The following is a 56,216-nucleotide window of genomic DNA, read 5'->3' as shown; positions in this document are numbered from 1 at the left end:
CCTGGTCGGCCGCAAGGCGACGGGAACGCTGATCACCGACAATCTGATTCCGGGCAAGCGCCTGCTGCTGCTGTCGACCGGCACCGGGCTCGCGCCGTTCGCGAGCCTGATCAAGGACCCTGATGTCTATGAGCGCTATGAAACCATTGTTCTGGTTCATGGCTGCCGGCAGGTTTCCGAACTCGCTTATGGCGAGGAACTGGTCGCGAAGCTGCGCGACGACGAATTGTTCGGACCGCTATTGTCCGAGAAGCTGCTGTATTATCCGACCGTGACCCGCGAGCCGTTCCGCAACCGCGGCCGCATCACCGACCTGATCACCTCGGAACAGCTGTTCAACGACATCCACCAGCCGCCGCTCGATATCGCGACCGACCGCATCATGATGTGCGGCAGCCCCGGCATGCTGGAAGAACTGCGCCAGCTGTTCGAGACGCGCGACTTCCTCGAAGGCAGCCACAACCAGCCCGGTCACTTCGTGATCGAAAAGGCGTTCGTCGAGCGCTAACGATGTCGTCCCGGCCTTGAGCCGGGACCCATACTCCGCGGCCCGCGTTGTTGAAAAGGAAAATAGCGACCAGCGTGCAAACCAATTGCCGCCCGTGGCTATGGGTCCCGGCTCAAGGCCGGGACGACGTGGGGATAGAGCGTCGCTCCCCCAGTAGCCCATCCCATCCCCCCGCTGCTATAACCCTCCCAACGCCATGCGGCCTGTGCCGACGCGGCGATCAGGGAGCCAAGTGTTGTCGGTACGCGATCAGATCGGCCCGGTGAAGACCGCCTTTGTGTTCGCCGGCGGCGGCAGCTTTGGCGCCATTCAGGTCGGCATGTTGCATTCGCTCGCCGCCCACGGAATTTCCGCCGATATGGTGGTCGGCTCCAGCGTCGGCGCCCTCAACGGCGCCTTCTATGCCGGCGACCCGACACTCAAGGGCGTGGAGCGGCTGGGCGACATCTGGCGCGGACTGACGCGGCATGACGTGTTTCCGATGAGTTGGCGCACGGTGCTGAGTTTTCTGTGGCGGCGCGATTTCCTGATTTCCCACGACGGCATCCGCAAGCTGATCGACGACCACATTCCCTATCGCAATCTGCAGGACGCCAAGGTGCCGGTGCATATCGTTACCACCGACATCATTTCCGGCGACACCGTTGTGTTGTCGGAAGGCTCGACCTCGGAGGCGATCGTCGCTTCGACCGCGATCCCCGGCGCTTTCGCGCCGATCCCCTACAAGAATTACTATCTCGCCGATGGTGCGATCTCCAGCAACACGCCGATCCAGGTCGCGGTTCAGAAAGGCGCCAAACGGCTGATCATCCTGCCGACCGGGCACGCCTGCGCCACGCAGGCGCCGCCCGTCGGCGCGGTCGCCAATGCGCTGCACGCGCTGACGCTGCTGATCGCGCGACAATTGGTCATTGAGCTGGAGGGCCTCGACCCCGGCATCGAATATTTCGTGGTGCCGCCGCTGTGCCCGCTGGTGGGATCACCTTACGATTTCTCGCGCACCGCTGATCACATCGACCGCGCGATTGCCACGACGGATGCGTGGCTGGCCGACCATGGCCTGCAGCAGGGCAAGATTCCCGGGGAAATGCGGCTGCACAGCCACTGAGACACGACGGTTACGCTGCACTGCAAAAGCAGCTTCCGATCAATTGATTCAACCACCGCCGGCTTCGGCAAATCTTTTGCGATCCCCTGTCACGTCCGTGACGGCTAGACCGTATATCGTATGGTGCTTATTCCAATGGTTGGATTAAGCTGCTGGCGAACAAGAATATTCCGCAAGAATATTCCGGCTGAGGGGATGTCATGGAAACGCTGTTGATGCCGTTCTCGCCACGCTACATCGTGCTGACGATCTGCGCGGTCGTCACGGCACTGCTGATCGGCATCGGCATCTTCGATCAAAATTTGAAGGTGTGGGAAATATTGCTGATTCCCATCGTGGTCTTCGGCGGGCTTACCCTTCTCGGCATTCGCGACCTCACGCAAGAGAGCCACGCGGTGCTGCGGAATTATCCGATCTCCGCGCATATCCGTTTTCTGCTGGAAGAGATCCGGCCGGAGATGCGGCAGTATTTCTTCGAGAGCGAGAAGGACGGCATGCCGTTCTCCCGCGATACCCGCGCGCTGGTCTATCAGCGCGCCAAGATGCAGCTCGACAAGCGGCCGTTCGGCACCCAGGAAGACGTCTATCGCGACGGTTATGAATGGATGCATCATTCGATGGCGCCGAAGGCTCGCGCCGTCGAGCAGTTTCGCGTCACCATCGGTGGTCCGGATTGCACCAGGCCGTATTCGGCCTCGGTGTTCAACATTTCGGCGATGAGTTTTGGCGCGCTTAGTCCAAATGCCGTACGCGCGTTGAATGCAGGCGCCAGGAAAGGCGACTTCGCGCATGACACCGGCGAGGGCGGCGTCAGTCCCTACCACCGCGAGAACGGCGGCGACATCATCTGGGAAATCGGATCCGGCTATTTCGGTTGCCGCAACCGCGACGGCAGCTTCAATCCCGAATTGTTCGCGCGCATTGCTTCCGACGACCAGATCAAGATGGTCGAACTCAAGATCAGCCAGGGCGCCAAGCCCGGACACGGCGGCGTGTTGCCGGCGGCCAAGGTCTCGGAAGAGATTTCAAAGATCCGGGGCGTGCCGATGGGCGAAGACTGCATCTCGCCGGCCACTCACCGCGCGTTTTCGACGCCGCTCGAAATGATGACATTCATCGGTGAGATGCGGCGGTTGTCGGGCGGCAAGCCTGCGGGCTTCAAGCTGTGCATCGGCCACCCCTGGGAGTTCCTGGCCATCTGCAAGGCGATGCTGCAGACCGGGATCTACCCTGATTTCATCGTGGTCGACGGCAATGAAGGTGGTACCGGCGCAGCACCGCTGGAATTCATGGACCATCTGGGCATGCCGATGCGCGAGGGTGTCAATTTCGTCCATAATGCGCTGGTCGGCATCAATGCCCGCGACCGCATCCGCATCGGTGCCGCCGGCAAGATTGCGACCGCCTTCGACATGGCGCGCGCGATGGCAATCGGCGCCGACTGGTGCAATTCGGCGCGCGGCTTCATGTTCGCGCTGGGCTGCATCCAGTCGCTGAGCTGCCATACCGACCGTTGTCCGACGGGGGTGACCACCCAGGACCCGCTCCGCGCCCGCGCGTTGGTGGTGCCACTCAAGAGCGAGCGGGTCTACTCCTACCATCACGCCACCCTGCACGCCCTGTCCGAACTTCTCGCCGCCGCTGGCCTCGACCATCCGCAGCAGCTACGGCCGATCCACTTCTCGCAGCGATCCTCCACGAACGACACATTGACGTTCGCGAAACTTTATCCGCCGCTGCGCCCGGGCGAGCTGATCGACGGCACCAGCGACCCACGCTTCCGCGACGCCTGGGATATGGCCCGGGCGGATTCGTTCCGGCCGGCGGGGTAGGCCTTCACGCTTACGTCATCCCGGCGGAGGCCGGGATCCATACGCCGCGGCAGCGCTTTTGGCACAGGTAGCAGAGACCTTCTAAATCAACTGATGACGGTGGTTATGGGTCCCGGCTCAAGGCCGGGACGACAAGCTATCGCCGCAGGCCCGCTGCTCTGATAAAGCCTCTCTCCATGTTGGAATGACCACCCGTAAAAAGGGAGACAATGCTTTATCTGGAACTCGGGATCGTGACGGTCCTGATCATCACCAATGGCCTGCTTTCAATGTCGGAGCTTGCCATTGTCTCGTCGCGGCCGGCACGGCTCGCCGCGCTGGTCGAAAAGAACGTCACCGGTTCCCGCCGTGCACTTGCGCTGGCGTCTGATCCAGGCAAGTTCCTGTCGACGGTGCAGATCGGGATCACGCTGATCGGCGTGCTGTCAGGTGCGATTTCCGGCGCCACGCTGGGCCAGCGCCTGACCAGCCTGCTGGTCGAATCCGGATTGTCGAAAGGTCTGGCTGACGCGATGGGCGTCGGCGTCGTGGTGAGCGTCATCACCTACGCCTCACTCATCATTGGCGAGCTGGTGCCCAAGCAGATCGCCCTGCGTGACCCGGAATCGGTGGCGGTGCGCGTGGCGCCCTACATGATGCTGCTCTCGAAAATTTCGTCGCCCCTGGTGTGGCTGCTGGATCGCTCGGGCAAGGGGCTGTTGTGGCTGCTCGGTCACCGCGGTGAAGCCGAAGAAAAGGTCAGCGAAGACGAAATCCGCACCCTGGTGGTCGAGGCCGAGAACGCCGGCGTGCTCGAGCCCGGCGAGAAGGAAATGATCGCGGGCGTCATGCGTCTCGGTGATCTTCCGGTCGGTGCCGTCATGACGCCCCGCCCCGAAGTCAGCATGATCAATCTGGCGGATACGCCTGACGTCATTTTCGCGGCGCTCGCCGGCCGCAACCATTCCCGTTTTGTGGTGTTCGACGGGGATCCGGATGCGGCGCTCGGCATTGTCCAGGCCAAGGACATGCTGGACAGCTATCTGTCTGGGCAAGCACCGGACATTCGGAAGCTGGTCCGGGATGCGCCGATCATTCCCGAATTCCTGGATGCCAGGGATGTCGTTGCCATCCTGCGCGACTCCGCGGTGCATATGGGATTGGTGCATGACGAATACGGCGTCTTCCAAGGCGTGGTAACCAGCGCCGATATTCTCGAATCGATCGTCGGTGGTTTTCATACGGAGGAGGGGCCTCCCGAAGCGGCGGTCGTGAAGCGGGACGACGGCTCCTACCTGATCTCGGGCTGGATGCCGGCCGTCGAATTTGCGAATTTGCTCCAGATCGTCCTGCCGTCGTCGCGGCAGTATCAGACCATGGCCGGTTTCCTGCTCCAGCAGTTCGGCGCAATTCCGACTGTCGGTGAGCAGGTCGAGGCGCAGGGTTGGCGCTTCGAGATCGTCGATCTCGACGGCCGGCGTATCGACAAGACATTGGCGACACGAATCGACGATGGGGCCGCCGACGAGCAGGCGTGATGGCGCGATGCCGATTTTTCTGACGTCGGGGCTCAGAATTCGCCGTGCAGACGGCCCGAGAAGATCGAGACCGGGCCACGGTCGCCATTATAGGCGGGGTTTGCGATCAGCTGATAGTCGGCGGTGAAGGTGAAATTCTTGTCGAGCGCGAACGCGTAGTAGGTCTCGAAGATGCTTTCATTGCGGTAGTTGAGCCGGCCGTCGCCGATCAGGAGGCCGAGGCCGCCCGCCGCCAGGAAGTCGCGATGGTCAGATGACAGTCCATTGACCGCTCCGCCGATGCCGAACGTATCGCTCGGTCGGCCCCAATAGCTGCCCTTGACCGACAACCCGGCGGAGACGCTGCGATCCACATCGGTGAAGGACAGGATTTCGTTGCGCCCGTCGTTCCAGCTCGCGCGGGCGAATATCCCGACATCCCTGATGAGCTGCTGTTCGGCGTTGATGTAGAATCCGTACTTGGTGTTTTCGCGCCGGATGCCGACGATGACGTCGTTGATGTCAAGCATTGGGTCCGCCGCTGCTATCCCCAGCGCGTTTCGGTAGCTGCCGGTATTGCCGCGATTGCCGAAAATGCCGAGCCGGAGCTTGCCGGGCTGATCGAAGATCGTGTGACGCTCCTCGAATTCAACCACCGCGCCGCCGGACTTGAACACGAGGACGTCGCTGTTGGGCGCGTTGGGGACCTGGAACAGGCCGGCCCGGATCGCCCAGTCCTTGCGGTTGAGTTCGACCACCGCGCCGCGGGTGAAGCCTGGAAGGTCGGCAGGGAAGTCGTAAGCCGCGGCCGACCACATCGCCCAGTTCATGAAGTCGACGCGGGGATCCTTGGCGTAGGAATTGCCGTCGAAATAGTCACCGACGGCAAAACGGCCGACCGTGACCGTGACGCGGTCGATGTCGCGCTTGCCCGCGAGTTGCATCGGACCGTCGGCGACATCTTCCTGTTCGCCGCCAAGGCCGAAGGTCTGGCGGAAGACGTAGCGCTGCGGGCGATATTTCGGATAGGGCGCGCCACCTTTCTGGGCTTCACCGTTGGAGAAGCCGGCAAGTCCCAGCGTGCTGTTGAGGCCAAAGCCCTGCGCCAGTTCGGGGTTGAAATAGAACTCGCCGTCCTGCCACAGCCGCCAGCCGAGAAACACGTCCGCGGTCCATGTTTGGCGGCCCTGGCCGCCGCCCGGAAGACTGTTGGTGCCCTCATAGGGCGAGCGCATGCGCGGATAGGCTTGCGCGATGACCGTGGTCTGCCCGTGTACATTCCAGTTTTTCGGCTCGGGAAGCGCGGTGCGTCCATCGACCGGTGTGGGACCCGCCCAGGGCGGCGTCTCCCACAACCGGTAATTCAGTCCGAGCTTGAACAAATGAATGTTGGGATCGACGTTGACGCGCGGCAATCCGACGTCGGTCAGGTCGTAGGTCCGCCGCGCCAGTTCGACGTAATTGTATTCGGCCTTGGCGGTCCAGTTGCCGCCGACCGCCACTTCGATGCCGAGGCCTGCGGTCCAGCCGACATGCGTGAGGTATCGCTTCGGCGGGATGATGACCCCGGTGTCGTTGAGGTTGATGTGGGTGCTTCCCCAAGCGATGCCGCCCGTGACGTAAGGCATCCACGTTCCCATCGCGTAGCCGACCCGGCCGCGCGCGGTTGCGATGTAATCGATGGTGCTGTTGAACGGCACCGGCGCGAGCCGCGGAATGTCCACCGGGCTGCCGAACGAAACGTCAGCCTCGATACCGAGCACGACCTTGTTGGCCAGCTGGCGGTTGTAGCCGGCCTGGTAGCCGCCGGTCAGTCCAGTCACGCTGTGGGGTAGGAACACGCCCTGCAAGGGCTCGGTGTTGGTGCCCGGGCCAAGGCTGCCGGCGCCGTAACCGACATGGCCGCCCACATAGAAACCGGTCCAGCTATAGACGGCCTTGAGCGCAGGCGCCTTGAGAGACAAATCGGCGGCCAGGGTGGGACTGGCGAGCGTCATGGCACCGACGGCGGCGCCAGCCAAAACATGCTGCAGGGATTGGCGGTACGAACCCATGGTGCGGCCTGTTCCAGCGCGAAGCGGGCTGCGGTCTCGTTCCATCACTGCAGATTTGAGCGCCTGCCGCCACCCAAGAAATGAAGTCATCAACCCCGCCGCCCCCGGTCGGCTTCTTCCCGATTCGTCCGCACAAAGCCAGATCGGGAAAACGCACCATACACCCTCACCCCTAGTTGCAAGTGATTCGCAGCAGAAACAAGAGGAGGTCGGTACTGGATGGCATTCTCACGTGACAGTTTTGTAACGGCTCTCGGAGCGGGAGGTGAGGGCGGACGCCGGTGTTTCGCGCCCGGCAGATCGCCTGCTAGGCTGCGCCGAAACAACGGAAATGCCATGCGCCTGAGTGTCTCGATCGGAGTGTTTCTTGTGTTCGGGACGATGGCTGCGGCGATCGCAGAGCAGGATTTGAAATCCAATGCCGCCGCCACCGACAATTTGCCTGCCGTCGACGTCGAACTGGTGATCGCAACCGACGTTTCCTACTCGATGGACACGAAAGCGCTCGCTGCGCAACGCGAGGCCTATGCGGAGGCTATCGTCTCGCAAGCATTCCTTGAAGCCGTCGCGGCAGGACCGAATAAAAAGATTGCGGTCACCTATTTCGAATGGTCGGCGTTCCGCGACCAGCGGCTTCTCGTTCCCTGGCGGGTGATCGATGGCCTGGAATCGGCCTCGGCGGTGGCCGCGGAGATCGCGAAAACGCCGATACGGCGGGGTACGCAGACCTCGATCTCCGCCGCGATCAATTTCGCGATTCCGCTATTCGATACAAATCCCTATCGCGGGCTACGGCGCCTGATCGATATTACCGGAGACGGGCCGAACACTGTCGGCGGCCCGGTCGCCGGCGCGCGCGATGCGGCGTTGGCGAAGGGCATTGCCATCAACGGCCTTGCCATCATGGCCAAGCAGCAGCCGAACGTCATGGATATCGCCGACCTCGATTTGTATTATGAGGATTGCGTAATTGGCGGGCCTGGCGCGTTCGTCGTCGCCAACAAGGTCGAGGACGAACTCAAGGAGGCGGTCCGCACCAAGCTCATTCGTGAGATCAGGGGACCGGCGCAGGATCAGAAGATCGTTCCGGCCACCGAGAAACAAACCCGGGTCTCCTGCCTGATCGGCGAGCAGATGTGGCAGGAGCGCTGGGGCCGTCCGTTCGAGCAGAGCCCGAAGTGCCCTGATCCCACCAAAGTGTGCGGGACGATCCCGCCAAGGGGCTAGCTGAAATGGCCCAAAAAAATGACCCGCCCGGGGGGACAGCCGGGCGGGTCGGTTCGGCACAGGGTGGATGAGGCGCCATGCCGGACAGGGAACCACGAGAGCAGCCGTAAGGCGGTCATCGTGGTCCGCACCCAGTTGGACGGAGCCATCCCGCTTCCGGTTCGAACGAAGTTTCGGGAATCCAGACTGAAGATGATTCTGCAGTCAATACAGCCGCTTAGAGGATGTAATCCGGCCCGGTCGCCAGCCGCTTCACGTCGAATTTATCGACATCCCCGAGCAATTCGCAGAACGCGCGGGCGCCGTGATCGAGCAGCTTTTCGCCCTTTTCGGCGGAGGCCTGGGTAGCGTCCCCGACGGCGCCGCTGCCGTGCAGGTCCTGCGCCTGCCAGGCGAATGGCGCGGGACGATGCGCCGACAGCCAGCGGTGATCCTTTTCCATCGCGATGCTGCTCGGGCGAAAATCGATGATCGCCTCCTGGCGCACGGTTTGCGGATATCGCGCCAGCATGATCGAGGTCTCAATCGCGCCGCCATGGATGCCGTGACGCAGTTCTTCCGCCGGGAACAGTCCGTCCGGGACGCCGAAGCGCGACCAGCTGGTGGTGACCACGAGCAGTCCATGCTGTGCGCGGAGATCCTGCGCCACCAGTGTCATCGCCGCGCTGTTGCCGCCATGGCTGGTCACCATCACGAGCTTCCTGACGCCGGCGCGCGCGACGCTTTCGCCGAGCGCCATCCAGCTCTTCAGCGCGATTTCAGTGGGCAGCGTCAGTGTGCCCGGATAGTCGATATGCTCGGTGGAAATCCCGACCGGCTGCAGCGGCAGGAACGTGACCGGAGCGCTCGCCGGCAGCAGCTCGCGGACCCGCGCCAGATAGGCCTCGCCGATCATGACGTCGGTACCGAGAGGCAAATGCGGGCCGTGCTGTTCGGTTGCCGCCAGCGGCAGCACCGCGATCCAGCGCTCGGGGCCGCTGGCTGCGATATCGGGCCAGTGGATGTCGGTCCAGTTGCGGGGCGGAACAGGCGAAGTCATCGAGCCAAGCGTTTCTTTGAATGGATTTGCAGGGTAGTTTGTTAGTCAACCAGGGACGATATCTCCCTCCTTGGGGGCGTGATCCACGTCCACACCCTCCTTATCATGGGCCAGAACGATCGACGGAGTCCAACCATGAACCCGGCCTTTTTGCCGCGAACGTTAACCGCAGCCCTATTGGCGCTGGTGGCCGCGCTGGTGCCTGCGCGCGGGCAGGCCCTCGATAAGGTCTCGTTTGGAACCAATTGGGTCGCGGAAGCCGAGCATGGCGGCTTTTTCCAGGCGGTCGCCGACGGCACCTACAAGAATTACGGGCTTGATGTCACCATCGTGCCGGGCGGCCCCAACACCAACAACCGCATGCTGCTGATCGCCGGCAAGCTCGACTTCTTCATGAGCGCGAACACGCTGCAATCCTTCGATGCGGTCACCAACAAGGTGCCGCTGGTGGCGGTCGCCGCCATCTTCCAGAAGGATCCGCAGGTCTTTCTGACCCATCCGGAATTCAAGATCAGCAAACTGGAGGATCTCAAGCCCCTGACGCTGCTGGTGTCGAAGGAAGGCATTACGAGCTATTTCCAGTGGCTGAAGTCCGAGTATGGGTTTAGCGAGAGCAAGGTCAAACCCTACACCTTCAACTCACAGCCCTTCATCGTGAACAAGCAAAGCGCGATGCAGGGATATGTCACCTCCGAGCCGTACGCGGTCGAAAAGGCCGCCGGCTTCAAGCCCAACGTCGTGCTGCTGGCCGATTACGGCTTCAACGCCTATTCGACCCTGATCGAGACCCGCACCGAGATCGTCGACAAGAAGCCCGACCTGGTGCAGCGCTTCGTCGATGCGTCCATGATCGGCTGGTACAACTATCTCTACGGCGACAACACGCCGGGCAATGCCATGATCAAGAAGCTCAATCCGGAAATGACCGATGAACTGCTGAAATATTCCACGGCCAAGATGAAGGAATACGGCATCGTCGATTCCGGCGACACGTTGAAGGACGGCATCGGCGCCATGACCGACGCGCGCGTCGCCAGCTTCTTCGACAAGATGGTGCGCGCCGGCGTGGTTCGCCGCGATATCGACTACCGCCAGGCCTATACGCTGCGCTTCATCAACAAGGGCGTCGGCCTCAATCTGCGGCCGAAGAACTAGGCGTGATGGCCGGTCCCGCTTTGTCTGAAGCCGATGCGATGGCGGTGAGCCTTGGTGACGTCACCAAGGTCTATGACAATGGCGTGGCCGCGCTTGGACCGCTCGACCTCGACGTCAGGCGTGGCGAATTCGTCTCCTTGCTCGGCCCCTCCGGCTGCGGCAAATCCACCGCCTTGCGGCTGATTGCGGGACTGACCACGCCAAGTTCAGGTGTGGTCGGCGTTTCGCAACCCGCGAACGAAACCCGCGCGGGTCATGCCATCGGCTTTGTGTTTCAGGAGCCGACCCTGATGCCGTGGGCCAGCGTGCGGGACAATGTCCGGCTGCCGCTGAAGCTTGCCGGCATGCCGGCGACGGAAGCGGACAGGCGGATCAGCGAGGCGCTGGCGCAGGTGGCCCTGTCGGAGTTCGCCGCTGCATACCCGCGCGAATTGTCCGGCGGCATGAAGATGCGGGTATCGCTGGCGCGGGCGCTGGTCACCCGTCCGGATATCCTGCTGATGGACGAGCCGTTCGCCGCACTCGACGAGATCACGCGCTTCCGTCTCAACAACGATCTGTTGGAGCTGTGGCGCAAGCTGAATATGACGGTCATCTTCGTCACCCATTCGGTGTTCGAGTCGGTGTATCTGTCGCAGCGCGTGGTCGTGATGTCGTCACGGCCCGGGCGCGTCAGCGCCGAATTTCGTATCGACACGCCGGAGCCGCGGGTCGAGGACTTCCGGATGTCGGCCAGCTATGCCGCCTATTGCCGCGAGGTCTCACAAGCGCTGGTGCCCTCCTATTCGGGGCCAACAAGCGTATGAGTTCTTCACGGGATTTTGTTCGCTTTTTGCTACCCGTCGTGGTGCTTGCCGCCGGCATCGCGTTGTGGGAGCTGGTGGTGCGCGTCAACGATATCCAGCCCTATGTGCTGCCGGGGCCATCAGCCGTGTTCCAGACGCTGGTCGCGGACTGGCCGGTGCTGTCGGAATCCCTCGGCGTCACCTTGCTGACCACGCTGGAGGGCTTCATCGCCGCCGCCATCGGCGGCGTTGCGCTGGCGCTTTTGTTCAATCAATCGAAATGGCTGGAATATTCGCTGTTTCCCTATGCGGTGATCCTGCAGGTCACGCCTGTGATCGCGATCGCGCCATTGCTGCTGATCTATCTGCAGCAACAAACCGCGGTCATCGTTTGCGCCTGGATCGTCGCCTTCTTTCCGGTGCTGTCCAACACCACGCTCGGGCTCAATTCGGTCGACCGCAATCTGGCCGGCCTGTTCAGCCTCTATGGCGCGTCACGGCTGCAGACGCTGCGGTACCTGAAATTGCCGGCAGCATTGCCCTATATTCTCGGTGGATTGCGGATCGCAGGCGGATTATCTCTGATTGGCGCAGTGGTCGCCGAAATCGCGGCCGGGACGGCGGGCGCAGGCTCGGGCCTTGCGTTCCGTATTGCCGAGTCCGGCTACCGTCTCAACATTCCCCGAATGTTCGCCGCTCTGCTGTTGCTCTCCGTCGCCGGGATTGTCATCTATGGGCTGCTGGCGTTAATTTCGCATCTGGTACTGCGGCGCTGGCATGAAAGCGCGCTTCGAAAGGAAAACTGATGGCTGCCGGGAATATTTCGTCCGAAAAGATCGATTTGCTGGTCTATGGGCCAATCAGGCCGATCCTCGAAAACGGCTTTTCCGACCAATATGTACTGCACAAGGCGGAGAGCCGGGCGGATCTCGAACGGTTGACGCCCGACGTGCTGGCCAAGACCCGCGGCATGGCGGTCACCTATCATTCGGTGCCGGCCGACGCCAAGGCGTTGTCGCATTTTCCCAAGCTCGAGATCATCGCCAGCTTCGGCGTCGGCTACGACCACGTCGATTGCAACTATTCGCGTGAGCATAATGTGGTGGTCACCAACACGCCCGACGTGCTGACCGAAGAGGTCGCCGACGTTGCAATGGGACTTTTGATCTCGACCCTGCGCGAATTCGTCAAGGCCGATCGCTATCTGCGCTCGGGCCTGTGGCAGACGCAGAATTATCCGCTCAGCGTCGGGTCGCTGCGCGACCGCAAGGTCGGCATCGTCGGCATGGGTCGCATCGGCCAGGCGATCGGCCGCCGGCTGGAGGCTTCGCTGGTGCCGGTCTCCTATCATTCGCGCAATCCGTCATCGGCGGTCTCCTACAAGCACTATGGCGACCTGATGGAGATGGCGAAGGCGGTCGACACGCTGATCGTGATCGTGCCCGGCGGCGCCGCTACCGCGAAGATGATCAATGCCGACGTCCTCAAGGCGCTCGGGCCGCGCGGTGTATTGATCAACGTGGCGCGCGGCTCGGTGGTCGACGAAGAGGCGCTGGTCGCGGCGCTGAAGTCGGGAACGATCCTGGCGGCGGGGCTCGACGTGTTCGCCAAAGAGCCGAGCGTGCCGGATGAACTGAAGGCGATGCAAAATGTCGTGTTGCTGCCACATATCGGCTCAGCCTCGGTGGTAACGCGCAATGCCATGGATCAGCTCGTGGTCGATAACATCAAGAACTGGTTTGCCGGCAAGGCGCCACTGACGCCCGTGCCGGAAACGCCGGTGAAGGGGCGCTGATGCAAGCTGGCCGCCCAGGTGTCGCGGTTGCGGTGCTATCAGCGCTGCTCGCCGTTCTGCTGGTTCCTGGATCGCCTGCGTGGTCGCAGGCGGCTCCGAGCCTGCAGAAAGACATGGTCGGCCAGTGGGAGCTTGCGACCACCGAGCGCAGCAAGACCTGCGTCGTTACGCTCAAATCCGATACGACGGCGCAAGGCCTGAAGCTCGAACTTGAGCCGAGCTGCGCGGCGGCGCTGCCCTTCACCAAGGATATCACCGCCTGGAGTATCAAGGGCCTCGGCGACATCGTGCGGATGCAGGATGCCGCCGGCCAGCCGGTGATCGATTTCACCGAAGTCGAGAGCGGCATTTTCGAAGGGCTGCGGACCGGCGAAGGCGTCTACATCCTGCAGAATCTCGCGGCCGCCCGCTCGCTCGCCAAATCGATGGACCAGATGATCGGCGACTGGTCGATGGTGCGCGGCAATGGCAAGGCGATCTGCGGCCTGACGCTCACCAACACCGAGGCGACCGGCGATAATTTCCAGGTATTTTTGAAGCCGCGCTGCGATCCCGCGGTGGCGGCGTTCGCGCCCAACCAGTGGCGGCTTGATCACGGCCGGATGATATTGCTGTCGGCCAGCGGCCAGACCTGGCAGTTCGAGGCCGACGACAATGCGCAATGGCGGCGGGTGCCCGACAGCGCCGATCCCCTGATCATGATCCGGGGACAGTAGGCACCATCGGCGCCGACCCCGACGACAGGAGGGTCCGGCGGAACCTTTTCGCTGTCGCCGCCTTTCTTCGAACCACTATGCCACAGCGATCACCAATTGGTGTCGCCAGGTCCCGCGCACGCGGTTCGATCGTGTGGAAGCTGAACCGCGGCGGGCCGGGAACGGTAGGGATCAGTCATGTCGCTCTTTGGCTATGTCAGGCGCATGTTGATGGCGCCCACTACGCTGCTGGTTTTGATGGCCGCTGGATCGGCTTCGGCGCAGTCATCGGTTCCGCCCCAGCTAGCAGGCTGGTGGATCGCGGTCGACAACATCGCCTTTCCGCCGCTGTGGCGGGACGGCACCATCGTGGCGATGGAGGAGCTTCTCATCATCGGGAGCGACGGGCGGTTCGAGAACCGCATGATGGGATTTTACGGTGTCGACCCCGGCTATTGCGCCAAGGAAAATCTCTGCAGCGATGCACCGCTGGTGGCCACCGGACGGCTCGCGCTTTCAGGTTCGGCCCCTGCCACTGGCAAGCAACAGATCCTTGAGTCCGGAAGCAAACTCCTGCTTAGCGATATCAGTACGGCGGCGAACCGAATTGACTCGCCGCGCGGCGATCCGATCATCCGCTCGCGCAGCGTGAGCGCAACAAGTGCCTGGATGGTCGAGGGTCGGATGGATGTGGACGACGGTACGCTTTTCTTGCGTCAGGCCGCGGGCGAGGAGCCGCGTGCCTTCGTCAAGATAGCGCCCGAGAAATTGCGCCGGCTGCGCGCGGGCATCATCGTGTCCGAGCTCTCCGCCCTGCAGCATTGGCGCTGCTATCTCGCTTCCGCCACCGGCGGAGACGCACGGTTGATGCCGCTGCGCAATGACAAGCCGATGCTGCCCGCGGTCCGCGACTACATCGCGGCCGCGCACTATTATTTGACCGCACTGACCTACGCGGGCCGCCCAACGGTCGATGATCCCGATCCCGCCCAGCGCCGGCTTGCCGGGGTCGCGCTCGAGGATTTGATGGTCGGGTCGCCGGCAAAGCTGCCGCAGCCCAGGACCGTTCAGGAGCGGCGCGAGGTCAAGGCGGTTGCAAGATATCTCACCGTGGTGGTCAAGGGCGAGCAGCCCGAAGCGGCAAAGGCCATGATGGCGCGGGAATTCCCTGGCGTCCCCTTGCGCCAGGATCTGGCCGAAGCGGAAATATTGGCGTTGACGACCTATTTGCGCGGCGGTGCGGATCGAAACCGGCTGTTTTGCGCTGGATGAGGCGGGTATTACTGCCGAGACCGCGCTGATCCCGGATCGCCGCGTCCATTGGCCCCCTCGAAAAATTCTCAAAACCCCTGTCGATTCCCGGCAATCCCGTTCGTCGTCTCAAATAGCGGGACAGTTCCGCGGGCTGGGTGCCTGCGGCTCGCCTCAAACAGGAGTTTTTCATGCGCTTCATGTCGATCGTCATGTCGTCCCATCCGCCCGCCGAGCCGCCGGCAGCAATGATGGAGGCGATGAACAAGCTCGCCGACAGGGAAATCAAGGCCGGCCGCATGCTGGACACCGGCGGGTTGATGCCGCTCGCGATGGGCGCGCAGGTGCGCATCACCGACGGCAAGCTCAGCGTCGTCGATGGCCCGTTCGTGGAGGCCAAGGAAGTGATCGGCGGCTACGCGATATCAGAACTGCGCAGCAAGGAAGAGGCGGTGGCGCTGGCGAAGGAATTCATGCAGCTCCACATCGATCACATGCCGGGCTGGGAAGGGACGTGCGAGATTCGCGCGTTCTTCGACGGCGCGCCGGGCGAGTGTTCCTGATCATCGCCGTTCGTCATCCCGGCCGCCGATAACGAGCGATAGCGGTGGCTAACTCACAAGGGAGTTCTTCACATGCGCTTCATGTATATCGTTACGCCTGTCCACCCCACCCCGCCGACGCCCGAATTGATGGCGGCCGTGCACAAGCTTGCCGAACGCGAAATCAAGGCCGGCCGTATGGTCACCAGCGGTGCGCTACAACCTCGGACATTGGGAGCGCAAGTGCGAATCACGGACGGCACGCTCGGCGTCGTCGACGGGCCGTTCGTGGAAGCCAAGGAGGTGATCGGCGGCTATGCGATCTTCGAGCTCCGCGACAAGCAGGAAGCGATCGAGAAGGCGGTCGAGTTCATGCAGGTCCACCGCGACTACATGCCGGGTTGGGAAGGCACGTGCGAAGTCCGCGCTTTTGTGACGGCGGATTGGGAGGCGGCTTGCTCGGTCAGTGCGCGAGCCGCCTCTTGAAGCGGGTGCGGCGCGGACGGTGTTGGCGGTGATGACCGCCGCCGACATCCATCGCACCGTCGTCGCGGTCTGGCGCATTGAGCAGCCGCGGCTGCTCACCAGCCTGTCGCGGATGCTGCGCGACGTGCCGCTGGCCGAGGACCTGACGCAGGAAGCGCTGCTGGCGGCGATCGAGCACTGGCCTGTCACGGGCGTTCCGGAAAAGCCCGGCGCCTGGCTGATGGCGATCGCCAAGCGGCGGGCGCTGGATCAGCTGCGCCGCCGCCAGATGCTCACCCGCAAGCACGAGATCGTGGCGCGGGACATGGAGCAGGAACAGCAGGCCATGCCCGATTTCGACAGCGCGCTCGACGACGATATCGGCGATGAATTGCTGCGGCTGATCTTCACGGCCTGCCATCCGCGCCTGTCGCGCGAAGCCCGTGCCGCGCTGGCGCTGCGGATGATCTGCGGCCTGACAACGGACGAGATCGCGCGCGCCTTCCTGCTGCCGGAGGCGACCATTTCTCAAAGGATCGTGCGCGCGAAGCGGACGCTGTCGGAATCAGGTCTCGCTTACGAGACACCACGCGGCGAGGAGCTTTCCGAAAGGCTCGCTTCCGTGCTGGAGGTCGTCTACCTCATCTTCAACGAGGGCTATACGGCGGCCCGCGGCGACGAATGGCTGCGGCCGCAGCTTTGCAACGATGCGCTGCGCATGGGGCGCGTGCTCACCTCGATCGCGCCGCAGGAATCCGAGGCGCACGGCCTGCTGGCGCTGATGGAGTTGAACGGCTCGCGCACAGCCGCACGGACGGATCAGGCCGGCGATCCCATCCTGCTGATGGACCAGAACCGCGGGCTGTGGGACCAGCTCCAGATTCGCCGCGGGCTGCTGGCGCTGGCGCGGGCGCGCGATCTCGGCGGCGCCGGTGGTTTCTATGCCCTGCAGGCGGCGATCATCGCCTGCCACGCGCAGGCGTCGGCGCCCGATGAAACCCCCTGGTCGCGCATTGCAGAACTCTACGCCGAACTGGCCGCGTTGGTGCGCTCGCCCATCATCGAACTCAACCGCGCCGTTGCGGTCGGCATGGCCGAGGGACCGGCCGCAGCGCTCGTGATCGTGGACCGTCTCGCGGGCGAACCCGCGCTGAAGACCTATCATTTGCTGGGAAGCGTTCGCGGCGATCTCCTGCACAAGCTCGGACGCTTCGAAGAAGCGCGCGCCGCGTTCGAGGCCGCTGCCAGTCTCGCCGGCAACAAACGCGAACAGGAATTGTTGAAGCGGCGCGCCGTCGAAGCAGGCAGCGGCGCGCCGGCTTGAGCCTAGATGAAGCGGAACTGCGACCGTTCACGCTTCGCAAGTTTTGGAATCGCCTGACCCTGGATGATATTCTTGAAGTGCGGCGTTTGCTGATGATCGGCGAACGCTGCTTCGCCAGCGAACACCTCATAGAAGAAATATTTGTGCGGCTCCGCCAGGTTCTGATGGATCTGGAATTCCTTCACGCCGGGCTCGCGCTGCGCCTGCGGCAGGAAATCTTTCAGTAGACTAGCGACCGCCGCTTCCTCGCCCGGATTGACTTCCCAGAACGCGGTGACGACCAGGCTTTGGTTGGCGTTGTCGATTGCTGCCATGTTGTTCTCCTGTGAATGCAGCGCCGGTTCGACCCGGCGACTGCGATCATCATGGCAGGGGTCGCGACTTCAATGCTTCGACATCAATCGAATTGTCGTATGAGCACGGCGTGCGGAACCAGCGCAAGGTTTCGATGCGACGACAGCGCCCCGCGCCAATCATCAACAGCACGGCATCGGCTCCGCCGGTTCGAACATCCTTCCCGCTAGCCTGCGGAGCCCGTGCGCGCGCTCGCACGCTTCTTTCGGTAGTCGAGCACGGGAAGCCCGCCCCAACCCCAATTTCCGGTGTCGACTTCGTCGATGACGACGAAGGTCGATTCCAGTGGCTTCTTCAGCACGTCGAGCAGCAGCTGGCTGATGCCCTTGATCAGCGCGGCTTTTTCTTCCCTTGTGGCCGCGTCGGCACCGCCTTCGGTGCCTTCGCGGGTGATCTGGATGGTGACGATGGGCATGTTCATTGTCCTTGCTGGAGTTGTTTCGAATGGCTGTCAGTGACCGGCGCTCTGGCCGCCATCGACATGCAGGATTTCGCCGGTAACGAAGGCGGCGCTTTCCAGGAACAGCACGGCGTCGACGATGTCCTTCGCCTCGCCCATGCGCCCTACCGGATGCAGATTGGCCAGGAATTCATGCGTTTCAGGTTTGTGCATCGGGGTCTTGATGACGCCGGGGGAGACAGCGTTGACGCGGATGCCCCGCTTTGCGTACTCGATCGCGAGCGCTTTGGTGGCGGCGTTCAATCCGCCCTTGGTCAGCGAAGCCAACACCGAGGGAACGTTGCTGTTGGCATGATCGACCAGGCTGGTCGTGATCTGTACGATGTGACCCGAACCCTGCTTCAGCATCTCGCCCGCGGCGAGCTTGCTGAGGTGGAAGAAGCTGCCGAGATTGATTGCAATGACGGACGCGTAATCTTCCGCGCTGTACTCGGTGAATGGTTTGGCGACGAAGATTCCGGCATTGTTGACCAGTGAATCGATGCGACCGAAACGCTCCAGCGCCTGCGACACGATTTTCTGCGCGGTCGCCGGATCGGAAACGTCGCCCGCCACAGCCAGAACATCCGGATCGCTGGACGGCTTGATCGAGCGGGAATTGGCGACGACGCGGTAGTTGCGATCGCGATATCCCTTCACCAGATCCGCGCCGATGCCTTGCGACGCGCCGGTGATGATGACGACTTTCTGTTCCTTACCCATGGTAGCCTCCTGATCTCTGTGAAGCGGCAGGTTTGCCGCCGGGCCGTGTGGCGCCGATGGAGATCAGGCTAGTTCTTCCGGGTTTCGGAGCGAATACCCGCTATTCGGAAGGCACTCTTCCGTTGCGCGAACGAATGGCGCTGGCATTCTTGTCGGCCTCGTTCGAAAGCCGGGTGAAATACCGCTTCAGGCGCGGCGCGGCGAAATCGACAAAGGCCCGCACCTTCGGTACCGACAAACGCCCCTGCGGCGCCAGCAAATGAACCGGCAGCGGCGGGTGTTCGTCCTTGCCGAGCAGCAGTTGCAGCCGGCCGTCGCGGATTTCGTCGGCGATGTGATAGGAAAACAGCCGCGTGACCCCGTGCCCTTCCGTCACGGAGGCGATCGCCGCCCGAACCGTGTTGACGACCAGCCGCGGCGCGAACTGGACCACCCGTGGAACCGAGGATCCCTTCAACGGCGGGAAGCTCCAGGAATCCAGCCCGAAATGGGTCATGGCGACAATCCGGTGCTTTGCCAGATCGGCCGGTTCGCGGATGACGGGATGCCGCGCCAGATATCCCGGTGACGCCGCGATCACGCGGCGAACTTCGCCGACACGCACTGCGACGAAATTCGAATCGGCGAGATGCGCGATGCGGAGCGCAACGTCGATGCCCTCGTCGATCAGATTCACCGGCCGGTCGAGCAGAACGAGCCGCGCCGACACCGCCTGATATTCGTTCATGAAGGCTTCGAGAATCGACCGCAGGATATCTTCACCGGTGATGATGGGCGCGGTCAGGGTCAGCGTGCCGCGTGGCGCCGAGCGCTCGCTGCCGGCGACGAGATCGGCCTCCTCGAGTTCGACGAGAACGCGGCGGCACGCCGCGACGTAGCGCTCGCCGGCCTCACTCAGCTTCAGCGACCGCGTGGTGCGATGAAGCAGTTCAGCCCCCACATGGTTCTCGAGGAAGGCGATCGCGCGGCTCACGGCGGCCGGTGACCGGCGCAGGCGTCTGCCGGCACCGGCGAGGCTGCCCTCGTCGACGGCGGAGACAAAGACTTTCATCGCGTCGATGCGGTCCATTTGGTCTTCCGCCCAGGGGACACTGGCCGTCCGGTCATAGGCATTCTTCCGCAGATCGGCAAGGTGGGTAACCGGCTGACGAATGTAGCTCCGGTGCCGACCTCGGTTGCGGTGCGCAGCTGTGATTGACATTCCGATCCCTGGTCGCAAATGATCGAGCCTGCAATCAACTGGCGAAGCGTTCATGCCAAACATACGATCTGCCGTCTCAAGGGCCACGCTCGGCATGCTCGCTCTGGCCGCTTCGATCTCCAGCGATGCCGCATTTGCGCAAGGCGGAGCAGCGTCGGTCTGGCCAACCCGGCAATGGCAGACGTCCACGCCGGAAGAGCAGGGCATGGATTCGATGGCGCTCGCCGACCTGCTCGATTTCGGGAAAACCCGCAGCCTCGACAGCCTGTTGCTGGTTCGGCGTGGACGCATCGTGCTGGACGCCTATTACGCGCCATATACGGCCGACATTCCGCACCGGATAAACTCGTCGACCAAGGCGGTGGTCGGAACGCTGGCGGCGATTGCCTACAAGGATGGTCTGCTGGACAGTTTCGACCATCCGGTGCTGGATTTCTTTGGCGATCGCAGCGTCGCAGATGCCGACGACAGAAAGAAAGCCATCACGGTTCAGCACCTGTTGGATATGACATCGGGAATCGACTGGAAGGAGCCGCTGGACGGGCGTCCGGATTCGATCATCGAAATGAGCCGCCAGAAGGACTGGATCAAATTCATCCTTGATCGTCCGATGTCGAGCGCGCCGGGCGAGGCCTTCAACTACAACAGCGGCGGCACGCACCTGTTGTCCGGCATCATCACCAAGCTCACCGGCATGAGCGCCGCGGACTATGCGAAGGCCAAGCTGTTCGAGCCGCTCGGGATCACCGTCTCGAACTGGTGGCGTGATCCCCAGGGTAATTCGACCGGCGGATACGGTCTGGCCTTGCTGCCGCGCGACATGGCGAAGATCGGCTATCTGTATTTGCGCAACGGCCAATGGGAGGACAAATCGCTGCTTCCACCCGGCTGGATCGACAAGGTGAGCCACGCCACCGTGAACATGAATATGCCGAGAACGCCGGATCTGCGGTATTCCAATTTGTTCTGGGCGCTTCCCGACAAGCACGTCTACATGGCGAACGGATACCATTGCCAGCTCATCATGGTTTTGCCCCGGCTTGATATCGTCGCGGTGACGACCGCCAGGGATTTTTGTCCGTTAGGCAGGCTGGCTGATCTGATTTCTGGCGCCGTCAAATCCGAAACGGCATTGCCCCCTGACACCACCGCCTCGAATCGGCTCGCGGACAAGATTCGCGAGATATCGACCGAGAAGGCGACGGAAATTGGCGAAACGCCGGGGACCGCAGCCGTGGTCTCGGGACGTACCTACAAGTTTTCGGCCAATGCGCTGAACGTGAAATCGATATCGCTGATCCTCGCTCATCCGAGCCCGCATTACGACCTCGAGTTATACGCATCCGATCCGAGCCAGCCGTCACGCCGGTTTATCGGTCCGATTGGACTTGATGGTCTGTATCGCAAGGCAGACTCGATCGTCGGCGGCGTATTTGCAACCAAGGGGAAGTGGTTGAACGGCTCCACGTTTGAGATTGAGCGGCAGGCGGTGGGAATGGACGAGCTACAGAAGTGGACCCTGTCGTTTGACGGCGACAGGCTTCACCTTCGCGGCAGGGACAGGGCCGGCCGCGAGGTTTCCGCTGATGGCGAAGCTGGCGGCTAATCGGGCAAAGTCTGTTGTGCGGCGGGCGTTTGGTCGAGGCCTCGACTTCGCCGCGCAGAAACTATTCGCTCGGGCTGATCGCGATGACGATCGCATCCGACGGGACGCCGCTGACCTGCAGCGTGAACGGGGTGGTACCAAGCTCCAGGCGCAGGCTCTTGCGCAATCCCGGGCAATCGCTTCGCCCGGTGCTGCCGACGGAGCGTGCATAGCGTCCGTCCTGGACGATGTCGATCCACGCGTCCTCCGAGAGGGTCACCTGATAGATGCCTGGCCGCTCGGTCGCCGGAAATCGAACGGAGCCGCCAAACCATCGTTCGATCCGCGGCTTTCGCTCCGGCGGCATTTCGAATACGGCCTCACCGGCCGGCCGCAGACTAATTGCAATGGCTGCCTTCGGAAATGCTGCGAGCGTTGCGCCGGACGCGACGCTCGTTTTGTCGGATGCCGTAAACCATGCGCGTTCACGCGCCAGCGACCACGCGAATTTTTCGCAGCCGTCATCGGCCGCGCTCGCTTGTGTGAGCATCGCAAGGAACGTGATGCCGAGCAGGCCGATGCGGCGCATGTTCAATCCATCCCCTATGGCGCCGCGCCCGGCGCCGCAAATCCGTGCTTGGCGAGCAGCTGCTGGCCCTCGGTCGAAAGAATGAACAGCGCGAATTTGTAGGCGGGCGCCGACGCGTCGTTGATCACGGTCAGTCCGTAGTCGGCGCCGACCGCCAGCGCGTCGGGAAGAGCGACGATCTGCTGCTCCGGATTTTCCTTCTGCGCCGCCAGCGCGCCGGTGCAATAGGTCAGGAAGATGTCGGCGGCGCCCTGTGCGAGCAAATTGCCATAGATCGAGCGGTCTGGAGGTGCCGGGGGGCTGGTCGGCCCACCGGTGAGCTGCAGCGCTTTCTTGTCGAGCAGGGCGTAGGCGCCGGGTTTGATCTTGTCGGCCTTGCGAAACACTTCCCAGGCATAGTCGCCTGACGGGTCGGCGCGCGGCGTCGAGGTGCCGAGCTTGATCCCGGCGTCGAGCATCCGGTCGAGCAGCGTCGCGGGCTCGATTGCGAGCCCCGGCCTCACCAGCGCGCACAGCTTGTTGCGCGCGAACAGCACCACCGGGCCGCTGCGTTTGGCGAGCGCCAATGCGCGCGGGTGCTCCATGTTGGCGGAAGCGAACACTTCAGCCCTGGCGCCGCCGGCGATCTCGTCCTTCAGCAAACCGGATGCGCCGAACTTTGCCTTCACCTTGGTCCCGGTTGCGGCCTCGAAACTTGCCGCAACGTCGGTCAGCGCGCCACGCAAGCTGCCGGCGGCATGAAGCAGCACCAGATCCTCCGCAATGGCTGGTGCTGACATCAACGCGAGAACCGCAAGGCTTGCAAAAGGGCGAATGCGCATCAGGCGCCCGGATCGCTGGCATTGGGATAGAACAGCTGCTCGCCGTTGATCTTGAAATCGGCGATCGCCTTCTGGCCTTCGGCCGAAACCAGCCAGTCGATGAATTGCTGGCCGAATTCCTTCTTGACGTCCGGATGCTTCGCCGGATTCACCAGCATGACGCCATACTGGTTGAACAGCCGCTTGTCGCCCTCGACCTCGATGACAAGTTCGCCCTTGTTCTTGAACGAAAGCCAGGTGGCGCGATCGGTCAGCACATAGGCGTTTGAAGCTGCCGCGGTGTTGAGCGCGGCGCCCATGCCCTGGCCGATCTCCTTGTACCATGGGCCCTTGTCCGCCGCGATGTCGATGCCGGCGACCTTCCAGAGATTGAGCTCGGCCTGGTGCGTGCCGGACTTGTCGCCGCGCGAAATGAAGTCGATGCCCTTGTCCTTGAGCGTCTTGAACGCGGCGACGATGTCCTTTGACCCCTTGATGCCTGCAGGATCGCTTTTCGGGCCGACCAGGACGAAGTCGTTGTACATGACAGGGTAACGCTTGACGCCAAAGCCTTCGCTGAGGAATTTTTCTTCCGCCGCCTTGGCGTGGACGAACAGCACGTCGGCGTCGCCTCGGCGGCCGGTATCGATCGCCTGGCCGGTGCCCTGTGCAACCACCTTCACGTCGATGCCCGTCTTGGCCTTGAACATCGGGAGCAGGTGACCGAACAGGCCGGAATCCTGCGTCGAGGTGGTCGAGGCCACCAGGATCGATTTGTCCTGCGCGAAAGCAGTGGTTGCGAAAACGACGCTGACGGCGATCGCCATCAGCAAGCGGCGAGTAAACATGTCATGTCCTCCCAAAGATCAGTCAAACGAGCAGTTCGCCGGCGATGAACGTTTTCGCTTCGCCGGTTTGTGGTGTGTTGAAGAACGAGGCGGCCGGGCCGGTTTCGATCACGCGGCCGCGGTGAAGCATGACGATGTCGCCCGCCAGCCGCCGGGCTTCGCCGAGGTCATGAGTCGCCATGACGATTTTGATGCCGCGCTGGCTCACCGCGTGGACGATGTCCTCGATCGCCTTGGTGGCGGCGGGATCGAGGCTCGCGGTCGGCTCGTCCAGAAAAAGGATGGCGGGATCGCGGGCGAGCGCGCGCGCCAGCGCAAGCCGCTGCTGTTCGCCGCCCGACAGCCGCCGCGCGGGACGATCCGCCAGTTGCCCGAGGCCAACCAGTGCCAGCAACTCATCGATCCGGCTTTGCTGCTCCGTCCGTCCGACGCCCGACGCGCGCAGGGCGTAGCGGATATTGCCGCTTGCGCTACGCCGCAGCATGGCCGGGCGCTGCAGCACGATGGCACGCCGCGTCGGCGGGACATCTTCCCGTCCTCCCCACGTCACGCGCCCCTGTGATGGCCGCACCAGTCCCATCGCCGTGCGCAAAACCGTGCTTTTTCCCGAACCGTTTGGGCCGATCAGGATGGTCGGCGCTCCCGGGTTCAGCGAAAGCGTGATGCCGCCAAGGATGGTCACCGCCCCGGCGGCGACGGTGACGTTCTCGAACCTGATCGGCAGGTCTGAAATTGGCGCGCGCATGGTCACCCCGCCATTCGCTCGCCCGCGCGCCGGGCGGTCCAGGCGAGCGCGTTGACCGCGACCACGATCGCGATCAGCACCATGCCAAGTCCGACGGCCAGCGGCAGGTCGCCCTTGGACGTTTCCAGGGCGATTGCGGTCGTCATGGTGCGGGTGAAGCCGTCGATATTGCCACCAACAATGATGATGGCGCCGACCTCGGCCGCTGCCCGGCCAAACCCGGCAAGCAGCGCGGTGACGAGGCTGAAGCGCGCATCCCAGATCAGCGTCGCCACCCGGCCGACCGGGCCGACATTCATCGCGGTGAGTTCGTCGCGGTATTCGAGCCAGAGATCTTCGATGGTCTGGCGCGTGAGGGCCGCGATGATCGGGGCCACCAGCACCGTTTGTGCGATGATCATCGCCTTCGGCGTGAACAGCAGGCCCCATGAGCCGAGCGGACCCGCACGCGACAGCGCCAGGAAAACCGCCAGCCCGACCACCACCGGCGGCAGGCCCATCAGCGCGTTGAGCACGATGATGACGGCCTGACGGCCGGGAAACTGGATCAGTGCCAGCGCTGCCCCGAAGGGGACCGCAATCAGGGCGGCAAGGACGACGGCGGAAAGGCTCACGATCAACGACAGCCGCACGATGGCCAGCAGCGCTGGGTCACCGGTCAGCACCAGTTGAAGCGCAGAAACATCGCCCGGCATCGACATCCATCCCTCCGCGCATCTTGTGCAGAAGCCGCGGTTATGGTCAAACTTCGTAATCTGTTCATATTCATGCATGTCTGTGCTTGTTTGCCATGGCCGATCTGCTCACCACCGACGAGGCCGCGATCTACCTGCGTCTGTCCGAGCGCAAGCTCTATGAGCTGGTCGCGCAAGGCGCGGTGCCGTGCACCAAGGTGACGGGACGGTGGCTGTTTCCGCGCGCGGCGCTTGACCGCTGGGTGACGGCCGGCCTGATCGCGCCGGCGGCGCTCAGCCATGTCGCCGCACCCCCGATCCTTGGCGGCAGTCATGATCCCCTGCTGGAATGGGCGCTGCGCGAGAGCGGCTGCGGTCTGGCGAGCCTGCCGGAAGGAAGCGAAGAGGGATTGCGGCGGCTGACGCGCGGCGAGGTAATGGCCACGGCGATCCATTTGCACGCCCAAGGAGGCGATGGAGATGACGCGCAGGTCAATATCGCAACCGTTGCCGGCGCACCGGGGTTGCACGATGCCGTCGTGATCTCGTTTGCGCGGCGCGAGCAAGGCATCCTGGTCGCGCCGGGCAATCCACTCGGGCTGAGCGATATCGCCTCGGTGGCGCGGACCGGCGCGCGCATGGCGCAGCGTCCGCTCGGCGCCGGCGCGCAACTGCTGCTGCTCGCGCTGCTGGCCCGCGCCGGCCTCGCAGCGCATGATGTCAGCTTGTTGAAGCCGGCTTGCCCGACCGGAACCGACATCGCGCAGGCGGTGCGTTCCGGCCGCGCCGATTGCGGGATCGCGACACGGTCGGTCGCGCTCGCCGCCGCGCTCGAATTCCTGCCACTGACATGGGAAAATTTCGATCTGGTGCTGCGGCAGCGCGATTACTTCCTGCCCGGGCCGCAGCGCCTGTTCGGCTTCCTGCGATCGGCGGCGTTCCGCGAGCATGCGACAGAACTAGCCGGATATGACATCGATCGTGTCGGCGAAGTTTTGCTGGTGAATTAGTTCCTGCCCGGCCGGGACCAATGCTCCCTGGTCAGCATCAGACGCATGAGTTCGGCCTGACGCGTCGTGCCGGTCTTTGCAAAGATGCGATGTAGATGGGTCCGCGCCGTCGCAATCTTGATGCCGAGCCGGTCAGCGGCGGTTTGAAGGCTGCTGCCCTGGATTAATTCGTGAATCAGCCCGACTTCCGCCGGCGTAAGCCCGAACTTCTTCTGCAATTGCTTGTCGTCCGGCAGCACCACATGGTCGGGATCAGTGATGAAAATGATCGCCGCCCGGTCATGTCTTGCCATCGCTTCGATCTCGGATCGCAGCGGAATGACCAGCAGCGAAAGCGCGCTCTTGAACGCACCGCGCGAGATGCCAACCGAGTCGCGCATGTCGCTTTCGTCCGCCTGCGCGCTGGCCGCAATCGCCAGATGCAAACGGGCCGTCTCTGCCGAGGAGGCGCCGCAAAGCACGCCGTCGTCGAGCCGCAGGCCATCGGCGAACGCGCTGTCGCAGGCCCGGTTGGCAAACAGGACGCGCGCCCTGAAATCGACGACGAGCACGCCCTGACCGATGCTGTCGAGCGCGGCGAAGGAATAATGGCGATCGAGCGCCAGGGTCTGCAGGCGATGGTTGAGCTGCACCGCCCGTTTCAAATGCGGCGCAATCGCCTCATAAAGCTTCAGCTGCGCCGGCCCGAATTCGTGTTTGCCGGGAACGACGAATTCGACGCGCCAGTCGTCGTCGGCCAGCAGCGTTGCTCCCATCACCGAGAGATACCCTTGCGGCCGCGACCATTCGTTGAAGAACGGGCTGGAACGCAGCGTCTCCTTGGGCAGCACCATGCGGTCTGTCACAACAGTCCCGACCGGCAGGCTCGCCGCCCGCTGCCAGAACAGATTGAGCGGGTGGTAGTATGCGCCATAGCTTTGCAGGAACGACGGGTCGGTGCGGGGAGCCACCAGCCACGGGACGTCCCGCTGCGAGACCGCACTGAGCGAGGCATCGCCGGCGCCAAACGCATCGGCGATGGTCTGCAGCACCGCGGGCCAGCGGTCGATATCCGCCGCCGCGCCATAGATCTGGTCGATCAGGGCGAGCAACTCCTCCTGGTTCATCGGCCCCTCGTGTCGCCATCGCGGCGGTCGCAATCGCATCAAAGCTTAGAGCTTGGCCTGCGGCTGGCAAGGGCCCGCATCACAATTTGGGCCGGATGCCGGAAATGAGATGGGTGGCCGTTCGTGACGATCATATTCGATCACGATTCTGCGTTTCGCGCCCGCTTGGCGGATTGAACGATGATGTGCAATGTTCGGTCGGCGCAGCTTGAGTAACGGGCGAGACACGTAAGGCGTTGCATCGAGAAAATCATCCGGAGTGTTTTCGGTCGTGGGCAGCAGCGGTCTCTTGTCGATCGACCTCGGTCTTCGTGGCGCGGCGGCAGGTTTGGCGTTGCTGATCGCGGCCGTGGGACTGCGGGATCTCCGTGACAGCACGGTCGCACGCCTCGGCGCGGCGGTCGCGATCAGCGCCGCCGCTTCCGCAATATGTTCGGCGCCGAATTTTCCGCGGCCCTGGCAATGGTGGAGTCTGGTTCTGCTGGCGTTGGCGGCCGGTAGCGCGGTCCTGTTCTGGCTTTGGGCGCGTGCGGCCTTCGATGACGACTTCGTGCTGCGGCGCTGGCACGGCGCCTTGTGGGTCGCGATGGCCGGCACCGAAGTGCTGGTCGCCGGCGGGGCCATCGGGTGGCCCAAGCCCGGACAGGCGCTCGACCGTGCGGTGCAGGTCGTGTCTCTTGGCCTCGCTCTATTGGCCGTGGCGCAGACGCTTGCGACATGGCGAGCGGACATGGTGGAAGGACGGCGGCGGCAGCGGCTGGTCGTCCTGATCGGAGCGACGGTCTACATCGCCATTGTGACCTTACTGAACATTTTTCCGTCGCTATTTGCTTTCGATGCGTCGATAGCGAGCGTCGGCAAAGCTTTCGGCCTCTGCGTGCTGATGGGCCTCTACGGCTGGAGTCTGTTGCGGGCGGTCGGAATGCCGGAGGGCTCCCGGCCTCTCCCGACGACGGGTATCCTCGGCGATATCAGCGCCGTCGCATCGGAAGCGGAGACCAAGTCTCCCGTCATCGAGCCGGCCTTGTTGCGCCGGCTGCAGCAGTTGATGATGGTCGATCGCGCCTATCGGCGCGAGGGATTGACCATTGGGGTGCTATCCGCCGAGCTCGCCGTGCCGGAATACCGGCTGCGGCAACTCATTAACGAGGGCCTGGGTCATCGCAATTTCAATGCGTTCCTCAATCGCTATCGGATCGAGGAAGCCAAAGCGGCTTTGGCCGACCCCGGACAGAAGGAGGTGCCGGTATTGACGATCGCCATGGACACCGGCTTCCAGTCGATCGGGCCATTCAACCGCGCGTTCAAGGCAGCCACCGACCTGACGCCAACCGAATTCCGGCAGCTTGCCATGGCGAAAAAGGCTTCGATGCCGCCAAAGGCGCACGCCAGTTCAGGAATCGGCAAGCCGGACTGAGAAATCGGCTAACCGCATTTCAGGGTTTGGCGAGAAGGAACCAAAACGATCGGGCAGGCTCTCCGGGCGAAGTATGGGAATCCCGGTTTGGGATCGTCTGAAAGGCTCCCCAATGAAAATCATCCAGGCATCATGCGCGGCCGCGCTCACACTCTGTCTGGCGGGTGCGGCGCTTGCCGACGATTTGCAGGCCGTCGGCGATCCGGACATTACAGGCTTTTCGGCGCGGCGGTTGGCGCGCATGACCTCCTGGTTCGAGTCGCAGACCAAGAAGGGCGATCCCTCCGGTTTTGTCGTGGCGATCGCCCGCGGCGGCAAGCTCGCTTATTTACAGCCCACCGGCTTTGCGGACCACGACAATAAAATTCCGATGCGGCCGGATTCGATCTTTCGCATCGGCTCGATGTCCAAGCAGATCACCAGCGTCGCCACCATGATCCTGGTTGATGACGGCAAGCTCGAGCTCGACGCTCCCGTGGCGCAATATCTGCCGGAGCTCAGGGATATGCAGGTCGTCAAGAAGGATCCGGCGACCGGAGATGCAATCCTGATCGAGATTGAACCGGCCAGGAGGGCGATGACCATCCGCGATCTTCTGCGTAACACGTCCGGCCTCGTCTATGCAGGGCCCGACTATGCCGATCCCGGATTTGGCAATGCGGCAATACACGCGCTTTACGGGGTCAGGGCGCCGTTCCGACGCGACAAGTCCATCGCCCCCTTCGTCGCGAGCCTCGGCACACTCCCGCTTCTGCACCAGCCGGGCGAAGTCTGGGAATATTCTTTGGGATATGATGTTCTCGGACGTGTCATTGAAGTCGTGTCGGGCCAGCCATTCGAGCAGTTTCTGCAAAGTCGCCTGTTCGCGCCGCTCCATATGGTCGATACCGGCTTCCACGTGCCGGAAGATAAACTCTCCCGCCTCGTCGCCCTGCCGGGCGCGCAGCCCTTACCGCTGACGGATGGCGACGTCGGCAAGCCGCAAACGTTCTTTTCGGGTGGTGGCGGGATCGTTTCGACGGTGCCGGACTTCCTGCGCTTCTGCCAGATGCTGCTCAACGGCGGTGAGCTTGATGGTGCGCGTATTTTGAAACCCGAAACGGTCCGGCTGATGACGACAAATTCGCTGCCATCGGACATCCACCTCGCAGGACACGAAGCCGGTCCAGCGCTTGGGACGGGGTGGGGGCTCGGCTTCGCCGTTCGCACCAACCCGGATTTCAGCCTGATCCCGGGATCTGTCGGCAGCTTCAACTGGCAGGGAAGCTGGGGCACGTTCTTCTCGGTCGACCCGGCCCAGAAGCTGATCCTTGTCATGATGATGCAGCGACGCCAGCACAGTGAGAACGGTTTCTATTTCAACGCGGTTCGCCGTCTACCCTATGCGGCGTTGAAGGTTCCGGAAGTTTCCGCGTCTGCCGCGTCAACGCAATTAAATGCGCGCGAGCTTACGGAATATGCCGGACGCTACGACTTCGGCGGATCCGCAAGTTCATTGGACAAACAGACCTCGCTTGTTGTCGATGGTAACGGCTGGACTGGTCTTGAGTCCGTTGTCGCAGAGGCGGATGGCCTGAGGGTGATGAAGCCGGCCGACGGGGGCCCCGCCGCGAGAGCCGGCGTGATGGCGGGAGATCTCATCACCGCGATCGACGACCGGTCGATCAAGGGCCTGGCCCTGGAAGCAGCTTTTCGACGGATTTCAGGTCCGTTCAACGCCCCGATCAAGCTCAAGATCATCCGTCAGAAGCAGACCGATCCACTCGTGATCGCTTTTGCCCGGGAAGCGGCGCCGTCGCACAGTGTCGAGCTTCAGGTCCGCGTCGCCGACGGCAGGCTTGTTGTTGAAGCAACGGGCACTTGGTCGATCCTTGATTTCGACAAGGGCCAGCCTGTGCCGGTGGCGGTCCGCTCAAAGGATGAATTCCAGGTCGAGAGAGGCGATCATACGCGGATCGCCTTCGTCAGAGACGCCGCCGGCAAAGTCAGCGGCGCGGTGCTCAATCCGGGACCATCGGAGCAACGCGGCGCGCTCGCGCAATAGGGGAACGCTACGAGCTGACGACATGACGCATCGCGGCGAGCTTGCGGGCTCAGATCAACCGCATCCCCTTCAAGCTCGAGTGCCCGTTCTTGCCGACGATGATGTGGTCGTGCACGGAGATGCCGAGCGGGGCGGCGATGTCGACGATTGCCTTGGTCATCTGGATGTCCGCCTGCGAGGGCGTCGGATCGCCGGAGGGGTGGTTGTGCACCAGGATCAGCGCGGTCGCGGATAATTCCAGCGCGCGCTTGATCACCTCGCGCGGATAGACCGGGGTGTGGTCGACGGTGCCGGTCTGCTGCACCTCGTCCGCAATCAGCTGGTTGCGTTTGTCGAGGAACAGCAGGCGAAACTGTTCCTTGTCGGCGAATGCCATGCTGCTGCGGCAATAGCCGATCACGTCGTTCCAGGACGACAGCGCGATGCTGCGCTTGATCTCGCCTTTTGCCACCCGGCTCGCGGCGGCCGCGAGCAGCTTGATCTGGTGGACGGACGCATCGCCGATGCCATCGACTTCGCGCAGGCGCCCTTCCGGCGCGTGGACGACCTCGGCAAAGGAGCCGAACTTCTTCAGCAGCAGTTTGGCCAGCGGCTTGGTGTCGCGCCGGGGCAGGGCGGGGAATAGCGCCATCTCGAGCAGCTCATAATCGCTGAGCGCGTCCGGCCCGGCGCTGTAGAAGCGCTCGCGCAGCCGCTCGCGATGGCCGTGGTAATGCGGCGTTTCGTCGGGTTCGGGATTTGGGTCGCGCGGCTTGGCGGGCATCGGCGTCAAGCATGCCGCGCCGGCCAGCTTTTGCAACTCTGAAGTGCGGGGCGGTGGCGGATTTCGGATAGAGAAAAGGCGCCGCACGACATGCGGCGCCTTTCCCTTGTTTCGGACCAGCCCGCGATCAGGCCTTCACGGCCGCGAACGCATAGCCATTACCATCCTTCGACAGCGTGCCGACATTCGGGAAGCCGAAATGATAGCCGGCGATCATGCCCTTTTCGGCAATGACGCGATCGAAGAAAGCGCGGCGCGTGGCTTCCGCTTGCGGCCCGTCTGCATCGAAGCTGGAGAACCAGCCGGGGTTCCTGACGAACAGCTGGTGCATGCCGGTGACGTCGCTCTGGATATAGAGCTGCTGTCCGCCGGAGGCGACCAGGAAGGACATGTGTCCGACGGTGTGGCCAGGCGTGGCGATCGCCTTGACGCCGGGCGCGAGGTCGGCGCCGTCGTTATATTGCTTGACGTTCTTCCAGGTCGGGAACGTCGCCTGGATGCGCTTGACCATCGGACGGTTGGCTTCCGGCACCTTCTCCACCAGCGCCGGATCGGTCCAGTACTTGAACTCGACCTCGGGCATCATGATTTCCGCGTTCGGGAACACCGGCGCGCTCGTCTCCTTCACCCACAGGCCGGAGATGTGGTCGCCATGGAAATGCGAGATCACCACCGTGGAGACGGTCGCGGGATCGAGGCCGGCGGCCTTCATGTTGTCGGCGAGTTTGCCGACCGTGGCCGGACCGTTGCCGCCAAAGCCGGTATCGAACAGCACGACCTTGCCGCCGGTCCGGATCGCCGTGACGGTAAAGGGGTTGTCGATCTTGTCAGGCCCGATGCCCGCCGCGCTCAGCGCCTTCTTGACGTCGTCGAGTGAGGCATTCTTGACCATCGCTTCAGTGACGGTGCGCTCGACGGATCCCTCATGCAGGCTGAAGACCTCGATATCCCCGACCTTGTATTTGAGGCTGTCCGCGGCGCGCTGCGCGTGCGCCGCATCGATGAACGAAACCGGTCCCTTGAGGCCGAAAACGAGCGCGGCCCCCGTGCTTCCGAGAATCAGATCTCTGCGTGAAATCTCGAACATTGTTCTTGCTCCCTTGGTTGATCGCCCGTCGGAGGCCCCGACTGAGAGCGTCCGCGTCGAGTTCTACCCCGTCGCGCGCGGCGTATTCCGCAAGGATTCAAGTTAGGAGACCGGCATCTTGCCGCAGGAGAGCGGATGGCCGGATTTGTATTGAGAACGATTTGCAACTAGGGCCTTTGGCCGTCGTCCTCGTGGCAACTCACCGCGATCAAGGTATGCTTCAGAAGGTTGGGCTCGATCGGAATTCAAGCAGCAACCCAATTATACCGTAACCCAATTACGCCTTGGCCAGAGGCTTCTCGGCGTGGCGTTGCGACAGCGTGAAGATCTCGACGCCATCAGCGGTTACGCCGACTGAATGCTCGAACTGCGCCGACAGCGAGCGGTCGCGCGTGACAGCGGTCCAGCCGTCGGACAGGATCTTCACATGCGGCTTGCCGAGATTGATCATCGGCTCGATGGTGAAGAACATGCCGGGCTTGAGCGCCACGCCTTCGCCGGGCCGGCCGATATGGATGATGTTCGGTTCGTCGTGGAACATGCGTCCCAGACCGTGGCCGCAGAAATCGCGCACCACGCTCATGCCTTGCGGCTCCACAAAGCTCTGGATGGCGTGGCCGATGTCGCCGGTGGTGGCGCCGGGTTTTACGGCGGCGATGCCGCGCATCATCGCCTCATAGGTGACCTCGATCAGCCGCTCGGCCTTGCGGGCGATCGGGCCGATTACATACATGCGGCTGGAATCGCCGTACCAGCCGTCGACGATGAAGGTGACGTCGATATTGACGATGTCGCCTTCCTTCAGCGCGCGATCGCCGGGCATGCCGTGGCAGACCACGTGATTGATCGAGGTGCAGGTCGAATAGCGGTAGCCGCGATACATCAGCGTCGCCGGGTAGGCGCCGTGGCTGAAAGCAAAATCGCGGACGAATTCATCGATCCGCGAGGTAGGAATGCCTTCCTTGACAATGTCGGTGAGCTCGTCGAGGCATTTGGCGACCAGGGCGCCTGCCTTGCGCATGCCGGCGAAACCGCTCGCGCCATGCAGCTTGATCTGTCCGGTCTTTCGCAAGGAGGTATCTGTTGCTTCGATATAGCTCATGGGCGGGTCATGCTTCGGAATTGAGGGCGTCAAAGGTTGATTTGCCGCCTAATTTAATGATCGCAGCCAGCAGTGCAAGCCAAGGTTGGTGGGCTGGGGGGCATCTAAACGCTTGATTTCAGCTGGAAACCTCAACCACGGATTCGACCGGCAGCGCGCCGCCCCGGACCCGGATTTCACGCACCGGATAGGGAACCCGGATGCCCTCGCGCTTGAAGGCGTCCCACAGCGCCAGCATCACGTCGCTCTTCACGGTGTCCATGCCGTCGGGGTCGGCGATCCAGAAGGTCAGGGAGAATTTCATCCCGGCCTCGGCGAATTCGGTCAGGATGCAGTTCGGCGGCTTGTTCTTGATGGCGCGGGGCGCGGCCGCGGCGATCTCGACGGCCAGCTTGCAGACCAGCCGCGGATCGGCGTCGTAATTGGTGCCGAACAGCACCTTCACCAGCGTGTTCTTGTCGGTATAGGTCCAGTTCACGACCTTCTGGGTCACCAGATCCTCGTTCGGGATCAGGAATTCGCGGCCGTCGCCGGCGGCGACCGAAATGTAGCGCGTCTTCATCGCGCTGATCCGGCCCGAGCTGTCGCCGATGGTGACGAGATCGCCGGGTTTTACGGATTTGTCCGCCAGCAGGATGATACCCGAGATGAAGTTGGCGACGATCTTCTGCAGGCCGATACCGATACCGACGCCGACCGCACCGGAGAATACCGCGAGCGCGGACAAGTTGATGCCGACGGCGCTGAGCGCGATGATGATCGCCAGCACCATCAGGCCCATCCGGATCATCTTCACCAGCAGCACCTGGATCGACGGCGTCAGGTCCGCGGAGCGGGTGATGCGGCTTTCGACGAAATTGCTGGCGATGTTGGTCAGCCACAGCGCCACGATCAAGAGGGCGCCGAGCTTGATCAGGACCAGCGGCGTCAGCCGTAATCCGCCGAGCACGATCGAGGCCGCATCCGAATCCAGCAAGTCCAGGGTCGGTTGGAGCTGGCCGACGACACTGAGCGCCGCGACCAGCCATGCCGACAGCGACACCAGGCGGACGATGAACTCGTTGCGAATGACCGACGTCACCAGGCGAATGACCAGCCAGGCCAGCGCCAGCTTGGCGCAGACCGCCAGCAGATAGCTGCGGCTCGGCCAGGTCGAATGGTACATCGTGATGCGGGCGGCGATCATCAGAACGGCGAACACCGCGGTGGAGGCGCTGAAGACCAGCACGCGGGCGAAGTGCCTGAGCGGCAGCGGCAAGCCCATCGCGAACGAGGTCATGTCGACGCGCGAACGAATGGCCGCGTCGCTCGCATAGGCGATGCCTGCGCCGGCGAGGATCAGGCCAAACTGCAGATAGAACCAGGGCGAGGTGACCTCCGCGCCGAGCGACCGCGCGGTGGTGTGCAGCAACTCGATAATCTCTTTCGGATCCATCGGCAAAATCTCGTTCGGGGCCAGCTTGCTTATCAAGCTGCCCCATCATGCAAAATTGATTCGAAGCGCTGGCAGATTCCCACAAGCCCGCTGCGGATGCCATCGATACGAGACGTCCGCAAGGGCAAGTCAGGCCGATAAACCGGGCACATTGCCGCTATCTTGGAGAAATGGGTTGGCGTTCAACTGTGGCGACGATAAGGATGCAATTGCAAGTATTTGCCCAACGTTGCAGAGCTGCAAATCTTCTCTAGATTCGAGGCTTCCCTACATTTATGGCTTCTCTCGATTCAGTAAGTCTGGCGATTTTGCTCGGAGCCGTCCTGATAATGGCCGGAATTCTCTCGAGCCTGCTGGCGCTGCGCTTTGGCGCGCCGTTGCTGCTGGTCTTCCTGCTGATCGGCATGCTGGCGGGCGATTCCGGGCCCGGCCAGCTGAGCTTCGACGACGTGCGCTCGACCTATCTGGTGGGATCGGTGGCGCTGGCGCTGATCCTGTTCGACGGCGGTCTGAAGACGCGGTTTCAAAGCATCCGCGCGGTGCTGGCGCCGTCCACCGTGCTGGCGACGGTCGGCGTGTTGCTCACCGCCCTGGTCACGGCGCCGTTCGCCAAATACGTGCTCGATCTCAACTGGAGCGAGTCGCTGCTGGTCGGCGCCGTCGTCGCCTCGACCGATGCGGCGGCGGTGTTCCTGCTGGTGCATGCGCAGGGCCTGCGGCTGCGCCCCCGGGTCGGTGCGACGCTGGAAGCCGAATCCGGCACCAACGATCCCTTCGCGGTCTTCCTCACGCTGATGCTGGTCCAGTACATTTCGCTCGGTCAAAGCTCGGCCGTGCATATCGCGCTGGAATTCATCCGTGAAGCCGGGCTCGGCGCCGTCGTCGGCGTGATCGGTGGCCGCCTGGTGGTGGTGGGGCTCAACCGCGTGGCGCTGCCGCAAGGCCTGCATGCGCCCTTTGTCGCCACCGCGGCGCTGGTGATCTTCGGGGCGGCGCAGATCGCGCACGCCAGCGGCTTTCTCGCGGTCTATCTCGCCGGCATCATCATCGGCAATCGGCCGACGCGCGCGCATAATTCGGTGGTGACGTTCCTCGATGCCGCGACCTGGCTGGCGCAGATCGTGATGTTCGTCATGCTCGGCCTGCTGGTGTCACCGCAGCGGCTGGTGAGCAGCATCGGTCCGGCCGTGCTGGTGGCGCTGGTGCTGATGCTGCTGGCGCGGCCGCTGGCGGTGTTTCTCTGCCTCGCGCCGTTTCGCTTCAACTGGCGCGAAAAGCTCTTCATTGCCTGGACCGGCTTGCGCGGCGCGGTGGCGATCTTCCTGGCGTCGATCCCGATGCTGGTGGGGCTGTCGAAAGCCTATCTCTATTTCGACGTCGCCTTTGTCGTCGTCTTCATCTCGCTGCTGCTGCAGGGCTGGACACTGGCGCCGGCGGCGCGGCTGCTGCATGTGGCGTTGCCCCGCGCGGACCGTGGTCCGCGCCGCGTCGAGCTCGATCTGCCCGGCCAGCTCGAGCAGCAACTGGTCGGCTATCCCGTGCGCTCCAAGAGCCTGTATTTCCGGCGCGGGCTGATTCCGTCCTGGTCGAAGCCGACGCTGGTGATCCGCGACGAGCGGATCCTATCGCCCATCGAGGCCGATCCGATCGCGCCCGGCGACTACATCTATCTGCTGGCGCCGCCGGAAAAGGCCGAGGCGCTGGACCGGTTCTTTGTCGACATGGCGCCGAGCTCGGCGCCCGATCCGCATCTGCTCGGCGATTTCACGGTGTCGGGCGAGCACACGCTGGGCGAACTCGCTGCGATCTACGGCGTTGCGGTCGGTGAAGAGCAGGCCAAGTTGACGCTGGCGGATCATTTCGACATCCACCTCGACCACGCGCCAAAGGAAGGCGCCGAGCTGGTGCTGGATCCCATCGTCCTGGTCGCGCGCAGCATCAGCGGCGGCCGGGTCAATGTCATCGGCCTGCGGCTGCCCGAGGAAGACGAAGTGGCCGTGCCCCTGACGCGCATGCAGGCGTTCAGGCGCAAGCTCGCCGAGATCTGGTCGCAGGTCGCAGGGGTCTGAGGCCCCGATTTTGCGACACCGGCATCGAATATCCGCTGTTGAGGAATAGCCGGACACTCATTAGCTTGGGCCCAACGCTTGGGGAAACGTAAGGAGACACAACAATGTCCGGCCCGTCCGACGATCAACTGGGCTTTGCGCCCGACTACGATGCTGCGGTCCCCTATATGCAGCGGACCCGCGATTATTACGCGGCGATCGGCTACACCACGCCCTACCGCTGGGCGCATTATGTCGATGCGCCATTCCAGCCGCTGAAAAAGCCGCTGGCGCAATCGCGGGTGACCATCGTTACGACCGCCGCGCAATATGACCCCACCAAGGGCGATCAGGGCCCGGGTGCGGCGTATAATGGCGGCGCGAAATTCTACACGGTGTATGACGGCGATACTTCGAAACAGCACGATCTGCGGATCTCGCATATCGGCTATGACCGCAAGCACACGTCGGCAACCGACAGTGGCACCTGGTTTCCACTGCCGCAGCTTCTGAAGGCGCAAGCCGCGGGGCGGATCGGCGAGGTGGCGCCGCGCTTCTTCGGCGCGCCGACCAATCGCAGCCATCGCGTCACCATCGATACCGACGCGCCGGAGATTCTTGAGCGTTGCCTCGCCGACAAGGTCGATGTCGCCGTGCTGGTGCCGAACTGCCCGGTGTGCCACCAGACCTCGGCATTGGTCGCGCGCCATCTCGAAGCCAATGGCATCGCCACCGTGGTGATGGGCTGCGCCAAGGACATCGTCGAACACGCCGCCGTGCCGCGCTTCCTGTTCTCGGATTTCCCGCTCGGCAACTCCGCCGGCAAGCCGCAGGATGTGGCCTCGCAGGCGCAGACGCTCGAACTGGCGCTGCGTGTTCTGGAAACCGCGTCCGGCGCGCGCACCACGATGCAATCGCCGCTGCGCTGGAGCGACGATGCCTCCTGGAAGCTCGACTACAACAACATCGCGCAGATGAGCCCGGAAGAACTGGCCCGGCGCCGCGCCGAGTTCGACAAGCAGAAAGAAATCGCGCGCGGCAACCGCGCGGCGTGAGGCGGTGCCTGCGGCGCTCGCGTTCGTCATTGCGAGCGAAGCGAAGCAATCCATCTCGCCGCGTAAAGAAAGAATGGATTGCTTCGTCGCAAGGGCTCCTCGCAATGACGGGCTTTGTCGGTTGAAGGATCCTTCAATCAAGTCCTCCGGAGGAAACTGAATTGACCCGACCGTTCGAAGGCGTGAAGATTCTCGACTTCACGCAGGTGCTGGCCGGCCCCTATGCGAGCTACCAGCTCGCGCTGCTCGGCGCCGACGTCATCAAGGTGGAGCGGCGCGAGGGCGAGGACATGCGCCGCACGCCGCTGAGCCGCGAATGGGCCGAGCGCGGACTTGCGCCGGGCTGGCAGGCGGTCAACGGCAACAAGCGCAGCTTGACGCTCGACCTGCAAAAGCCGGAAGCGATCGCGATCGTCAAGCAGCTCGCGGCGCAAGCCGACGTGGTGATGGAGAATTTCCGTCCCGGCGTGATGGACAAGCTCGGCATCGGTTATGCGGCGCTCGCGGCGATCAACCCGCGGCTGATCTATTGCGCGATTTCGGGTTTTGGCCAGACCGGTCCGGCGCGGCTCGGCGCCGGCTATGACGGCAAGATCCAGGCGCTGTCGGGCATCATGTCCATTACGGGCCACGCCGAGACCGGACCGACCCGCGCCGGCTTTGCGGTCTGCGACGTGTTGTCCGGTTCGACCGCGGCGTTCGGTGTCTCCAGCGCGCTGTTCCAGCGTACCCACACCGGCAAGGGGCAGATGGTCGATGTCTCCATGCTGGAGGCGACGCTGGCGTTTCTTTCAGGTCAGGTGGCGGATTACGCGGTCGCCGGCCATCGCCAGCAACTCTCCGGCAACCAGGCCGTCAGCCGCCGGCCGACCGCCAATCTGTTCAAGGCCGGCGAAGGATATTTGCTGCTCGCCGTCAACAGCGAGAAGCAATACCAGTCGCTGATGAAGGCGCTCGGCCGCGCTGATGCGCTGGAGGACCCGCGCTTCGTCGACTGGTTCGCGCGGCAGGAAAACGAGCCGGCGCTACGAGCCATCATCGAGGACGCCCTGTCGAAGAAAGATCCGCGCGAGTGGGAGACGATCCTGGAAGCGGCCGGCGCGCCCTGCGCCAGCATCTGGAAGGTCGAGGAAGTGATCGATCATCCGCAGATCGCGGCGCGCGCCGCCATTCAGGAGATCGACACGCCCTATGGCCGGCTTCGTTTCGCCGGCAGCGGATTTCAGCTCGCCCATGGCGGTGGCAAGCTCGACCGCATGGCGCCCGAACTCAGCGCCCATACCGACGAGGTGCTGGCCTCGCTCGGCTACGATGCGGCCGCGATCGCAGATTTGCGTGCGCGCGAAATCGTCTAGGTGGCGCCCTCGATGATGATGAAGTCGGCATCCGCGTTCGCCTGGCGGACCGCCTTTGCCTTCTGATATTCGTCGCTGCGGTAGCAGGCGGTCGCCGTCGCGAAATCGGCGAACTCGACGACGACGTTGCGTTCCCGCGCCTGTCCCTCCATCAGTTCGAACGCGCCGCCGCGTACGACAAACCGGGCGCCGAATTTTTCGAAAGCCGGACGCGCTGCGGCGAGATAATCCGGGTATTGCGCTGGCTGATGAACGCTGACACGCACGATCCAGTAAGCCTTGGGCATGGTGGTTTCTCCGTTCCAGGGGTTAAGCGGCTGCGGCGATGAGAACTCAGATCAGTCCGGTTGACTTGGTCGGCCGCGCGTAGCGCGTGGCCGAAAGGCGTACCTGTTCGTCGATGTAGCTTCTCGCGATACCGATATCTCTCAGCGAGTAGTCGCTCAGGCTGTGCAGCTCCGAGGCCGCCAGCCGCTGCTGCCGCCAACGCCAAAGTCTGGCGCAGACCGTTCGCAGGGCACGAAAGGCGTCCGCGGCAAGAGAGCCTGTGTTGAGCCGAGCCGGCTTCATGATGGTGATCAGCATGGTCGCGTCTCTTTCGGAGTTTGCGCCGGTGGTGGCGTCGGGGTCACTGATGGTGATTGGGATGGTGCGTTCGGCTGCCTCCACGCGCCGGCATGAGGGTGTCGCGCAAGGCGAACGCGGTGCGGACCACCGACACCAGCACGCGCACGCCGCGCACTGCCCCCGTGAACGTTCGAACGACAGCGTCACCGATCGCCGCGGCCCGAGCGGTCCGCGCCTCTCGGGCGATCCGCTCTGTCAGCAAGAGAAACTCGGCTGGCGAGGCCCGGCGGATGTCGGACGGGCCGCCTTGCATTCCATGTCCTGTTGGCATCGCGACCTCCATCGATCGCAATTGGCGCCTCCATAACTTCCGGGCGTTGCGACGGGGTCTCTTTACGACGTGGCAATGATCACATAAAATGAATAATAAAGATGATTATGATCCCATGGAGAGATGTATGGATCTGTCCGATTTGAAGATTTTCAGCGCGGTTGTCCGCGAGGGTGGCGTGACGCGGGCCGCGGAGCATTTGCATCGCGTTCAATCCAATGTCACGACGCGCATCCAGCAGCTCGAGGACGACATCGGCGTTCCGCTCTTCATTCGCGAGGGCAAGCGCCTGCATCTTTCACCGGCGGGGCAGGTGCTGCTCGACTACGCGGACCGGCTGCTCGCGCTGGCCGACGAGGCGCGCAACGCGGTGCAGGATCCGAGGCCACGCGGAATCTTTCGGCTGGGGGCGATGGAGAGCACCGCGGCCGTACGCTTGCCGGGACCGGTCAGCGAGTATCATCGCCTTTATCCGGAAGTGGAGCTCGAACTTCGCACCGGCAATCCCCCAACGCTTTCAAAGGCGATCCTGGCCGGCGAGCTCGATGCTGCGCTGGTGACGTTGCCGATTGCGGATGCGTTGTTTGAAAAGGTTGCGGTGTTCGAGGAAGAACCCGTGATCGTGTCCGCTGCCGGCACGCTGGCGATCGGCCAAGGCAGGAGTAAAGGCAAGGACAAAGGCAAGAAGGAGTATTTCCCGCGAACCATCATTGCCTTCGAGCATGGTTGTCCGCATCGCAAACGGCTGGAGGATTGGTACGCGCTTCGCGACCAGATGCCGGAGCGCACGATTGAGCTCGGCTCCTATCACGCGATGCTCGGATGTGTCGCTGCAGGAATGGGCGTCGCGCTGCTGCCCAAAAGTGTTCTCACCACGTTTCCGGAGAGCAAACGCTTGCGGGTGCACCGGTTGCCGCCGGGCGAGAACAGGGCGGATACCTACCTGATCTGGCGCAAAGGTGCGGGTTCGCCGAAGATTCAGGCGCTGCGCGACGTGCTGGGTGAGTATCCTGCGGGCAAGCGCACGAGCTAGACCAGGATGTCGTTTCGCCAGACTTCGTCACGGCGAACGCTGCAGAAAGGGAGAAGGCCCCAGCCTTCGGCTGAGGCCTTCTTGCGATGGCCTTCAGCTTACAGATAGCGACCGCAGACGTAGATGCGACGCGGTCCGAAGTCGGACCACACCGTCTTCCAGCAGCTTCCGCCGATGTAGAACGATCCGAAGTGATGATGGCCGTGGTGATGATGACCGTGGTGGTGATGATGGCCATGACCGTGATGATGATGACCATGATGATGACCATGATGATGGCCGTGATGGCCATGACCGTGATGCCCACCATGACCGTGGCCACCCTTACCACCGGCCGAAGCCGGGGCAACAGCAGCAGCGGTCAGAGCGATCGCGGCAGCAGCTGCAAGAGCGATTTTACGGAACATAGTTGTAGTCTCCATTGTGCTAGGCGTGATTGCCTGATGCGCTTATGAGACGTGTCGTCCGCGAAAATAGTTCGAAAGATTTTTCTGAACGGGTGTTCAGGAAGTGGCTATAAACACTGACTTTTTTGAGTTTTTCGCCGTTCAGATGTGATCTGGATCACGGACGACATCAAGCAGGCGTGCTGCCCGTCAACACCTTGACGCCGCCGAGCGCGGTGACGCGTCCGTTGCGCAGCATCACGATCTGCGTTGCGAGCTGGCGCAGCTCCGCGGCATCGTGGCTGACATAGACCATCGGGATGCCTTCGTCGCGCAGTCGGATCAGATAGGGCAGGATTTCGACCTTGCGTCCCTCATCGAGCGATCCCAGCGGTTCATCGAGCAGCAGCAATCGTGGTTTCGACAACAGCGCGCGGCCGAGCGCGACGCGCTGACGCTCGCCGCCGGAGAGTTTTCCGGGCCGGCGATCCAGCAGGCCGCCGATGTCGAGCAGGCCGGTGATGCGCGCATGCTGCGCCGGATCCTCGGCGAGGCTGTTCATGCGCCGGCCGTAGTCGAGATTTTGCCGCACGTCGAGATGCGGAAACAGCCGGGCATCCTGGAACACGTAGCCGATGCGGCGGCGGTGCGGCGGCACGTGCGCGCCCGTCGAGGTGTCGTCGAGCGTTTCGCCGTCGAGGGTGATGACGCCGCGATCGGGCCGCAGCAAGCCCGCGATCATGTTGATCAGCGAGGTCTTGCCGGCGCCGGACGCGCCGAACAGGCCGGTGACGCGGCCCTCGCTGGTGAACGAGGCTTCCAGCGAGAACTCGCCAAGCTGCTTTGTGACCTCGACGCGCAGCATGGTCAGTTCCCGTGCAGGCGCTGCGTGGCGCGCCGTGCGAACCACTCGGATGCGATCAGCGCGCCCATCGCGATCACGATGGAGATCAGCACCAGCCGCCCCGCCGCGCGGTCGCCATCGGGCGTCTGGATCAGCGAATAGATCGCCGAGGAAATCGTCTGGGTCTCGCCGGGAATATTCGAGACGAACGTAATGGTGGCGCCGAACTCGCCGATCGCCTTGGCAAAGCCGAGCACCATGCCGGCCAGGATGCCCGGCAGCGCCAGCGGCAGGGTCACGGTCGCAAATACCTGCCACGGCGCGGCGCCGAGCGTGCTCGATGCCTGTTCCAGCCGCCGGTCGATCGCCTCGATCGACAACCGGATCGGCCGCACCAGAAGCGGAAACGACATCACGCCGCAGGCCAGCGCAGCGCCGGTCCAGCGAAACGCGAACACGATGCCGAGATTGTCGGCCAGCCACGCGCCGACCATGCCGCGGCGGCCGAAGGTGAGCAGCAGCAGATAGCCTGTGACGACCGGCGGCAGCACCAGCGGCAGATGGACCAGTGCGTCGAGAATGGATTTGCCCCAGAAATTGTGCCGCGCCAGCAGCCACGCCAGCGCGATGCCGAACGGCGTCGCCACCAGCGTTGCGATGATGGCGACCTGCAGTGAGAGCAGGATCGCCGTCCATTCCGTCGGCGAGATATCGAACATCAGGTCGAGGGACTGACCAGGAACTTGAAGCCGTATTTCTCGAGGATGTTCTTGGCCGCGGTCGAGCGCAGGAAGGCAAGATAATCCGACGTCTCCGGCCTGGCGGTCGTGGTCGCTGCGACGGGGTAGATGATCGCGGGATGGGAATCGCTTGGGAAGGTGCCGACGACCTTGACGCCGGGCTCGACCCTGGCGTCGGTGGAGTAGACGATGCCAAGTACGGCTTCACCGCGCGCCACCAGCGTCAGCGCCGCGCGCACGCTGTCGGCCATCGCGAATTTCGGCTCGGCCGCCTGCCAGGAGCCGAGCTTCTCGAGTGCGGCCTTGGCGTATTTTCCGACCGGCACGGATTTGACGTCGCCGGTCGCGATCCTGCCGTCACCCGCGAGCTTGGCGAGGTCGAAGCCCGCGCCGATGTTCACGTTGTCGATCTTGGAATCCTTCGGCGCGATCAGCACGATGGAATTGCCGAGCAGGTTGACCCGGGTCGGCTCGTTGATGGTTTTCTTTCCGATCGCGTAATCCATCCAGTCGGTGTCGGCGGAGATGAAGACGTCGGCCGGCGCGCCCTGTTCGATCTGTTTTGCCAGTGCCGAGCTCGCGGCATAGCTTACCGTGACCTTGACGCCGGTCTTGGCCGTATAGGCGGCGTCGATGTCGTCGAGCGCATTCTTCATCGAGGCGGCGGCGAACACCGTGATGGTCTTGTCCTGTGCCGCAGCGGGCGAATGGATCGCGCCAAACAGAATGAAAAAGGCGGCAAAAATTCCGGCGGGACGATACATGTTGGCGCTCCGTGCGAGTCTGCGGCGCGGTTGGCGCGCGCAAATCAGGCATTGGTTGGGTCAGGGATGCGACAGGCGGAAGCGCCGTTCCGGCAATCCCGATGACTTACGGTCGGTCGGGATATCGCTGACCGGAACAATAGCAGGCTGACCGGCCGGGTAAAGAGACCTCAAAGGGACTTCTCGTCTCACACCTTGGCCTATTCGGTCGGCAGGATCGCGATCGAGATCGAATTCTCCCTGGTCCCGCTGATCTGCAGCACGAACGGGTTCGCCGACAGTTCGAATTTCATGGTCTTGCGGATGCCGTCGCAATCGGTGGCGCCGCTGTGCGCCTTCGGTTTCAGGAAGCTGCCGTTTTGCACCACGTCGACCCAGCCGCCCGAGGACAGGCTGATGCTGTAGAGGCCCGCTTTCGGCGGCGCCTTCACGGTGACGAAGCCGGCAAAGCTGCCTTCCTTCGGCGCGCGCTCCGGCGGCGTCGGCAGCCTGGCGTCTGCGGGCGCGACCATGGCGAGTGTCAGGCCCGTTGACGGCAATGTCCCGAGTTCAACGCCTGACGCAAGCGTGGCGCGATCCGGCGCGGTCAGCATCGCGCGTTCGCGCTCGATCGGCCATTTGAACTTGTCGCAGCCGCTCGGCTCTTCGGCGGCAACAGCGGGCGCGGCGCCGAACAGCAGCGCCACCAGCAGGATTACGCGCATGTCAGTCCACCGCGATCATGACATCCGAGGCCTTGATCACAACGATGGCCTTGCCACCCGTCTTGATGCCGAGGTCATCGACGGCTTCGTTGGTGATCGAGGAGGTGATGATCTGGCCATTGCCGATATCGACGCGGACATGCGAGGTGGTCGCGCCTTTCCTGACTTCGACGACGGTGCCCTTGATCTGGTTGCGTGCACTGATGCGCATGACGGTCCTCACGAATGAATGCTGCGCGCAGCTAAGCCGCGCACAGAGTGGCTATCGGTTGAGATGTGAAGCTAAGGACCGTCGTCCCAGGAAGTCTGCCCGCGCTTACGGCGTGAGGCGCTTCGACACTAGCGCATTGCGGACGAGAATGAAATGGCGGCTATTGCTTTGCATCCGGTGCGGTCAGCACCGCTTTGCAGGCCGGGGGGAGCTGCGCCATCGTCATCGGCGGCTTTGGTTTCGGCGGGATGAGCGGCGGCTTCGGATGGAGCACGGAATCCTTGAACCAGAAGGCGAGGTCGCCGGCGCTGCAGCCTTCGCCTTCGGTCGGATCAGGCTGGCTTTCGCATTCGCCGGCGCCGGGCGGGCATTTGATGCGGATGTGGAAATGATAGTCGTGGCCGTACATCGGCCGCACCTTGTGCAGCCAGCTGCGATCGCCCTTGGCCTCGCGGCACAGCGCCTTCTTGATCGCGGCATTGACGAAGATGCGCTGCACCGTCGGCTCCTGCGCGGCGGCGCGGATCACCACCAGATGGCCTGGTGTGAACACTTTGGGATCGATGTCGAGCCGGTCGGAGCGCACCATCATGACCGCCGACGTTTCCTCGCGTTCGTTGCGCGAAAAGCGGCGGTTCGGCATCGGCGTCAGCCAGATGTCGGCGTCAAGCCCCACTTGATGGCTGGCATGTCCTGTCAACATCGGGCCGCCGCGCGGCTGCGACATGTCGCCGACCAGAATGCCGGGCCAGCCGGCATCCTTGTGCGCCTTGTTGGCCAGCCGCTTCACCAGCGCGACCATGTCCGGATGCCCCCAGTAGCGGTTGCGCGACAGCCGCATCACCTGCCAGGTGTCGCCGTTGATCGGCAGTCCCTCCGCGCCCGCGATGCAGCCATGGGCGTAAAAGCCGAGCACCCGCGTCGGCGCCGCCGCCGGCAGCAGCTTGCGGCCGAACAATTCCTTGGCGCCGATGTTGGGGTCGTTGGGGTTGGCCAGCGGCGGCAGCGGCTTGGGGTCGACGCTGCCCTTGTCCTGCGCCCATGCCATGGTGGCATTGGCGAGACCGATCAGGACCAGGAGCGGGATCAGAATCAGGCGGGGTGTCATCGGATCACTCTAGCTGCCCAAGACGTAACATGGAATCGGCAGCGCGGGACAACCGCGCCAATCGCAATTGTTTGATCTCCCACAGCATCTGTTCGCGGCATTTCCACGCTATCCCGGTTGCCCCGGGTTAAGATTAATTTCGGACCCCTTGCGCCCGGCGGGGCCGCCGCTCTTTACAACGGCGCGTTTCCAAAACACATCATGCCGCCATTAGAGAGCTGTTTTTGGCGGCAGGGCGTCATTATGAAATTTCGGTTGGGTATGCGGCTGTCATATATGGCCGCGATTTTCATGTCGGCATTGGCACTGAGCCCGGCACGCGCCGCGGTCGTGGTCCAGATCGATAAATCATCGCAGCGCATGGCCGTCAGCATCGACGGCGCGACGCGGTACAGCTGGCCGGTCTCGACCGGCCGCAGCGGCTATGGCACGCCGAGCGGCGTATTCCGTCCGCAATCGATGCATCGAAGTTATTTCTCGCGCAAATACTATAATTCGCCGATGCCGCACGCGATCTTCTTCCATCACGGATTTGCCATTCACGGCACCACGGACATCAGGCGGCTCGGCGGCCGCGCCTCGCATGGCTGCGTCAGGCTGCACCCGTCGCATGCGGCGGCACTGTTCGCGCTGGTGCAGCGTAACGGCCAACGCAATACGCGGATTCAAATCAACTAGCGGCGTGACCTGGGCCACCGGCGCGCCACTCGTTCGATGTCTTATTGCAGCTGGATGTTGGCCGACTTGATCACCGCGGCCCATCGATCGACTTCCTCCCGCATGTATTTGGATGTCTTGTCGATGGATCCGCCGAAAATATCGGCGGACAATTTCCGCAACTGTTCCTGTACTTCGGGCTGACGCAATACCTCGTTCACGTCGGCATTGATCTTGTCGGTGATGTTCTTCGGGGTGTCCGGCGGCGCCACGATGCCGTACCAGGCGACCGCCTCGAAACCGGGCAGCGTTTCGGCGATCGTCGGCACGTCGGGCAGCGCCGGCAAACGGGCGGGCGAAGCGACCGCCAGCAATTTCAGCTTGCCGGCCTGGACCAGCGGCAGCGAGACGCCGAGATTGTCGAACATCACGTCGACGTCGCCGGCGAGCAGGCCCTGCAATGCCGGCGCCGAACCGCGATAGGGAATATGGCGCAGTTTCACCCTGGTCATGAGTTGAAACAGTTCGGACGTCAGATGCGAGGTCGTGCCGTTGCCTTGCGTGGCGCAGGTAAGCTTGTCGGGATTGTTGCGCAGATATTCGATCAACTCGGTTACGCTCGACGCCTTGACGTTGTCCGGATTGACGATCAGCGCGTTTGGCACCTGCGCCATCACGATAACAGGCTCGAACCTGGTCGGATCGAAGCCGAGCTTCGGGTACAGGCTTTGGTTGATCACCAGCGGTGGCGGCGGTGACGAGAGCAGCGTGTAGCCGTCCGGCGCCGAACGATAGGCCGTTTCGGACCCGATGTTTCCGGCCGCACCCGTTCGGTTCTCGATCACGACCGGCTGGCCCCATTTTCGTGACAGCCATTCCCCGACAATCCGGGGAACGGCGTCAGCGGTCCCTCCGGCGGGAAAGGGCACGACGATCTTGACAGTGCGATCCGGATAATCTCCGGCCAATGCCGGTGCGTGAACATGCGCGGATAAAGCCAGTAGCAATGGCAGCACCGCCAAATGCCGGCCGTTCGGGGCCAGAGCCGTAAAGCCGTGCATTGAAATGCTCCCGCTGTCGCTTCTCTTTCCGCCGGTCTGCGCTGCCGGCGATGGCGCTTGGTGTTTCCTGTGAGGGAGGATAGCTTGAACGGACAGGCTTCCGAAGCCTTTTCGGTTTCGGAGCCGAAGGATAATACGATGCAACGAAAACGGCTCAGGGTTGTCATCGTTGGCGGTGGAATCGGCGGGTTGTTTGCGGCGAACGCGCTGATCGCCCGCGACTTCGATGTCTCCGTCTACGAGCAGGCGTCCGCGCTCGGTGAAATCGGGGCAGGCGTGTTTCTGACGCCAAACAGCGTTCGCCAACTGCAACGGGTGGGCCTCGGGCCATCGGTGGAGAAGTTCGGCGCCAGGGTCGGCTCCGGTTCGCATTATTTCCGTCATGACGGAGCGCCCATAGCGCCGGTTCAGGTGACCGACTCTTCCGGCTGGAACGCGACATTCGGCATGCACCGCGCCGACATGGTCGAACTGCTGGCGGCCGCGCTGCCTCAAGGCGTGGTGCGCACCGGACACCGCGGCGTTGGCCTTGAGCAAACCGGCGACGTCGCGCATGTATCGTTTGCCAATGGCGCAACTGTCGAAGGCGACATCGTCATCGCGGCGGATGGCATCCATTCCGATCTCCGCCACTACGCCGCGCCGCCGTCGCGCCCGGTGTTTCATGGATCCGTCGCCTATCGCGGCGTGCTTCCGCATCACCTCATTCCGCACTGGCCGGCCGATCGCTGGCTGATGTGGCTCGGCAAGGCGAAACACTTTCTCACCTTTCCGGTGCGATCAGGCGAACTCATCAACTATGTCGGCTTCGTGCCGGCCGACGCGGAGATGAAGGAATCGTGGTCGGCGCCGGGTGACCCTGACATGCTCCGCCGCGAATTCGAGGGCTGGGACCCGCGGATCGGGACGCTGCTCAGCCAGGTTCAAAAAACATTCCGCTGGGCGCTGTACGACCGCGAGCCGTTGCCGGCCTGGACCAAGGGTCGGCTGACGCTGCTCGGGGACGCCGCGCACCCGATGCTGCCGCATCTCGGGCAGGGCGCCAACCAGTCGATCGAGGACGGCATGGCGCTGGCGACCATTCTGGCGCGTGCCGATCCCGTCAACGTCCCGGCAGCACTGCTGGCCTATGAACGCCTGCGGCGCGAGCGGGTGGCGGCGGTTCAGCGCGGCGCACGCGAGAACGGCATGCGCTACAACTCCTCCTACGCTGATCTCGGCGTACGCGACGCCGAGATAACGGCGCATGCGGCGTTTCGCAGACAGCTCTACGATCATGATGTCGTACCGGAAGCGGAAGCCGCAGCAACCGCGTTGACGCCAATCGCTGGCGCCTCACCGGCATCTTAACCCTTCGATAACCTTGCCGGTCACCGCAGGAATTTCGGACACTTGTCGCTGATCCGCGCAAGTGACGATTCTGCTTTGAGTATTTCCCGGGTAGTTGGTCGATCGCCTTGTGCGGCCATAGGTGCAACCCGGCCGCGAACCTCGCCTCGATTCAGCAACCGTACAAATACGCACCGGTCAAATCATTAATCTGTTCTGAAGCTATCGGGTGCACAATCGCAACGCAGTGTTGCTTTGTCGTCATGCCAACGATGACCCGGGCCAGCAGATCCGTTCGACCATTACACCCGCCAAAGGACAATTCATATGCGAGCTACTCCGTTCAACGCCTTCCTTGCTGCGTCGGCTGTTCTCTTCGCGACGAGCATTCCCGCCTCCGCCGAAAACGGCGTGTCGGCTGACAAGATCGTATTTGGTCAAGCCGCGGCGCTTGACGGTCCGGCCTCGGCCTTGGGCCAGGGCATGAAGATCGGGCTGGAAGCAGCCTTCGCCGAGATCAACAAGGCCGGCGGCGTCAAGGGCCGCAAGCTCGAGCTCAAGAGCGTCGACGACGGCTATGAGCCGACCAAGTCGATCGAAGCGGCCAAGAAGCTGCTGGAGGAAGACAAGGTGTTCGCGCTCGTCGGCGCGGTCGGCACCCCGACATCCGCCGCCACCCAGCCGATCGCAAATGCGGCAGGCGCGCCCTTCATCGGTGCCTTCACCGGCGCTGAATTCCTGCGCGAGCCGCACAAGCCGCTGGTGATGAATATTCGCGCCAGCTACTTCCAGGAAACCGAAGCCATGGTCGAACGGGTGACCAAGGACCTCGGCGCGACCAGGATCGCGATCATGTACCAGGACGACGCTTTCGGTCAGGCCGGCCTTGCCGGCGTCAAGAAGGCGCTCGAAAAGCGGCAGATGCAGCTTGCCGGCGAAGGCACCTTCGAACGCAACACGGTGGCCGTGAAAGCCGCGCTGCTGGCCATCAAGAAGGCCGAGCCCCAGGCCGTGATCATGATCAGCCCCTACAAGCCCGCGGCTGAGTTCATCAAGCTGGCCAAGCAGATCAAGCTCGACGCCACTTTCGTGAACATCTCCTTTGTCGGGTCCGATGCGCTGGCAAAGGAACTCGGCGCGGCCGGCGCCGGCGTCGTGATCACGCAGGTCGTTCCGTTCCCGAAGGATGCGGCGATCCCGGTGGTCGGGCGCTACCATGCTTCACTCAAGGCCAGCGCGCCCGACGCGCAGCCCGGCTTCGTTTCGCTCGAGGGGTACCTCGTCGGCCGTGCGATTGCCGCCGCGCTCGAGAAGGTTGATGGCGACCTTACCCGCCAGGCCATGATCGACGCCGTGCAAAAAGCCGGCAGCCTCGATCTCGGCGGCTTCAAGCTCTCCTACAGCCCCACCAGCAACCGCGGCTCGAATGAAGTGTTCCTGACCGTGATCCAGGCGGACGGCAGCTTCAAGGCAGTCGAGCGGCTCGAGAAGACCGGATCGTAAGTTCAGAAAGCCGCGAGCACCGGGGTAACGCCCGGCTGCTCGCGGCACTATTTTATTTTGCCGTTGTTATTTGGAGTTTTGCGATGAACGCTGGCTTGTCGTGGTATCGCCTCGGCCTTCGCGGTCGCTTGTTTATGGCCTTTGGCGTCGTCGCGGCGCTCACGGTGCTCGCAAGCGGCAGCGCGATCATCTCCTACGACAGCCTCGGGCGTTCGCTGGGCGCGATCTCCGAGAAGAGCCTGCCTGAGATCACGCGAGCCTCCGAGGTCGCCAGGGCCGCCGGCGACGTCGCCGCCGCGGCACCGCGCCTTCTCGCCGCGACCGATCAGGCCGAGCGCGATCACGCCTCCAAAATTTTGACCGCGGCGCGTCAGGAGCTCAAGCAGAGCATCGGCGCGCTCGCCGCCGACGACGTCGCCAAAGTCAGCAAGACCGCCGATCGCATCCTGGTCAATCTCGACCGGCTGCTGCAATCCGTCACCGAGCGCCAGACCATTGCAGCCTCGCGCGACGCGCTGGTTGCGAGCCTGCGCAAATCGCATCAGAAGCTTGCCGAAAAACTGTCGCCGATGGCCGATGACGCCGGGTTCAGCCTGACGATGGGCCTGCAGACCGCGGCCGACAACAAGGATCTGGAAGTCGTTCAGAAGACGCTGTCGGCGCTGGCCGACAACGAACTGGCGTCGCTGCAAGCCATTCTGGAGTTGCGCGCGGAATCCAATTTGATACTGGGCATCCTGGTGGAGGCCGCCGACCTGCCGTCCGCCGATCTGCTGCCGCCGGTCAAGGACCGTTTCACGGCGACCGCAGGCCGCCTTGGCAAGGCCGCCGCGGCCTTCAAGAATCCCGAGGCGTCGAAACTGGTCGATGAGCTGGTCAAGACCGGCAAGGACGCCGGCAACATTTTCGAGCTCAAGCAACGCGAACTGGTGGCCGCGAAGGCCGGCGCCAATGTGGTGACGGAGAACCGCACGCTCGCCCAGGAGTTCGAGAAGGAAGTCGCCAGCCTGCGAAAGCGCAGCGAAGCGGGCGCTGCCACCGCGGTCCGTGAATCGGAGGCGGAGATCGGGCAGGGACGCATCATCCTGATCAGTCTTGCGCTCGTCAGCCTTTTAACGGCGCTGGTCATTGGCTGGTACTATGTCGGGCGCGGCGTCGTGCGCCGTCTGGTGCATCTGCAGAACAGCATGAAGTCGATTGCCGCGGGCGATCTGGCGACCAATATCGCGACCGCCGGCTCGGACGAAATCGCCGACATGGCGGGTGCGCTGCAGGTCTTCAAGGACAACATGCTGGAATCGAACCGGCTGCGCGCGGAACGTTCGGAAACCGAAAAGCACGCGCAGGCCCAGCGAAGGGCGGAAATGCAAAAACTCGCGGCCGAATTCGAGGCCGCGGTCGGCGAGATCGTGCAGACCGTATCCTCGGCCTCAACGGAGCTGGAAGCCTCGGCGACCAGTCTGAGCCGGACCGCCGAAGAGACGCAGCAGCTCTCCGGCAGGGTGGAGGCGGCGTCTGAGGAGGCCTCCTCAAACGTCAGATCGGTCGCCGCCGCGACGGAAGAAATGACCGCCTCGGTTGCCGAAATCAGCCGTCAGGTCCAGGAGTCGAACCGGATCGCCGGCGAAGCCGTCAATCAGGCGGAAATGACCGACGCCCGCATCAACGAGCTGTCGAAGGCAGCCTTGCGGATCGGCGACGTCGTCAACCTGATCACCACGATCGCCGAACAGACCAATCTCCTGGCGCTGAACGCCACCATCGAGGCGGCGCGCGCGGGCGATTCGGGACGGGGCTTTGCGGTGGTCGCCCAGGAAGTGAAGGCGCTCGCCGCGCAGACCGCCAATGCAACCAAGGAAATCAGCAGCCAGATTGCCGGGATGCAGGTGGCGACCCAGGAATCGGTCGTGGCGATCAAGCAGATCGGCGCCACCATCGGCCGGATCTCGCAAATCGCGGCGACGATCTCGACCTCGGTGGAGCAGCAGGGCGGCGCCACGCAGGAGATCGCGCGCAATGTCGAGCAGGCTGCAGTGGGCACCTCCGATGTCGCCACCAACATTGTCGATGTGAACCAGGGTGCCCGCCGGACCGGCTCCGCTTCGGCGCAGGTTCTTTCCTCGGCTCAGTCGCTGTCCGGCGAAAGCAACCGCCTCCGGCTGGAAGTCGGCAAATTCCTCGACACGGTGCGCGCCGCCTGAGCGTTTTAGACGGCTTGCACTGTGCGACGATCAGCTCCGGCTTAACGCTTCAATAACCTTGTCGACCATTGGCGCATATTGGTGCGCCAGCGCGAGATTTCGCGCATTCCGTGTGCAATCCAGATGCGTGTTGCGTGTTCTTCGTGCGCTGGCTGAGATTCTGCGTGTGCATTTCCGTTTGGTCTCGCGCGCCTGTTGCGGCAACACACGCATAGCGTGAACCAGCCTTTTTAGCGGGCACCGGAGAGCCGGGCACGGGGCTGTTCGAGCCGGCAAGAGATTACCATTTTTTCAGACACTTATCGGAGAACATTGCACGCAGAAGGCGGGTGAGGCGCGGCAATGCCGAAGATAAGGCCAAAGACAATCAAGAAGCCAAAGCAGCCCTCGATTGCTCGCCTGTTCGGTCGACCGGTAAAACCGAGCCCAAAGCTTTCAGGCAATCGCCGTCATGGTCCCGCCGAGCGCAGCGAAATCGCGCGCACGCGCGCCGAGGCGGAGGCCGCGATTGCGGACGCGCGCAAATCGCATGAACGGCTGCGTGAGGCGATCGACATCCTGCCCCAGGGCATCGTGTTTCTCGACGCCGAAGGCCGCTACATTCTCTGGAACAAGAAATATGCGGAGATCTACACCCGCAGCTCCGATTTGTTCAGGCCGGGCGCGCGGCTGGCGGACACCATCCGCGTCGGCGTCCAGCGCGGCGATTATCCGGAAGCGATTGGCCGCGAGGAGGAATGGCTCACGGAGCGTCTGACCAGGCTTTGCCAGCCCGGCGATCGTCACGAGCAGACGCTGGCCGATGGCCGCGTGATCCTGATCGACGAGCGGCTGACCGAAGACGGCGGCGTCATCGGTCTGCGCGTCGATATTACCGAGTTGAAACAGCGCGAGGCGTCATTCCGCCTGCTGTTCGACAGCAACCCGGTGCCGATGATCGTTTGTTCGCTGGATGGCGAGCGCATTCTCGGCGTCAACGACGCCGCGCTCCAGCACTATGGCTATAGCCGCACCGAGTTCGAGCGACTGACGATCCGCAGTCTGCAGGCGTTCGATCCGGAATTGCCGTGGGCGGGCGATCGCAGCAGTGAAGAACAGGCGGCCCGGACCTGGAAGCATGTCAGGGCCGACGGCGCCTTGATCGATCTGGCGATCTATTTGCGCCAGCTGGTTTACGGCGACCAGCCAGCCGTGCTGCTGGCGTTGATGGACATCACCGAACGCAAGCGTGCCGAAGCGCGGCTTGCCTTCATGGCCCAGCACGACGGCCTGACCGGGTTGCCGAACCGCACCCTGCTGCGCCAGCAGATGGACGATCTCCTGCTGCATACGCGGCGCAGCGCCGAAAAGGTGGCGGTGCTGGTGCTCGGCCTCGACAATTTCAAGGCGGTAAACGATACGCTCGGCCATGGCATCGGCGACAAGCTGCTGCGCGGCGTCGCCAAGCGCCTGCGATCGACGCTGCGTGAGGAAGACGTGCTGGCCCGCCTCAACTCCGATGAGTTCGCGATCGTCCAGAGTGGGGTGACGCGCCCCGAAGACGCCGTGCTGCTGGCCAGGCGCCTGCTGGAAGCCATCGGCGACCCCTATCTGCTCGACGGCCATTCGGTGGTGATCGGCGCCAGCATCGGCATCGCGATGTCGCCGAGCGACGGCGACGAGTCCGAGAGATTGCTGAAGAACGCCGACATGGCGCTGTCGCGCGCCAAGAACGAGTTCCGGGGCACGTTCAGCTTCTTCGAAGCCGAAATGGACGCCCGCGCGCAGTCCCGCCGCAAGATCGAGATCGACCTGCGCCACGCGATCGAGAACGATTTGCTGCGGCCGCACTACCAGCCGCTGGTCGACCTTTCGACCGGTCGCGTCACCGGCTTCGAAGCGCTGGTGCGCTGGCCGCATCCCGAACGCGGCATGGTTTCGCCCGGCGAGTTCATCCCCGTTGCCGAAGAGACCGGCCTGATCAACGCCGTCGGCGGCCTGATGCTGCGCCGCGCCTGCATGGATGCGGCGCAATGGCCTGACGACGTCCGCGTCGCGGTCAATCTGTCGCCGCTGCAGTTCCGCGTCGGCAATCTGTTGTCGATGGTGATGGAGACGTTGAAGCAGACGGGTCTTGCCGCGACGCGGCTCGAACTCGAGATCACCGAGACGCTGGTGCTGGAAAAGAGCAGCCAGGTGCTGGCGACGCTGCACGCGCTGCGCTCGCTCGGCGTCCGCATCTCGATGGACGATTTCGGCACCGGCTATTCTAGCCTGAGCTATTTGCGCAGCTTTCCGTTCGACAAGATCAAGATCGATCAGTCGTTCGTGCGCGACCTCGGTTCCAACCGCGACGCGCAGGCGATCGTGCGTTCGATCATCAGCCTCGGCAAGGGCCTCGGCGTCACCATCACCGCCGAAGGCGTCGAGACCGAAGCCGAACTGAGCTGCCTGCGCAACGAAGGCTGCCACGAAGGCCAGGGTTTTCTGTTCAGCCGCGCCCGGCCCAACGCCGAGATCGTAAGCCTGTTGAAGGCGCAGCGCGGCGAGGAAGCCGGCGGGGATGCGGCGCTGGTGGCGTAGGCCCGCGTCTAACCACCCGTCATTGCGAGCGCAGCGAAGCAATCCATAGCCAGCCCCGGGAGGGATGGATTGCTTCGCTGCGCTCGCAATGACGGCTGAGTGCGGCAAATTGACCCGACGGGCAAGTCAGTTCTGATTTACGGAATTCGTGTCAAGTAGAAAATTTCTGTAAATCAAAAATATTTCTGTTGTCGGCCGACCCAAATCAGTGCGCATCTATCGCCATCCCGTCCTGGTCAGAAGGGCGTCGGCCGTCGTCACGGACGTTGGACGGGTTGCGGTGGACGCTGGTTTACGCCTCGACGACGGCGTGGATAAGCGTACGGCAAAACCGTGTGGTCCTGGCATCCGTTGCAGGTGTCAAGCTGTCGGAGAAGCGCAAGCGGGAACGGCAGCGACGGAGTCAACCAAGAACTCGTCTCCGGGGAGAGCACGGCATAAGCCGTAAAGCCATTGCGCAGGGGAGGCCGGGTGTTCACCGCTGCCCTGTATGCTCGTGTGCACTTTGTTTTGTGCAAACCGCACGCGAGACCGCGGGTGCAGCGCGCACCCGGTCTTC

Annotated in this window: 54 protein-coding genes (1 of these 54 running past the window's edge); 28 read left to right on the top strand and 26 right to left on the bottom strand. The window is 63.2% G+C overall.

Going from position 1 to position 56,216, the window contains the following annotated elements:
• The 4 genes from JQ629_RS26540 to JQ629_RS26525 all read left to right on the top strand — a co-directional run.
• A protein-coding gene (locus tag JQ629_RS26540; protein ID WP_212265754.1) for a ferredoxin--NADP reductase crosses the window boundary here: on the top strand, positions 1-508 show its 3' portion. The gene continues 266 nt to the left of window position 1, outside the view; the window shows 508 of its 774 coding nt (coding positions 267-774); its start codon lies off the left edge, out of view; its stop codon occupies positions 506-508.
• A 235-nt stretch (positions 509-743) separates the two neighbouring features.
• Positions 744-1,616: a patatin-like phospholipase family protein gene (locus tag JQ629_RS26535; RefSeq protein ID WP_249135286.1), complete on the top strand. Its 873-nt coding sequence runs from the start codon at positions 744-746 to the stop codon at positions 1,614-1,616.
• Positions 1,617-1,816: 200 nt separating this feature from the next.
• Complete coding sequence (locus JQ629_RS26530; protein WP_212415140.1) at positions 1,817-3,448, top strand: FMN-binding glutamate synthase family protein; 1,632 nt, start codon at positions 1,817-1,819, stop codon at positions 3,446-3,448.
• Between the two features lie 209 nt (positions 3,449-3,657).
• Positions 3,658-4,965 (top strand): hemolysin family protein, encoded by a 1,308-nt coding sequence (locus JQ629_RS26525; protein WP_212265757.1) that lies wholly within the window; start codon positions 3,658-3,660, stop codon positions 4,963-4,965.
• Between the two features lie 32 nt (positions 4,966-4,997).
• On the opposite strand, the gene JQ629_RS26520 is transcribed toward JQ629_RS26525, so the two are convergent.
• Positions 4,998-6,998 (bottom strand): carbohydrate porin, encoded by a 2,001-nt coding sequence (locus tag JQ629_RS26520; protein WP_212415139.1) that lies wholly within the window; start codon positions 6,996-6,998, stop codon positions 4,998-5,000.
• A 336-nt stretch (positions 6,999-7,334) separates the two neighbouring features.
• On the opposite strand from JQ629_RS26520, the gene JQ629_RS26515 reads away from it, so the two are divergent.
• Positions 7,335-8,225, top strand: a complete 891-nt coding sequence (locus tag JQ629_RS26515; RefSeq protein ID WP_212415138.1) for a DUF1194 domain-containing protein — start codon at positions 7,335-7,337, stop codon at positions 8,223-8,225.
• 217 nt (positions 8,226-8,442) lie between these two features.
• On the opposite strand, the gene JQ629_RS26510 is transcribed toward JQ629_RS26515, so the two are convergent.
• Positions 8,443-9,264, bottom strand: a complete 822-nt coding sequence (locus JQ629_RS26510) for a creatininase family protein (protein WP_212415137.1) — start codon at positions 9,262-9,264, stop codon at positions 8,443-8,445.
• 135 nt (positions 9,265-9,399) lie between these two features.
• Here JQ629_RS26510 and JQ629_RS26505 point away from each other — a divergent pair, with 135 nt between their 5' ends.
• The 9 genes from JQ629_RS26505 to JQ629_RS26465 all read left to right on the top strand — a co-directional run bounded on the left by JQ629_RS26505 (position 9,400) and on the right by JQ629_RS26465 (position 17,276).
• Positions 9,400-10,419 (top strand): ABC transporter substrate-binding protein, encoded by a 1,020-nt coding sequence (locus JQ629_RS26505; protein WP_212415136.1) that lies wholly within the window; start codon positions 9,400-9,402, stop codon positions 10,417-10,419.
• 5 nt (positions 10,420-10,424) lie between these two features.
• A complete protein-coding gene (locus JQ629_RS26500; protein WP_212415135.1) occupies positions 10,425-11,225 on the top strand; it encodes an ABC transporter ATP-binding protein in 801 nt (266 codons plus the stop codon).
• Positions 11,222-12,010, top strand: a complete 789-nt coding sequence (locus JQ629_RS26495) for an ABC transporter permease (protein ID WP_192739255.1) — start codon at positions 11,222-11,224, stop codon at positions 12,008-12,010. The genes JQ629_RS26500 and JQ629_RS26495 overlap by 4 nt, the downstream gene beginning before the upstream one ends.
• Entirely contained in the window at positions 12,010-12,999 is a 990-nt protein-coding gene (locus tag JQ629_RS26490; protein ID WP_212037117.1) for a 2-hydroxyacid dehydrogenase, read from the top strand. Before JQ629_RS26495 ends, JQ629_RS26490 begins: the two co-directional genes overlap by 1 nt.
• Positions 12,999-13,715, top strand: a complete 717-nt coding sequence (locus JQ629_RS26485; RefSeq protein WP_212415134.1) for an AprI/Inh family metalloprotease inhibitor — start codon at positions 12,999-13,001, stop codon at positions 13,713-13,715. The genes JQ629_RS26490 and JQ629_RS26485 overlap by 1 nt, the downstream gene beginning before the upstream one ends.
• 177 nt (positions 13,716-13,892) lie before the next feature.
• A complete protein-coding gene (locus tag JQ629_RS26480; protein ID WP_212415133.1) occupies positions 13,893-14,966 on the top strand; it encodes a hypothetical protein in 1,074 nt (357 codons plus the stop codon).
• 170 nt (positions 14,967-15,136) lie between these two features.
• Positions 15,137-15,508, top strand: coding sequence for a YciI family protein (locus JQ629_RS26475; RefSeq protein WP_212415132.1), 372 nt, complete (start codon positions 15,137-15,139; stop codon positions 15,506-15,508).
• 72 nt (positions 15,509-15,580) lie between these two features.
• Positions 15,581-15,973 (top strand): YciI family protein, encoded by a 393-nt coding sequence (locus JQ629_RS26470; RefSeq protein WP_212415131.1) that lies wholly within the window; start codon positions 15,581-15,583, stop codon positions 15,971-15,973.
• 31 nt (positions 15,974-16,004) lie between these two features.
• Positions 16,005-17,276: an RNA polymerase sigma factor gene (locus JQ629_RS26465; protein ID WP_212415159.1), complete on the top strand. Its 1,272-nt coding sequence runs from the start codon at positions 16,005-16,007 to the stop codon at positions 17,274-17,276.
• Between the two features lie 2 nt (positions 17,277-17,278).
• Here the strand turns inward: JQ629_RS26465 and JQ629_RS26460 are convergent, their stop codons facing one another.
• The 4 genes from JQ629_RS26460 to JQ629_RS26445 all read right to left on the bottom strand — a co-directional run bounded on the left by JQ629_RS26460 (position 17,279) and on the right by JQ629_RS26445 (position 19,861).
• Positions 17,279-17,590 carry a putative quinol monooxygenase gene (locus JQ629_RS26460; protein ID WP_212415130.1) on the bottom strand — a complete coding sequence of 104 codons (312 nt, stop codon included), beginning with the start codon at positions 17,588-17,590 and terminating at the stop codon, positions 17,279-17,281.
• 206 nt (positions 17,591-17,796) lie between these two features.
• On the bottom strand, positions 17,797-18,045 hold the full coding sequence (locus JQ629_RS26455) for a tautomerase family protein (protein ID WP_212415129.1): 249 nt from the start codon (positions 18,043-18,045) through the stop codon (positions 17,797-17,799).
• Positions 18,046-18,081: 36 nt separating this feature from the next.
• Positions 18,082-18,792 (bottom strand): SDR family NAD(P)-dependent oxidoreductase, encoded by a 711-nt coding sequence (locus JQ629_RS26450; RefSeq protein ID WP_212415128.1) that lies wholly within the window; start codon positions 18,790-18,792, stop codon positions 18,082-18,084.
• 100 nt (positions 18,793-18,892) lie between these two features.
• Entirely contained in the window at positions 18,893-19,861 is a 969-nt protein-coding gene (locus JQ629_RS26445) for a LysR family transcriptional regulator (RefSeq protein ID WP_212415127.1), read from the bottom strand.
• Between the two features lie 184 nt (positions 19,862-20,045).
• Here JQ629_RS26445 and JQ629_RS26440 point away from each other — a divergent pair, with 184 nt between their 5' ends.
• Positions 20,046-21,599: a serine hydrolase domain-containing protein gene (locus JQ629_RS26440; RefSeq protein WP_212415126.1), complete on the top strand. Its 1,554-nt coding sequence runs from the start codon at positions 20,046-20,048 to the stop codon at positions 21,597-21,599.
• Positions 21,600-21,660: 61 nt separating this feature from the next.
• On the opposite strand, the gene JQ629_RS26435 is transcribed toward JQ629_RS26440, so the two are convergent.
• Genes JQ629_RS26435 through JQ629_RS26415 form a run of 5 tightly spaced genes read right to left on the bottom strand, consistent with a single transcriptional unit; the run spans position 21,661 to position 25,255 of the window.
• Positions 21,661-22,167: a hypothetical protein gene (locus tag JQ629_RS26435; RefSeq protein ID WP_212415125.1), complete on the bottom strand. Its 507-nt coding sequence runs from the start codon at positions 22,165-22,167 to the stop codon at positions 21,661-21,663.
• 14 nt (positions 22,168-22,181) lie between these two features.
• On the bottom strand, positions 22,182-22,988 hold the full coding sequence (locus JQ629_RS26430) for a molybdate ABC transporter substrate-binding protein (RefSeq protein WP_283815957.1): 807 nt from the start codon (positions 22,986-22,988) through the stop codon (positions 22,182-22,184).
• Positions 22,988-23,815 (bottom strand): extracellular solute-binding protein, encoded by an 828-nt coding sequence (locus JQ629_RS26425; RefSeq protein WP_212415123.1) that lies wholly within the window; start codon positions 23,813-23,815, stop codon positions 22,988-22,990. The genes JQ629_RS26430 and JQ629_RS26425 overlap by 1 nt, the downstream gene beginning before the upstream one ends.
• Before the next feature lie 22 nt (positions 23,816-23,837).
• Positions 23,838-24,560, bottom strand: a complete 723-nt coding sequence (locus tag JQ629_RS26420; protein WP_212415122.1) for an ABC transporter ATP-binding protein — start codon at positions 24,558-24,560, stop codon at positions 23,838-23,840.
• Positions 24,561-24,562: 2 nt separating this feature from the next.
• Positions 24,563-25,255 (bottom strand): ABC transporter permease, encoded by a 693-nt coding sequence (locus JQ629_RS26415; RefSeq protein ID WP_212415158.1) that lies wholly within the window; start codon positions 25,253-25,255, stop codon positions 24,563-24,565.
• Positions 25,256-25,350: 95 nt separating this feature from the next.
• Here JQ629_RS26415 and JQ629_RS26410 point away from each other — a divergent pair, with 95 nt between their 5' ends.
• A complete protein-coding gene (locus tag JQ629_RS26410; RefSeq protein ID WP_212415121.1) occupies positions 25,351-26,244 on the top strand; it encodes a substrate-binding domain-containing protein in 894 nt (297 codons plus the stop codon).
• Here JQ629_RS26410 and JQ629_RS26405 read toward each other — a convergent pair.
• The gene (locus tag JQ629_RS26405) at positions 26,241-27,350 is read right to left on the bottom strand and encodes a helix-turn-helix transcriptional regulator (protein ID WP_212415120.1); all 1,110 of its coding nucleotides are present in this window, start codon (positions 27,348-27,350) and stop codon (positions 26,241-26,243) included. The two genes, JQ629_RS26410 and JQ629_RS26405, sit on opposite strands and share 4 nt — an antisense overlap.
• 259 nt (positions 27,351-27,609) lie before the next feature.
• Between JQ629_RS26405 and JQ629_RS26400 the strand changes: the two genes are divergently transcribed.
• Positions 27,610-28,767, top strand: a complete 1,158-nt coding sequence (locus tag JQ629_RS26400) for a helix-turn-helix domain-containing protein (RefSeq protein ID WP_349631325.1) — start codon at positions 27,610-27,612, stop codon at positions 28,765-28,767.
• A gap of 73 nt (positions 28,768-28,840) precedes the next feature.
• Positions 28,841-30,811, top strand: a complete 1,971-nt coding sequence (locus JQ629_RS26395; protein WP_349631324.1) for a serine hydrolase — start codon at positions 28,841-28,843, stop codon at positions 30,809-30,811.
• Positions 30,812-30,860: 49 nt separating this feature from the next.
• On the opposite strand, the gene radC is transcribed toward JQ629_RS26395, so the two are convergent.
• From radC to JQ629_RS26375, 4 genes are all read right to left on the bottom strand, one after another.
• Complete coding sequence (gene radC / locus JQ629_RS26390; RefSeq protein ID WP_212415156.1) at positions 30,861-31,574, bottom strand: RadC family protein; 714 nt, start codon at positions 31,572-31,574, stop codon at positions 30,861-30,863.
• Between the two features lie 127 nt (positions 31,575-31,701).
• Complete coding sequence (locus JQ629_RS26385; protein ID WP_212415118.1) at positions 31,702-32,661, bottom strand: MBL fold metallo-hydrolase; 960 nt, start codon at positions 32,659-32,661, stop codon at positions 31,702-31,704.
• Positions 32,662-32,938: 277 nt separating this feature from the next.
• Positions 32,939-33,763: a type I methionyl aminopeptidase gene (gene map / locus JQ629_RS26380; RefSeq protein WP_211998364.1), complete on the bottom strand. Its 825-nt coding sequence runs from the start codon at positions 33,761-33,763 to the stop codon at positions 32,939-32,941.
• Between the two features lie 118 nt (positions 33,764-33,881).
• On the bottom strand, positions 33,882-35,198 hold the full coding sequence (locus JQ629_RS26375) for a mechanosensitive ion channel family protein (protein ID WP_212415117.1): 1,317 nt from the start codon (positions 35,196-35,198) through the stop codon (positions 33,882-33,884).
• Between the two features lie 275 nt (positions 35,199-35,473).
• Here JQ629_RS26375 and JQ629_RS26370 point away from each other — a divergent pair, with 275 nt between their 5' ends.
• From JQ629_RS26370 to JQ629_RS26360, 3 genes are all read left to right on the top strand, one after another.
• On the top strand, positions 35,474-37,267 hold the full coding sequence (locus JQ629_RS26370; RefSeq protein ID WP_212415116.1) for a potassium/proton antiporter: 1,794 nt from the start codon (positions 35,474-35,476) through the stop codon (positions 37,265-37,267).
• 104 nt (positions 37,268-37,371) lie between these two features.
• Positions 37,372-38,301, top strand: coding sequence for a glycine/sarcosine/betaine reductase selenoprotein B family protein (locus JQ629_RS26365; RefSeq protein WP_212415115.1), 930 nt, complete (start codon positions 37,372-37,374; stop codon positions 38,299-38,301).
• Between the two features lie 161 nt (positions 38,302-38,462).
• Positions 38,463-39,656 carry a CaiB/BaiF CoA transferase family protein gene (locus tag JQ629_RS26360; protein WP_212415114.1) on the top strand — a complete coding sequence of 398 codons (1,194 nt, stop codon included), beginning with the start codon at positions 38,463-38,465 and terminating at the stop codon, positions 39,654-39,656.
• Here the strand turns inward: JQ629_RS26360 and JQ629_RS26355 are convergent.
• The 3 genes from JQ629_RS26355 to JQ629_RS26345 are packed head-to-tail and all read right to left on the bottom strand — an operon-like array spanning position 39,653 to position 40,554.
• Complete coding sequence (locus JQ629_RS26355; RefSeq protein WP_212415113.1) at positions 39,653-39,943, bottom strand: DUF1330 domain-containing protein; 291 nt, start codon at positions 39,941-39,943, stop codon at positions 39,653-39,655. The two genes, JQ629_RS26360 and JQ629_RS26355, sit on opposite strands and share 4 nt — an antisense overlap.
• A gap of 46 nt (positions 39,944-39,989) precedes the next feature.
• Positions 39,990-40,241: a DUF1127 domain-containing protein gene (locus JQ629_RS26350; RefSeq protein WP_212415112.1), complete on the bottom strand. Its 252-nt coding sequence runs from the start codon at positions 40,239-40,241 to the stop codon at positions 39,990-39,992.
• 43 nt (positions 40,242-40,284) lie between these two features.
• Positions 40,285-40,554 carry a hypothetical protein gene (locus JQ629_RS26345; RefSeq protein WP_212415111.1) on the bottom strand — a complete coding sequence of 90 codons (270 nt, stop codon included), beginning with the start codon at positions 40,552-40,554 and terminating at the stop codon, positions 40,285-40,287.
• A gap of 127 nt (positions 40,555-40,681) precedes the next feature.
• On the opposite strand from JQ629_RS26345, the gene JQ629_RS26340 reads away from it, so the two are divergent.
• Positions 40,682-41,587: a LysR family transcriptional regulator gene (locus JQ629_RS26340; RefSeq protein WP_212415110.1), complete on the top strand. Its 906-nt coding sequence runs from the start codon at positions 40,682-40,684 to the stop codon at positions 41,585-41,587.
• A 197-nt stretch (positions 41,588-41,784) separates the two neighbouring features.
• Positions 41,785-42,042: a hypothetical protein gene (locus JQ629_RS26335; protein WP_212415109.1), complete on the top strand. Its 258-nt coding sequence runs from the start codon at positions 41,785-41,787 to the stop codon at positions 42,040-42,042.
• Between the two features lie 121 nt (positions 42,043-42,163).
• On the opposite strand, the gene modC is transcribed toward JQ629_RS26335, so the two are convergent.
• The 6 genes from modC to mepA form a co-directional block, all read right to left on the bottom strand.
• Positions 42,164-42,838 (bottom strand): molybdenum ABC transporter ATP-binding protein, encoded by a 675-nt coding sequence (gene modC, locus JQ629_RS26330; RefSeq protein WP_212415108.1) that lies wholly within the window; start codon positions 42,836-42,838, stop codon positions 42,164-42,166.
• Positions 42,839-42,840: 2 nt separating this feature from the next.
• On the bottom strand, positions 42,841-43,536 hold the full coding sequence (gene modB, locus JQ629_RS26325) for a molybdate ABC transporter permease subunit (RefSeq protein ID WP_212415107.1): 696 nt from the start codon (positions 43,534-43,536) through the stop codon (positions 42,841-42,843).
• Positions 43,536-44,321 (bottom strand): molybdate ABC transporter substrate-binding protein, encoded by a 786-nt coding sequence (gene modA / locus JQ629_RS26320; protein ID WP_212415106.1) that lies wholly within the window; start codon positions 44,319-44,321, stop codon positions 43,536-43,538. Before modA ends, modB begins: the two co-directional genes overlap by 1 nt.
• Before the next feature lie 200 nt (positions 44,322-44,521).
• Complete coding sequence (locus JQ629_RS26315) at positions 44,522-45,025, bottom strand: hypothetical protein (protein WP_212415105.1); 504 nt, start codon at positions 45,023-45,025, stop codon at positions 44,522-44,524.
• A 1-nt stretch (position 45,026) separates the two neighbouring features.
• Entirely contained in the window at positions 45,027-45,236 is a 210-nt protein-coding gene (locus tag JQ629_RS26310; protein ID WP_212265795.1) for a TOBE domain-containing protein, read from the bottom strand.
• Between the two features lie 160 nt (positions 45,237-45,396).
• Positions 45,397-46,344 (bottom strand): penicillin-insensitive murein endopeptidase, encoded by a 948-nt coding sequence (mepA, locus tag JQ629_RS26305; RefSeq protein WP_212415104.1) that lies wholly within the window; start codon positions 46,342-46,344, stop codon positions 45,397-45,399.
• A 276-nt stretch (positions 46,345-46,620) separates the two neighbouring features.
• Between mepA and JQ629_RS26300 the strand changes: the two genes are divergently transcribed.
• Positions 46,621-47,022, top strand: coding sequence for a L,D-transpeptidase (locus JQ629_RS26300; RefSeq protein ID WP_212415103.1), 402 nt, complete (start codon positions 46,621-46,623; stop codon positions 47,020-47,022).
• 41 nt (positions 47,023-47,063) lie between these two features.
• Here JQ629_RS26300 and JQ629_RS26295 read toward each other — a convergent pair whose 3' ends face one another.
• The gene (locus tag JQ629_RS26295; protein WP_212415102.1) at positions 47,064-48,062 is read right to left on the bottom strand and encodes a Bug family tripartite tricarboxylate transporter substrate binding protein; all 999 of its coding nucleotides are present in this window, start codon (positions 48,060-48,062) and stop codon (positions 47,064-47,066) included.
• Between the two features lie 138 nt (positions 48,063-48,200).
• Here JQ629_RS26295 and JQ629_RS26290 point away from each other — a divergent pair, with 138 nt between their 5' ends.
• The 4 genes from JQ629_RS26290 (at position 48,201) to JQ629_RS26275 (ending at position 55,657) form a co-directional block, all read left to right on the top strand.
• Complete coding sequence (locus JQ629_RS26290; RefSeq protein ID WP_212415101.1) at positions 48,201-49,412, top strand: FAD-dependent monooxygenase; 1,212 nt, start codon at positions 48,201-48,203, stop codon at positions 49,410-49,412.
• Positions 49,413-49,718: 306 nt separating this feature from the next.
• Entirely contained in the window at positions 49,719-50,894 is a 1,176-nt protein-coding gene (locus tag JQ629_RS26285; RefSeq protein ID WP_212415100.1) for an ABC transporter substrate-binding protein, read from the top strand.
• A gap of 83 nt (positions 50,895-50,977) precedes the next feature.
• Complete coding sequence (locus JQ629_RS26280; RefSeq protein ID WP_249135285.1) at positions 50,978-53,095, top strand: methyl-accepting chemotaxis protein; 2,118 nt, start codon at positions 50,978-50,980, stop codon at positions 53,093-53,095.
• Positions 53,096-53,437: 342 nt separating this feature from the next.
• On the top strand, positions 53,438-55,657 hold the full coding sequence (locus JQ629_RS26275; protein WP_212415099.1) for a putative bifunctional diguanylate cyclase/phosphodiesterase: 2,220 nt from the start codon (positions 53,438-53,440) through the stop codon (positions 55,655-55,657).
• Positions 55,658-56,216 lie beyond the last annotated feature (559 nt).

Origin of the sequence: Bradyrhizobium sp. AUGA SZCCT0222 (assembly GCF_018130205.1) — a bacterium.
GTDB lineage: Bacteria > Pseudomonadota > Alphaproteobacteria > Rhizobiales > Xanthobacteraceae > Bradyrhizobium.
The sequence above is the reverse complement of the archived record's forward strand: the minus strand, read 5'-3'. Positions and strand labels throughout refer to the sequence as shown.

Coding starts and splice junctions, on each gene's coding strand:
- JQ629_RS26530 (WP_212415140.1), top strand. CDS start 1,817: ATGGAAACGCTGTTGATGCCGTTCTCGCCACGCTACATCGTGCTGACG.
- JQ629_RS26525 (WP_212265757.1), top strand. CDS start 3,658: ATGCTTTATCTGGAACTCGGGATCGTGACGGTCCTGATCATCACCAAT.
- JQ629_RS26520 (WP_212415139.1), bottom strand. CDS start 6,998: ATGGGTTCGTACCGCCAATCCCTGCAGCATGTTTTGGCTGGCGCCGCC.
- JQ629_RS26515 (WP_212415138.1), top strand. CDS start 7,335: ATGCGCCTGAGTGTCTCGATCGGAGTGTTTCTTGTGTTCGGGACGATG.
- JQ629_RS26510 (WP_212415137.1), bottom strand. CDS start 9,264: ATGACTTCGCCTGTTCCGCCCCGCAACTGGACCGACATCCACTGGCCC.
- JQ629_RS26505 (WP_212415136.1), top strand. CDS start 9,400: ATGAACCCGGCCTTTTTGCCGCGAACGTTAACCGCAGCCCTATTGGCG.
- JQ629_RS26500 (WP_212415135.1), top strand. CDS start 10,425: ATGGCCGGTCCCGCTTTGTCTGAAGCCGATGCGATGGCGGTGAGCCTT.
- JQ629_RS26495 (WP_192739255.1), top strand. CDS start 11,222: ATGAGTTCTTCACGGGATTTTGTTCGCTTTTTGCTACCCGTCGTGGTG.
- JQ629_RS26490 (WP_212037117.1), top strand. CDS start 12,010: ATGGCTGCCGGGAATATTTCGTCCGAAAAGATCGATTTGCTGGTCTAT.
- JQ629_RS26485 (WP_212415134.1), top strand. CDS start 12,999: ATGCAAGCTGGCCGCCCAGGTGTCGCGGTTGCGGTGCTATCAGCGCTG.
- JQ629_RS26480 (WP_212415133.1), top strand. CDS start 13,893: ATGTCGCTCTTTGGCTATGTCAGGCGCATGTTGATGGCGCCCACTACG.
- JQ629_RS26475 (WP_212415132.1), top strand. CDS start 15,137: ATGCGCTTCATGTCGATCGTCATGTCGTCCCATCCGCCCGCCGAGCCG.
- JQ629_RS26470 (WP_212415131.1), top strand. CDS start 15,581: ATGCGCTTCATGTATATCGTTACGCCTGTCCACCCCACCCCGCCGACG.
- JQ629_RS26465 (WP_212415159.1), top strand. CDS start 16,005: ATGACCGCCGCCGACATCCATCGCACCGTCGTCGCGGTCTGGCGCATT.
- JQ629_RS26460 (WP_212415130.1), bottom strand. CDS start 17,590: ATGGCAGCAATCGACAACGCCAACCAAAGCCTGGTCGTCACCGCGTTC.
- JQ629_RS26455 (WP_212415129.1), bottom strand. CDS start 18,045: ATGCCCATCGTCACCATCCAGATCACCCGCGAAGGCACCGAAGGCGGT.
- JQ629_RS26450 (WP_212415128.1), bottom strand. CDS start 18,792: ATGGGTAAGGAACAGAAAGTCGTCATCATCACCGGCGCGTCGCAAGGC.
- JQ629_RS26445 (WP_212415127.1), bottom strand. CDS start 19,861: ATGGACCGCATCGACGCGATGAAAGTCTTTGTCTCCGCCGTCGACGAG.
- JQ629_RS26440 (WP_212415126.1), top strand. CDS start 20,046: ATGCCAAACATACGATCTGCCGTCTCAAGGGCCACGCTCGGCATGCTC.
- JQ629_RS26435 (WP_212415125.1), bottom strand. CDS start 22,167: ATGCGCCGCATCGGCCTGCTCGGCATCACGTTCCTTGCGATGCTCACA.
- JQ629_RS26430 (WP_283815957.1), bottom strand. CDS start 22,988: ATGCGCATTCGCCCTTTTGCAAGCCTTGCGGTTCTCGCGTTGATGTCA.
- JQ629_RS26425 (WP_212415123.1), bottom strand. CDS start 23,815: ATGTTTACTCGCCGCTTGCTGATGGCGATCGCCGTCAGCGTCGTTTTC.
- JQ629_RS26420 (WP_212415122.1), bottom strand. CDS start 24,560: ATGCGCGCGCCAATTTCAGACCTGCCGATCAGGTTCGAGAACGTCACC.
- JQ629_RS26415 (WP_212415158.1), bottom strand. CDS start 25,255: ATGCCGGGCGATGTTTCTGCGCTTCAACTGGTGCTGACCGGTGACCCA.
- JQ629_RS26410 (WP_212415121.1), top strand. CDS start 25,351: ATGGCCGATCTGCTCACCACCGACGAGGCCGCGATCTACCTGCGTCTG.
- JQ629_RS26405 (WP_212415120.1), bottom strand. CDS start 27,350: ATGAACCAGGAGGAGTTGCTCGCCCTGATCGACCAGATCTATGGCGCG.
- JQ629_RS26395 (WP_349631324.1), top strand. CDS start 28,841: ATGGGAATCCCGGTTTGGGATCGTCTGAAAGGCTCCCCAATGAAAATC.
- radC (WP_212415156.1), bottom strand. CDS start 31,574: ATGCCCGCCAAGCCGCGCGACCCAAATCCCGAACCCGACGAAACGCCG.
- JQ629_RS26385 (WP_212415118.1), bottom strand. CDS start 32,661: ATGTTCGAGATTTCACGCAGAGATCTGATTCTCGGAAGCACGGGGGCC.
- map (WP_211998364.1), bottom strand. CDS start 33,763: ATGAGCTATATCGAAGCAACAGATACCTCCTTGCGAAAGACCGGACAG.
- JQ629_RS26375 (WP_212415117.1), bottom strand. CDS start 35,198: ATGGATCCGAAAGAGATTATCGAGTTGCTGCACACCACCGCGCGGTCG.
- JQ629_RS26370 (WP_212415116.1), top strand. CDS start 35,474: ATGGCTTCTCTCGATTCAGTAAGTCTGGCGATTTTGCTCGGAGCCGTC.
- JQ629_RS26365 (WP_212415115.1), top strand. CDS start 37,372: ATGTCCGGCCCGTCCGACGATCAACTGGGCTTTGCGCCCGACTACGAT.
- JQ629_RS26355 (WP_212415113.1), bottom strand. CDS start 39,943: ATGCCCAAGGCTTACTGGATCGTGCGTGTCAGCGTTCATCAGCCAGCG.
- JQ629_RS26350 (WP_212415112.1), bottom strand. CDS start 40,241: ATGCTGATCACCATCATGAAGCCGGCTCGGCTCAACACAGGCTCTCTT.
- JQ629_RS26345 (WP_212415111.1), bottom strand. CDS start 40,554: ATGCCAACAGGACATGGAATGCAAGGCGGCCCGTCCGACATCCGCCGG.
- JQ629_RS26340 (WP_212415110.1), top strand. CDS start 40,682: ATGGATCTGTCCGATTTGAAGATTTTCAGCGCGGTTGTCCGCGAGGGT.
- JQ629_RS26335 (WP_212415109.1), top strand. CDS start 41,785: ATGGCCGTGGTGATGATGACCGTGGTGGTGATGATGGCCATGACCGTG.
- modC (WP_212415108.1), bottom strand. CDS start 42,838: ATGCTGCGCGTCGAGGTCACAAAGCAGCTTGGCGAGTTCTCGCTGGAA.
- modB (WP_212415107.1), bottom strand. CDS start 43,536: ATGTTCGATATCTCGCCGACGGAATGGACGGCGATCCTGCTCTCACTG.
- modA (WP_212415106.1), bottom strand. CDS start 44,321: ATGTATCGTCCCGCCGGAATTTTTGCCGCCTTTTTCATTCTGTTTGGC.
- JQ629_RS26315 (WP_212415105.1), bottom strand. CDS start 45,025: ATGCGCGTAATCCTGCTGGTGGCGCTGCTGTTCGGCGCCGCGCCCGCT.
- JQ629_RS26310 (WP_212265795.1), bottom strand. CDS start 45,236: ATGCGCATCAGTGCACGCAACCAGATCAAGGGCACCGTCGTCGAAGTC.
- mepA (WP_212415104.1), bottom strand. CDS start 46,344: ATGACACCCCGCCTGATTCTGATCCCGCTCCTGGTCCTGATCGGTCTC.
- JQ629_RS26300 (WP_212415103.1), top strand. CDS start 46,621: ATGGCCGCGATTTTCATGTCGGCATTGGCACTGAGCCCGGCACGCGCC.
- JQ629_RS26295 (WP_212415102.1), bottom strand. CDS start 48,062: ATGCACGGCTTTACGGCTCTGGCCCCGAACGGCCGGCATTTGGCGGTG.
- JQ629_RS26290 (WP_212415101.1), top strand. CDS start 48,201: ATGCAACGAAAACGGCTCAGGGTTGTCATCGTTGGCGGTGGAATCGGC.
- JQ629_RS26285 (WP_212415100.1), top strand. CDS start 49,719: ATGCGAGCTACTCCGTTCAACGCCTTCCTTGCTGCGTCGGCTGTTCTC.
- JQ629_RS26280 (WP_249135285.1), top strand. CDS start 50,978: ATGAACGCTGGCTTGTCGTGGTATCGCCTCGGCCTTCGCGGTCGCTTG.
- JQ629_RS26275 (WP_212415099.1), top strand. CDS start 53,438: ATGCCGAAGATAAGGCCAAAGACAATCAAGAAGCCAAAGCAGCCCTCG.